At 70.5% G+C, this 57,257-nt stretch carries 45 protein-coding genes and 3 pseudogenes; 27 read left to right on the top strand and 21 right to left on the bottom strand.

The window, feature by feature from the left end; genetic code table 11:
- On the top strand, positions 1 to 636 hold a 636-nt coding region (locus G5C60_RS15655; RefSeq protein WP_478503183.1), incomplete at its 5' end, for an NAD(P)/FAD-dependent oxidoreductase.
- Between the two features lie 102 nt (positions 637 to 738).
- The gene (locus G5C60_RS15650; protein WP_165259524.1) at positions 739 to 1,113 is read left to right on the top strand and encodes an ArsR/SmtB family transcription factor; all 375 of its coding nucleotides are present in this window, start codon (positions 739 to 741) and stop codon (positions 1,111 to 1,113) included.
- Positions 1,114 to 1,221: 108 nt separating this feature from the next.
- Here G5C60_RS15650 and G5C60_RS15645 read toward each other — a convergent pair whose 3' ends face one another.
- From G5C60_RS15645 to G5C60_RS15635, 3 genes are read right to left on the bottom strand one after another with little or no spacing between them, the layout of a single operon-like run.
- Positions 1,222 to 2,286 carry an ArsO family NAD(P)H-dependent flavin-containing monooxygenase gene (locus tag G5C60_RS15645; RefSeq protein WP_165259522.1) on the bottom strand — a complete coding sequence of 355 codons (1,065 nt, stop codon included), beginning with the start codon at positions 2,284 to 2,286 and terminating at the stop codon, positions 1,222 to 1,224.
- A complete protein-coding gene (locus G5C60_RS15640; protein ID WP_165259520.1) occupies positions 2,283 to 3,068 on the bottom strand; it encodes an aquaporin in 786 nt (261 codons plus the stop codon). The genes G5C60_RS15645 and G5C60_RS15640 overlap by 4 nt, the downstream gene beginning before the upstream one ends.
- Positions 3,069 to 3,102: 34 nt before the next feature.
- Positions 3,103 to 3,411, bottom strand: coding sequence for an ArsR/SmtB family transcription factor (locus G5C60_RS15635; RefSeq protein WP_165259518.1), 309 nt, complete (start codon positions 3,409 to 3,411; stop codon positions 3,103 to 3,105).
- Positions 3,412 to 3,513: 102 nt separating this feature from the next.
- Between G5C60_RS15635 and G5C60_RS15630 the strand changes: the two genes are divergently transcribed.
- Both G5C60_RS15630 and trxB read left to right on the top strand, forming a co-directional pair.
- On the top strand, positions 3,514 to 3,927 hold the full coding sequence (locus tag G5C60_RS15630) for an arsenate reductase ArsC (RefSeq protein ID WP_165259516.1): 414 nt from the start codon (positions 3,514 to 3,516) through the stop codon (positions 3,925 to 3,927).
- Positions 3,924 to 4,934, top strand: a complete 1,011-nt coding sequence (trxB, locus tag G5C60_RS15625) for a thioredoxin-disulfide reductase (RefSeq protein WP_165259514.1) — start codon at positions 3,924 to 3,926, stop codon at positions 4,932 to 4,934. Before G5C60_RS15630 ends, trxB begins: the two co-directional genes overlap by 4 nt.
- Positions 4,935 to 5,048: 114 nt before the next feature.
- Here the strand turns inward: trxB and G5C60_RS15620 are convergent, their stop codons facing one another.
- On the bottom strand, positions 5,049 to 5,708 hold the full coding sequence (locus G5C60_RS15620) for a TetR family transcriptional regulator (protein WP_165259512.1): 660 nt from the start codon (positions 5,706 to 5,708) through the stop codon (positions 5,049 to 5,051).
- 172 nt (positions 5,709 to 5,880) lie between these two features.
- Here G5C60_RS15620 and G5C60_RS15615 point away from each other — a divergent pair, with 172 nt between their 5' ends.
- On the top strand, positions 5,881 to 7,152 hold the full coding sequence (locus tag G5C60_RS15615) for a YncE family protein (protein WP_165259510.1): 1,272 nt from the start codon (positions 5,881 to 5,883) through the stop codon (positions 7,150 to 7,152).
- Positions 7,153 to 7,302: 150 nt separating this feature from the next.
- Here G5C60_RS15615 and G5C60_RS15610 read toward each other — a convergent pair whose 3' ends face one another.
- From G5C60_RS15610 to G5C60_RS15600, 3 genes are all read right to left on the bottom strand, one after another.
- Positions 7,303 to 9,162 carry a glycoside hydrolase family 5 protein gene (locus G5C60_RS15610; protein WP_420907376.1) on the bottom strand — a complete coding sequence of 620 codons (1,860 nt, stop codon included), beginning with the start codon at positions 9,160 to 9,162 and terminating at the stop codon, positions 7,303 to 7,305.
- A gap of 123 nt (positions 9,163 to 9,285) precedes the next feature.
- The gene (locus G5C60_RS15605) at positions 9,286 to 9,711 is read right to left on the bottom strand and encodes a VOC family protein (RefSeq protein WP_165259506.1); all 426 of its coding nucleotides are present in this window, start codon (positions 9,709 to 9,711) and stop codon (positions 9,286 to 9,288) included.
- A 113-nt stretch (positions 9,712 to 9,824) separates the two neighbouring features.
- Positions 9,825 to 11,795, bottom strand: coding sequence for a GTP-binding protein (locus tag G5C60_RS15600; protein ID WP_165259504.1), 1,971 nt, complete (start codon positions 11,793 to 11,795; stop codon positions 9,825 to 9,827).
- Between the two features lie 246 nt (positions 11,796 to 12,041).
- Here G5C60_RS15600 and G5C60_RS15595 point away from each other — a divergent pair, with 246 nt between their 5' ends.
- From G5C60_RS15595 to G5C60_RS15565, 7 genes are all read left to right on the top strand, one after another.
- Positions 12,042 to 12,560 (top strand): (2Fe-2S)-binding protein, encoded by a 519-nt coding sequence (locus tag G5C60_RS15595; RefSeq protein ID WP_165259502.1) that lies wholly within the window; start codon positions 12,042 to 12,044, stop codon positions 12,558 to 12,560.
- Complete coding sequence (locus tag G5C60_RS15590; protein ID WP_165259500.1) at positions 12,557 to 14,971, top strand: xanthine dehydrogenase family protein molybdopterin-binding subunit; 2,415 nt, start codon at positions 12,557 to 12,559, stop codon at positions 14,969 to 14,971. The genes G5C60_RS15595 and G5C60_RS15590 overlap by 4 nt, the downstream gene beginning before the upstream one ends.
- Positions 14,968 to 15,819, top strand: coding sequence for an FAD binding domain-containing protein (locus tag G5C60_RS15585; protein WP_165259498.1), 852 nt, complete (start codon positions 14,968 to 14,970; stop codon positions 15,817 to 15,819). Before G5C60_RS15590 ends, G5C60_RS15585 begins: the two co-directional genes overlap by 4 nt.
- Before the next feature lie 15 nt (positions 15,820 to 15,834).
- Entirely contained in the window at positions 15,835 to 16,782 is a 948-nt protein-coding gene (locus tag G5C60_RS15580) for an AAA family ATPase (protein ID WP_165259496.1), read from the top strand.
- A gap of 134 nt (positions 16,783 to 16,916) precedes the next feature.
- Positions 16,917 to 18,074: a vWA domain-containing protein gene (locus tag G5C60_RS15575; RefSeq protein ID WP_241266820.1), complete on the top strand. Its 1,158-nt coding sequence runs from the start codon at positions 16,917 to 16,919 to the stop codon at positions 18,072 to 18,074.
- A gap of 115 nt (positions 18,075 to 18,189) precedes the next feature.
- Positions 18,190 to 19,317 (top strand): XdhC family protein, encoded by a 1,128-nt coding sequence (locus G5C60_RS15570; protein WP_165259494.1) that lies wholly within the window; start codon positions 18,190 to 18,192, stop codon positions 19,315 to 19,317.
- A gap of 13 nt (positions 19,318 to 19,330) precedes the next feature.
- On the top strand, positions 19,331 to 20,017 hold the full coding sequence (locus G5C60_RS15565; RefSeq protein ID WP_165259492.1) for an SRPBCC family protein: 687 nt from the start codon (positions 19,331 to 19,333) through the stop codon (positions 20,015 to 20,017).
- On the opposite strand, the gene G5C60_RS15560 is transcribed toward G5C60_RS15565, so the two are convergent.
- Together G5C60_RS15560 and G5C60_RS15555 are read right to left on the bottom strand one after the other, a co-directional pair.
- Entirely contained in the window at positions 19,989 to 20,528 is a 540-nt protein-coding gene (locus tag G5C60_RS15560; RefSeq protein ID WP_165259536.1) for a metallophosphoesterase family protein, read from the bottom strand. The two genes, G5C60_RS15565 and G5C60_RS15560, sit on opposite strands and share 29 nt — an antisense overlap.
- A 12-nt stretch (positions 20,529 to 20,540) precedes the next feature.
- Positions 20,541 to 23,018 carry a SpoIIE family protein phosphatase gene (locus G5C60_RS15555; RefSeq protein WP_165259490.1) on the bottom strand — a complete coding sequence of 826 codons (2,478 nt, stop codon included), beginning with the start codon at positions 23,016 to 23,018 and terminating at the stop codon, positions 20,541 to 20,543.
- 231 nt (positions 23,019 to 23,249) lie between these two features.
- On the opposite strand from G5C60_RS15555, the gene G5C60_RS15550 reads away from it, so the two are divergent.
- Positions 23,250 to 25,415 (top strand): SpoIIE family protein phosphatase, encoded by a 2,166-nt coding sequence (locus G5C60_RS15550; RefSeq protein ID WP_338145825.1) that lies wholly within the window; start codon positions 23,250 to 23,252, stop codon positions 25,413 to 25,415.
- Positions 25,416 to 25,617: 202 nt separating this feature from the next.
- Here the strand turns inward: G5C60_RS15550 and G5C60_RS15545 are convergent, their stop codons facing one another.
- A complete protein-coding gene (locus G5C60_RS15545) occupies positions 25,618 to 26,835 on the bottom strand; it encodes a S1 family peptidase (RefSeq protein ID WP_165259488.1) in 1,218 nt (405 codons plus the stop codon).
- A gap of 570 nt (positions 26,836 to 27,405) precedes the next feature.
- Between G5C60_RS15545 and G5C60_RS15540 the strand changes: the two genes are divergently transcribed.
- The 5 genes and pseudogenes from G5C60_RS15540 to G5C60_RS15520 form a co-directional block, all read left to right on the top strand.
- Entirely contained in the window at positions 27,406 to 27,621 is a 216-nt protein-coding gene (locus tag G5C60_RS15540; protein WP_165259486.1) for a type A2 lantipeptide, read from the top strand.
- 133 nt (positions 27,622 to 27,754) lie between these two features.
- Positions 27,755 to 28,561 carry an HlyD family efflux transporter periplasmic adaptor subunit gene (locus G5C60_RS15535; RefSeq protein WP_165259484.1) on the top strand — a complete coding sequence of 269 codons (807 nt, stop codon included), beginning with the start codon at positions 27,755 to 27,757 and terminating at the stop codon, positions 28,559 to 28,561.
- Positions 28,558 to 30,813 carry an NHLP family bacteriocin export ABC transporter peptidase/permease/ATPase subunit gene (locus G5C60_RS15530; RefSeq protein WP_165259482.1) on the top strand — a complete coding sequence of 752 codons (2,256 nt, stop codon included), beginning with the start codon at positions 28,558 to 28,560 and terminating at the stop codon, positions 30,811 to 30,813. The genes G5C60_RS15535 and G5C60_RS15530 overlap by 4 nt, the downstream gene beginning before the upstream one ends.
- 139 nt (positions 30,814 to 30,952) lie before the next feature.
- Complete coding sequence (locus G5C60_RS15525) at positions 30,953 to 33,718, top strand: NHLP bacteriocin export ABC transporter permease/ATPase subunit (RefSeq protein WP_241266823.1); 2,766 nt, start codon at positions 30,953 to 30,955, stop codon at positions 33,716 to 33,718.
- 15 nt (positions 33,719 to 33,733) lie between these two features.
- Positions 33,734 to 33,925, top strand: a pseudogene (locus G5C60_RS15520) (TIGR01458 family HAD-type hydrolase); the annotation flags it as partial.
- Between the two features lie 151 nt (positions 33,926 to 34,076).
- On the opposite strand, the gene G5C60_RS15515 reads toward G5C60_RS15520, so the two are convergent.
- Together G5C60_RS15515 and G5C60_RS15510 are read right to left on the bottom strand one after the other, a co-directional pair.
- Positions 34,077 to 35,171 (bottom strand): CapA family protein, encoded by a 1,095-nt coding sequence (locus G5C60_RS15515; protein ID WP_165259478.1) that lies wholly within the window; start codon positions 35,169 to 35,171, stop codon positions 34,077 to 34,079.
- Positions 35,172 to 35,287: 116 nt separating this feature from the next.
- A complete protein-coding gene (locus G5C60_RS15510) occupies positions 35,288 to 37,501 on the bottom strand; it encodes a protein kinase domain-containing protein (RefSeq protein ID WP_165259476.1) in 2,214 nt (737 codons plus the stop codon).
- Between the two features lie 217 nt (positions 37,502 to 37,718).
- Here G5C60_RS15510 and G5C60_RS15505 point away from each other — a divergent pair, with 217 nt between their 5' ends.
- Together G5C60_RS15505 and G5C60_RS54140 are read left to right on the top strand one after the other, a co-directional pair.
- A complete protein-coding gene (locus G5C60_RS15505; protein ID WP_165259474.1) occupies positions 37,719 to 38,201 on the top strand; it encodes a pyridoxamine 5'-phosphate oxidase family protein in 483 nt (160 codons plus the stop codon).
- 35 nt (positions 38,202 to 38,236) lie between these two features.
- A pseudogene (locus G5C60_RS54140) lies at positions 38,237 to 38,374 on the top strand (IS5 family transposase); the annotation flags it as partial.
- Between the two features lie 76 nt (positions 38,375 to 38,450).
- Here the strand turns inward: G5C60_RS54140 and G5C60_RS15500 are convergent.
- Together G5C60_RS15500 and G5C60_RS15495 are read right to left on the bottom strand one after the other, a co-directional pair.
- The gene (locus G5C60_RS15500) at positions 38,451 to 39,011 is read right to left on the bottom strand and encodes a dihydrofolate reductase family protein (RefSeq protein ID WP_165259472.1); all 561 of its coding nucleotides are present in this window, start codon (positions 39,009 to 39,011) and stop codon (positions 38,451 to 38,453) included.
- A gap of 171 nt (positions 39,012 to 39,182) precedes the next feature.
- On the bottom strand, positions 39,183 to 40,196 hold the full coding sequence (locus G5C60_RS15495) for an alpha/beta hydrolase (protein ID WP_206439564.1): 1,014 nt from the start codon (positions 40,194 to 40,196) through the stop codon (positions 39,183 to 39,185).
- Positions 40,197 to 40,449: 253 nt separating this feature from the next.
- Here G5C60_RS15495 and G5C60_RS15490 point away from each other — a divergent pair, with 253 nt between their 5' ends.
- From G5C60_RS15490 to G5C60_RS15470, 5 genes are all read left to right on the top strand, one after another.
- The gene (locus G5C60_RS15490; RefSeq protein WP_165259470.1) at positions 40,450 to 41,358 is read left to right on the top strand and encodes an amino acid ABC transporter permease; all 909 of its coding nucleotides are present in this window, start codon (positions 40,450 to 40,452) and stop codon (positions 41,356 to 41,358) included.
- A gap of 110 nt (positions 41,359 to 41,468) precedes the next feature.
- Complete coding sequence (locus G5C60_RS15485; protein WP_165259530.1) at positions 41,469 to 42,224, top strand: ATP-binding cassette domain-containing protein; 756 nt, start codon at positions 41,469 to 41,471, stop codon at positions 42,222 to 42,224.
- Positions 42,221 to 43,489, top strand: coding sequence for a dipeptidase (locus G5C60_RS15480; protein ID WP_165259468.1), 1,269 nt, complete (start codon positions 42,221 to 42,223; stop codon positions 43,487 to 43,489). Before G5C60_RS15485 ends, G5C60_RS15480 begins: the two co-directional genes overlap by 4 nt.
- Before the next feature lie 62 nt (positions 43,490 to 43,551).
- Complete coding sequence (locus G5C60_RS15475) at positions 43,552 to 44,517, top strand: transporter substrate-binding domain-containing protein (RefSeq protein WP_165259466.1); 966 nt, start codon at positions 43,552 to 43,554, stop codon at positions 44,515 to 44,517.
- A gap of 8 nt (positions 44,518 to 44,525) precedes the next feature.
- A complete protein-coding gene (locus G5C60_RS15470) occupies positions 44,526 to 46,418 on the top strand; it encodes a CocE/NonD family hydrolase (protein WP_165259464.1) in 1,893 nt (630 codons plus the stop codon).
- Positions 46,419 to 46,566: 148 nt separating this feature from the next.
- Here the strand turns inward: G5C60_RS15470 and G5C60_RS15465 are convergent, their stop codons facing one another.
- From G5C60_RS15465 to G5C60_RS15455, 3 genes are all read right to left on the bottom strand, one after another.
- On the bottom strand, positions 46,567 to 47,658 hold the full coding sequence (locus G5C60_RS15465) for a DUF5937 family protein (RefSeq protein ID WP_165259462.1): 1,092 nt from the start codon (positions 47,656 to 47,658) through the stop codon (positions 46,567 to 46,569).
- Positions 47,659 to 47,721: 63 nt separating this feature from the next.
- Positions 47,722 to 48,258, bottom strand: coding sequence for an SRPBCC family protein (locus G5C60_RS15460; protein WP_165259460.1), 537 nt, complete (start codon positions 48,256 to 48,258; stop codon positions 47,722 to 47,724).
- Between the two features lie 6 nt (positions 48,259 to 48,264).
- Positions 48,265 to 48,630, bottom strand: coding sequence for an ArsR/SmtB family transcription factor (locus G5C60_RS15455; protein WP_165259458.1), 366 nt, complete (start codon positions 48,628 to 48,630; stop codon positions 48,265 to 48,267).
- 241 nt (positions 48,631 to 48,871) lie between these two features.
- Here G5C60_RS15455 and G5C60_RS15450 point away from each other — a divergent pair, with 241 nt between their 5' ends.
- A complete protein-coding gene (locus tag G5C60_RS15450) occupies positions 48,872 to 50,860 on the top strand; it encodes an RICIN domain-containing protein (protein ID WP_165259456.1) in 1,989 nt (662 codons plus the stop codon).
- A 47-nt stretch (positions 50,861 to 50,907) separates the two neighbouring features.
- The gene (locus tag G5C60_RS15445) at positions 50,908 to 52,254 is read left to right on the top strand and encodes a glycoside hydrolase family 43 protein (protein ID WP_165259528.1); all 1,347 of its coding nucleotides are present in this window, start codon (positions 50,908 to 50,910) and stop codon (positions 52,252 to 52,254) included.
- 23 nt (positions 52,255 to 52,277) lie between these two features.
- On the opposite strand, the gene G5C60_RS15440 is transcribed toward G5C60_RS15445, so the two are convergent.
- From G5C60_RS15440 to G5C60_RS15425, 4 genes and pseudogenes are all read right to left on the bottom strand, one after another.
- The gene (locus G5C60_RS15440) at positions 52,278 to 53,588 is read right to left on the bottom strand and encodes an MDR family MFS transporter (RefSeq protein ID WP_165259454.1); all 1,311 of its coding nucleotides are present in this window, start codon (positions 53,586 to 53,588) and stop codon (positions 52,278 to 52,280) included.
- A complete protein-coding gene (locus tag G5C60_RS15435; RefSeq protein WP_165259526.1) occupies positions 53,585 to 55,078 on the bottom strand; it encodes an ABC transporter permease subunit in 1,494 nt (497 codons plus the stop codon). Before G5C60_RS15435 ends, G5C60_RS15440 begins: the two co-directional genes overlap by 4 nt.
- 329 nt (positions 55,079 to 55,407) lie before the next feature.
- Positions 55,408 to 56,904 (bottom strand): ABC transporter substrate-binding protein, encoded by a 1,497-nt coding sequence (locus G5C60_RS15430; protein WP_165259452.1) that lies wholly within the window; start codon positions 56,902 to 56,904, stop codon positions 55,408 to 55,410.
- A gap of 69 nt (positions 56,905 to 56,973) precedes the next feature.
- A pseudogene (locus tag G5C60_RS15425) lies at positions 56,974 to 57,243 on the bottom strand (GNAT family N-acetyltransferase); the annotation flags it as partial.
- Between the last annotated feature and the right edge of the window lie 14 nt (positions 57,244 to 57,257).

The raw sequence follows: 57,257 nt of genomic DNA, 5'->3' as shown, positions 1-57,257 counted from the left end.
GGGCTGGGGGCCTGGTTCATGGAGTACGTCGATGTCGCGGTGATCGGGGGCGGGCAGTCCGGGCTGACTGCCGCGCACGTAGTGCCCCGGCGGGGCCTTACGCCGGTGATGCTGGAGGCATCCGGGCGGGCGGCCGGCTCGTGGCCCGACTACTACGACAGCCTTACGCTGTTCTCGCCCGCTCGCTTCAGCGCCCTGCCGGGCCTGCCGTTCAGCGGCGACGGCGACGGCAACCGCTATCCGCACCGCGACGAGGTCGTCGACCACCTCACCCGCTACGCCGACGGACAGGGCTTCACTGGCCAGCTGCTGCACGTCGCCGACTACCGCAGCCCCGCGCCGTACGCGGGCCGGCGGATTGTGGTGGTGGGCGGCGGCAACTCCGCCGTCCAGGTCGGCCACGAACTGGCGGACGTGGCCACGGTGACCCTGGCTGCCCGCACCCCGGTTCGCCTCCTTCCGCAGATACGCGACGGCAAGGACCGGCATCACTGGCTGACGACCACCGGCTTCGACCTCCTGCCGCCGGAATGGCTGATCCACTTCGTCGGCTGCACCCTCGTGCTCGCCACCGGCCCCTACAAGGAGGCGCCGGCCGCGCACGTCCGCAAGGCCCCGGCCGCGGCCGGACTCTGACGAGCCCTCCAGCGCGCCCTCTGACGGGCCGGGGGCGGCCTGCGGGCCTGTTCAGCGGCTCCGCCCCTCGCCCGTTGATTCGACATGTGTCAACATAGATGTATGTCGAATGTCGAGATGCTGCCGTTGCTGGAACCCGACGCCGGCCAGAGTGTGGTCCCGTGCTGCCCGCCGCTGACCGAGCGCCCGTTCACCGCGGCGGAGGCCGAGACGGCCGCGCGGATGTTCAAGGCACTCGGTGACCCGGTGCGGCTGCGGCTGTTCTCCGCCGTGGCCTCCCACGCGGGCGGGGAGGCGTGCGTGTGCGACATCTCCGACGTCGGCGTCTCCCAGCCCACGGTCAGTCATCATCTGAAGAAGCTGAAGGAGGCCGGACTGCTCACCTCCGAGCGGCGCGGCACCTGGGTGTACTACCGCGTCGAGCCTTCGGTGCTCGCCGCGATGGGCAAGCTGCTGACCACTTCCGCAGTGGCCTGACCCTCCCCAGACGACGGAGGGGGTCCTCCGGTGATGGACGGCTCCCTTCGTGGTTGCGTGGGCTTGGGTCATATGCCGAGGGGAGGCGTCCGCTTTGGCCGGCCGGTGTCAGCGCAGCTGGTCCGCGATCTGGCGTGCCGCCTCGCGGGCGGGGCGACCGACGCCGATGAGCGTGGCGGAGGCGGGTCCGGTCCAGTCGCCGTAGCCGAGCAGGTGCAGCCGGGGTTCGCCAAGGACGCGGGTGCCGTGGGTGGCGATGTGTCCGCGCGGGCCGCGCAGTCCCAGCGGGGACAGGTGGGAGAGCGCCGGGCGGAAGCCGGTGCACCAGATGATCACGTCGGCTTCGGCGCGTGTGCCATCGGCCCATTCGGCGCCGCCGGGGATGAGGCGGGTGAACATCGGTGTCGCCTTGAGCAGGCCGTGGTCACGTGCTGCGCGTACCGGCGGGACGGCGACGATGTCGCCCAGGGATGCCACTCCACCGGTGTCGGTCCGGCCCGCGTCGAGAGCGTGGCGGCGGGCGGTGGCCGCGTCGAAGAGGGCGCGGCCGTCGATGTCGTCGGCCAGGAAGCGCGGCGGGCGCTGGGTGACCCAGGTCAGCTCGGTGTCGTGAGCGAGGTCGGCGGCGATCTGCGCGCCGGAGTTGCCGCCGCCGACCACGATCACGCGGCGGCCCGCGAAGTCCTGGGGCCTGCGGTACTCGATGGTGTGCAACTGCTCGCCGCCGAAGTCCCCGAAGTCCCCGCGGCCGGGTACGGCGGGCAGGAAGGGCCGCCACCAGGTGCCGGTCGCGCTGATCACCGCCCGCGCGTGCCATGTCCCGGAGTCGGTCTCCACGCGCAGGAGTTCGCCGTCCCGGTGCACGCCCGTGACGCGCACCGGTCGCTGGATCGGCAGGTCGTAGCGCTTCTCGTAGTCGCGCAGGTACGACACGACGTGCGCCGCATCCGGATACTCCTCGCCCTCCTGGGCCGGCATGAGCCACCCCGGCAGCGAGGAGAACGCGGCCGGGGAGAACAGGTGCAGCGAGTCCCAGGTGCGCTGCCAGGCGCCGCCCGGCGTGGACTGGGCGTCGAGGATGACGCAGTCCATGCCGAGGCGGCGCAGGTGGTAGGCGGCGGCGAGGCCGGACTGGCCGCCGCCTATGACCACGACCTGGAGCGGTTGCGTCACGCGGCAGGCTGTTCGGCAGTGGTTCGGCCCGGCATGAAGATGAGCGCCACCAGTGCCAGTCCCACCACGGCACCGACCAGTTGCACCCCGATGAACGCCGGTACGGAACCCGGCGCGATGCCCGCGAAGGTGTCCGTGAAGGCGCGGCCGATCGTCACTGCCGGGTTGGCGAAGGACGTCGACGAGGTGAACCAGTAAGCGGCGCCGATGTAGGAGGCGACGGCCACGGGTGCGTACTGCAGCCGGCCCGCGCGAGCCAGACCGAAGATCAGCAGGATCAGCCCGGCCGTGGCGACGATCTCACCGAGCAGCAGATGCCCGGCCGAGCGGTCGTGCGTGGACCACTTCACCAGCGGCTCGCCGAACATCGCGTCCGCCAGGATCGCGCCCGCGATCGCGCCGACAACCTGCGCGGGTACGTACACCGCCGCCTCGCGCAGCGTGACACCGGCGCCGCCGCGCCTGGCCGTCCACCACTCGGCCAGCGTGACCACCGGGTTGAAGTGCGCGCCGGAGACCGGCCCGAGCAGAAGGATCAGGACGCCGAGGCCGAAGACCGTGGCGAGCGAGTTGGCCAGCAACTGCACGCCGACGTCACGAGTCAGGTCGGTGGCCTGGATACCGGAGCCGACCACGACCGCCACCAGGGCCGCGGTGCCGACGAGTTCGGCAGCGGCCCGCGCGACCAGCGGCGTGCGCGGCGGGGTCGCCCCGGGCTCGGGCTGAGGCTCGGCCGCGGTGACGACGGACTCCGCTGCACTCTCGCGGGTGGCGGTCAACATGACTCCTTGGTGCAGTCGCCTCGAACGGCGTGGGTCAGGGGCAGGATCGCTTGTTGTCTGCGGCGGTACGAGCGGACTCGGCCAGGTCGGCGAACTGACCGGCGAGCTGGGCGATGACGTCCGGACGCAGCTTGTAGTACGTGAAGCGGCCGCACGGCTCCGTCTCGACGACCCCTGCTTCGCGCAGCACTCTCAGGTGGTTGGAGAGGTTGGTCTGCCGAGCGCCGGTCTCCTCCACCAAATGCGTGGTGCACAGCGTCTCTTTGGCGAGCAGGGTCACGATTTGGAGCCTGAGCGGGTCGGCCAGAACCCGGATCAGGTCAGTGTCGACTGACGTCATCATGGACTGATACTCTCACATCAGTGGTGACTGACACCATCGGGTGCTGATGTGATCCATTCCCGTCCCTGTTGCGAGACAGTTGCGAGACAAGAGAGACCTCTGATGTCCGACAAGCCCTCCGTCCTGTTCGTCTGTGTCCACAACGCCGGCCGTTCCCAGATGGCCGCCGCGTGGCTGACCCACCTGGCCGGGGACCGCGTCGAGGTCCGCTCCGCCGGTTCCAACCCGGGCGCGGGTGTGAATCCGGCCGCCGTCGAGGCCATGCGCGAGGTCGGCATCGACATCTCCGCCGAGGTTCCGAAGATGCTGACCGTGGACGCGGTCAAGGAGTCGGACGTCTGCATCACCATGGGCTGCGGCGACACCTGCCCCGTCTTCCCCGGTAAGCGGTACCTGGACTGGGAGCTCGAGGACCCGGCCGGCCAGGGTGTCGAGGCCGTACGGCCCATTCGCGACGAGATCAAGACCCTGGTCGAGGGACTGATCAAGGAGATCGCCCCGGAGAAGACGGCATGAGCGCTGAAGCCGCCGCAATTCCGTCGCAGCACGGGCCCGCCGAGGACGTACGGGACGTCATCGTCATCGGTTCGGGCCCTGCCGGATACACCGCCGCCCTCTACACCGCCCGCGCCGAGCTCAGGCCCTTGGTCTTCGGCGGCGCGATCTTCGTCGGCGGCGCCCTGACCACGACCACCGAGGTCGAGAACTTCCCCGGCTTTCCGGAGGGCGTAGACGGCCCGGTCCTCATGGAGAACATGCGGGCCCAGGCCGAACGCTTCGGCGCCGAGATGATCGACGACGACATCGTCGAGGTCGACCTGACCGGCGACATCAAGACCGTCACCGACACCGCCGGTACCGTCCACCGGGCGCGCACCGTGATCGTCGCGACCGGCTCGGGCTACCGCAAGCTCGGCCTGCCCCGCGAGGACGAACTGTCCGGCCGGGGCGTCTCCTGGTGCGCGACCTGCGACGGCTTCTTCTTCCGTGACCGCGACATCGTGGTCGTCGGCGGCGGGGACACGGCGATGGAGGAGGCCACTTTCCTCACCCGCTTCGCCAAGTCGGTCACCGTCGTGCACCGTCGCTCCACCCTGCGCGCCTCCCAGGTCATGCAGCACCGCGCCTTCGCCGACGACAAGATCGCCTTCGCCTTCGACAGCGAGATCGCGGAGATCAAGGAAGCGGACGGAAAGCTCGCCGGGATCGTGCTCCGCGACGTCCCCACCGGCAAGACCCGCGACCTGGACGTGACGGGCCTGTTCATCGCGATCGGTCACGACCCGCGCACCGAACTCTTCAAGGACCAACTGGAGTTGGACTCTGAGGGCTATCTGAAGGTCGAGTCGCCGTCGACGCGTACGAGCATCCCGGGTGTTTTCGGCGCCGGTGACGTCGTCGACCTCACCTACCGCCAGGCCATCACCGCAGCCGGATCCGGTTGCGCGGCGGCCCTGGACGCCGAGCGGTACCTCGCCGCACTCGCCGACGCGCCCGCGATGGCCGAGGCCGTCACGGTCTGACGGCGCCCAACTCGTCGGACGGCGCGGCGCGGAGGTCGCCAAGCACATCGACACGTTCGCGACCGCCCTCTTCCACGGCATGGCCGTCGACGGCATCAGCGAACTCCACGGACGTCAGCTCTCCGCCCGCCACCCCACCGGCCGCAGTATCCCCAGGAGCAGCTGGACGAGTTCGTCCACGACCTCGTCGAGGGTGGCGTCCACCCAGCCCGAACTCCAGTCGTGCAGCAGGCCGTTGACGCTGCCGATGAAGGCCGCGGCGGCGACCCGGTAGTCACGGGGAGCCGCCTCGCCGCGCTCGGCGGCGGCTTCGGCCTCGGCGCAGATGAAGTCGATCCAGCGGGAGCGGCGGGCCAGCCGCTGTCGTTCGAGACGGGGACTGACGCCGATGATCTCGACGAAGGTGATGCGCAGGCGTCGCGGATCGCCGGTGACGTTGGCGGCGTAGGCGCGGAAGGCCGCGGTGGCGCGCTCCTCGACCGGCCGCCCGGTCATCTCGTCGAGTCCGGCCAGGGCGGCTTCCTCGGCCCAGTCGTTGACCTGGAGATGGAGGGCGGCGAGTACGTCCTCCAAGGTGCGGAATTCCTCGTAGAACTGACGGGTCGACAGCCCGGCCGCCTCGCTCAGGGCGGCGACGGTCGTGGCGCGGTAGCCGGGGCTGTCCCCGAAGAGCTGGAGTCCGGCGTCCAGAAACCGCCGTCGCCGCTCGGCCTGCCGCTCCTGGGCGGACTTGCCTCCATAACGGCCGGTCGGCGCTTTGAGCCTGCCCGTCACTGGCCCCTCCCAGGTCTCTCTTGTCGCTCAGATGGCCAATTTTGTCGTGTTCTACGTCTTGTGGAGAGCGGTACTGACTCCTTACTTTCCAGTAAGTACAGTCTGAACGCGCTTGTATTCAGATTCTCCGCTCGAACGTCTTGTCATGCGCCCACCAATGAGGAGATTGGTCATGTCTGCCTTCAAAGCCCGGCACGTCGGCGCCCTCGCCGCCGCGCTCGCCCTGACCGTCGCCGGGCCGGCGGCCGCCACGGCCGACGCGCAGGACGCCCCCGACGACGCCCGGAACGCCGCCGCGGACCTGCGGGAGGTGATGTTCGTCGGCAACAACTGGGACGGCACCGCCGATGTCATCAAGTCCGGCGGAGATCTCGCCAAGATCGGCCGGATCAACGTCATCCCGGACAAGGAGGAGCGGATCGCGGAGATCAACGCCGACCCGATCAAATGGATCTACTTCACGGCCATCCGCAACGGCGTCGGCGAGGGCCACGACCAGTACGTCGACGACATGTACTCCACACCGGACGGCTCGGCCATGGTGGTCTCCCGGCCCAGTTTCGCCGATGTCGTGTCGATCGACCTCGCGACGGGGAACATCAACTGGCGCTTCCCGGTGTCGGGTTACCGTTCCGACCACATGGCGGTCTCCCCCGACGGCAAGCGCGTCGCCGTGTCGGCCTCGATATCCAACACCGTGCACGTCCTCGACATCGTCACCGGCAAGCAGCTCGGCTCCTTCAAGACCGGCGACAAGCCGCACGAGAACGTCTTCACCGAGGACGGCAAGTACTTGTGGAACATGTCGATCGGGGACGTGAACACCGCGACCGACGCCCCGTGGCTGGACTGGACGAAGGGCGACCGCAAGATCACCGTCGTCGACGCGAACACGTACAAGCAGGTCAAGGTCATCGACATGCGGGAGCGGCTCGACGCCTTCGGCCGCAAGGACCTGTCCGATGCCGTACGTCCCGTCGCCTTCACCCCGGACGAGTCGAAGCTCTACTTCCAGCTCTCCTTCTTCAACGGCTTCGTCGAGTACGACGTGGCGAGCGACAAGATCACCCGGGTGAAGACGCTGCCCAAGAACCCGGCGACCAGCGAAGACCGTACGACCTGGGTCAACGACTCCCGCCACCACGGCATGTCGATGAGCCCGGACGGCGACAAGCTGTGCATCGCCGGGACGATGGACGACTACGCGACCGTCGTCGACCGCTCCTCCCTCCAGGAGGGCCCGCTCGTCACCGCCTCCAAGCCCTACTGGGCGACTGTCAGCGGTGACGGCAAGTCCTGCGTGATCTCCGAGAGCGGCTCCGACAAGGTCACCGCCATCGACTTCGCCACGGGGAAGAAGACGGCGTCGGTGGAGGTCGGCGACCACCCTCAGCGCGTACGCCTGGCGAAGGTCCCGGCGGACTGGACGGGCCCGTCCGCGTAAGCGCTCCGCTGGTTGGGCAGTTCGAAGCTGCGGGTCCGTCGTGGCTGGTCGTGCCCGCGCGGCGGAGCCGCAAATTGATACAGCCCCGCGCCCCTAAGAGGCACGGCCTCTCTAGGGGCGCGGTACCGCAACGGACCTCAGCAGACCCGTTTAACCGGCCTTCGAAGCGGCCCAGTTCGCCAGCTCCGTCCGCGCCGCGCTCAGCAGCTCCGCGGACGGAGCCGTCGCACCATTGGTGACCAGGGCGTAGTGCACACCCGAGCCGGGTGCGGTCAGGAGCAGTCGGCGGCTGCCCGTGCCGCCCGGCTCGTTCGCCACCGCGATCGGAGTGGTCTTCGTGTACGCGGGCGGGGCCGCCGTCGTGCCGAGGTCGGAGACCACCGTGGTGGAGGAGGTCGGGAAGGACGCGGGCAGGTGCAGTTCGGTGGGAGCCGAGCTGCCGTCGGAGCGCCACATGTGGAGGGCGTACTGGCCCGAGCCCACCAGTTCCTTCACGCGCGGCAGCGAGTCCGGCACCTGGTTCCACGTCAGGGTCGTGGAACCGTCGCGGGAGCGGTCCTCGTAGGTGAACGCGACGGTGCTGCCCGCGGTGGCGCTCGGGTAGACGCGGTCGAGCAGCCGCGCGTCCTGGCGCAGCACGGCCTTGCCGGAGTCGTCGAGACGTACGGCGGACAGGTCCTCGTCGTTCCAGGCGTCACCGTGGGTGAGCACCTTGTCGGGGTTGCCGTTCATCGGCTCCTTGTGGCGGCCGTTGTAGATGTCCCACTGCCACTGCGAACCGGAGAGAACCGACCCGGACTCGGCGGGCTTGGACCACCAACTCGCGCCCGGCAGACGGGAGTCGAGGGCCTGGTACATCCCCTTGAGGACGGTCGGGGCCTTGTCGGAGACGAGCCCCGCCAGCGGATGGCCGAACTCGCTGATGATCCCCGCCGTGCCGGCGGCGGTGGCGCGGTCGCGCACCTTCCCGAAGTCGGTGGCGTACTGGCCGTCGCCCGCCTTGCCCGGCATGAAGATGCCCGAGATCGCCTTCTGGTCGTAGAAGTGGGTGTTGAAGACGTAGTCAGGGCCGAGCCTGCCCGCGTCGAGGAGACCGCCTTCCTGCTTCTGGAAGTCGAGATTGGCGTTCCAGAAGAGGTTCGGCTCCACGAAGGCGGGCTTGTCCTGCCAGCCTGCCGCGTCCATGCGAGTGCGGAACTTCTCGTAGAAGGGCCACAGCACGTCCTTCTCCCAGGCGCGGCTGCTCTGCCCGGAGTCGTAGGTGCCCGCGTGCGGTTCGTTGTACGGGTCGAAGCCGATGACGCCCGCGAACTGGGCGTCGGTCATGTGCTGTTCGACGTACGCCATGGTCTTCTGGGCGGTGGTGAGGAAGGCGTCCTGGAGCCCGTACTTGTTGTGCCAGAAGTCGTGGGCCGCCTGTGTCACGGCCTTGTTCTGGGTGATGTTCTGGCCCCAGAAGGGGCAGATTCCGCAGTACTCGTCCGGGTAGTTCCCGGCGTCGACAGCCCACTTGGGGGCGCCGTCACCGGTGTACCAGCTGTCCGCATCGAAGAGATGGCGCGAGTAGAGGTCCTGGTGGAAGTCGGGGTACACGCGGATTCCGGCGTCGAGGAAGGCGCGCATCTGGCCGGTGGCGGCGGCCAGGTACTCGGCGTCCACCTGGCCGCGTACGGGTTCGGCGTAGGCCCAGGAGAGCAGGAAGCGGACCGAGTTGCCGCCGCCGAGGGCGCGCAGCGCGGTCGCGGACTTCTTGGCGTCGGCGACGGAGGCGAAGGGCAGGCCCTTGTTCTCCGCCAGTTTCGTCTCGCCGGAGACGTTGTAGCCGCGGAGCACCACCTCGCGGCCGAGGCCGTCGGTGAAGCGGCCGTTCTCGACGGTGAAGGTGTCCGCGGCGGGTTCGTCGAACCAGAGGTCGTCGGGAAGAGCGGTGGCGCGCTGTGCGCCCGCCGTGGTCAGTAAGCCGGCGAGGAGTACGAGGACGCTGAGCAGATGCGTGCGGAATCTTGACATGTCCACCATGTTTGACATGTCCACCACAGTCGCAAGGGATGAGCGGCCCGTCAACCTCGCTGACTCCAGAGTAAGTACCCAATTTACTCAGCAGTAAGTACGACGTCTCCTCCGGGAGTTCGCTCAGAAGACCAGCTGGCCGATGCCCAACAGGTTTCCCTCGCTGTCGTGGAACCAGGCAGCGCGTTCGCCCCGTGCGCCCTTGCTCGGGTAGTTGCCGTCGATCTCCGCGATCCCGCCTTTCGTGCGGAGCCCCGGAACGTCGACCTCCTCGAACACCACGCCCCGCTGCTTGAGTTCCGACACGATCGTCTCGAGGTCGTCGACCTCCCACCCCATCTGCGTGAAGGTGCCGGGAGAGGCTCCCGTCGACTGGAACAGGGCGAAGTCCACGCCTCCGCACCGGTACAGCAGCCCACCGGGCCGTTCGTCGACGGGCTCCAGACCGAGCTTCTCGGCGTAGAACCGCCGCGCCCGGTCCAGGTCCTGGGCGGGAAGCCGGGTCGCCACGCGTCCCCGGGCCAGAATGTTCCTGTCGTCCGCGTTCATCCCTCCACTGTGCTGCCGCTGAGCACGGATCCGGCGGATTTCGCCGGGATCGAGGGAGGCGCGGCGGGCGGCCGCATCACCGCCGGTGATGTCCGCCGCGCAAGCCCGTCGCTTCAGCGACGCTGGTTGACCAGGTACTCCTTGCGGTCCAGCGGATTGCGGTCGGTTCGCGGCCGTTCCGGGAGCGTGCCTCGGGCGACCGGCGCGTAGTGGTCGAAGGCGGTCTCCAGTTCGCCCTCGCCGCGGGTCAGCCCCGGGAGCTGCTGCTCAAGGGCGTGCACCCGGGCTGCCGGGATCCGTCCCTCCAGCACGGCTGCGGCTCCACGCGTGTCCGTTGCCTGCGGTACGGCGCGCAGCTTCGCCAGGACGGGCAGCACCGCGCCCAGTGTGTCCGCCGGGGCCTCGAGGCGGAAGCGGTGCATCGGTTCGTGCACCTGGGTGCCCGCCTGTCGCAGTGCGTCCATCAGCACCAGCGGAGTCAGTCCGCGGAAGTCCGCGCCCGTGCTCGACATGCTCTTGTCGAACCCCTGATGGGCGTGGCTCTGCCGCGGCGAGTAGCCGGAGTGCGTCATGGTGACCGTGCAGTCGGTCACTTGCCAGCCGTGCACACCCTGGCCGAGCGTTTCCCGCACGGTGTCCTCGACGGCCTTGAAGAACGCGTACGGCATCGACCCGAGCTCAACCTCAAGGCGGAACCGCACGCCGGAGCCGACCGGTGCAGGATCGACGCGCAGGCCGACGGTCGCGAGGAACGGGTTCGGGTCCTTGCCGTTGAACTCGACGGCCGCTCCCGTGCCGGCCGGACGCTCGATGCACAGGGGCGTCGTCTCGCGAAAGGTGACATCGAGGCCGAACTCGTCGGCCAGCGTGGCCTGGATGACCTCCTTCTGCACCTCCCCGTACAGGGACACCGAGATCTCCTGCCGGATCTCGTCCTGCCGCAGATTGATCAGCGGGTCCTGTTCGGCGAGTTGGGTGAGCGCGAGGTGCAGTGCGCCTTTGTCGGCCCTGTCGCGGGGAACGACGACGGTTTCCAGGGTCGGCGGCGAGAAGTAATGCTCGTCCGGCCCTTTCCGGGGTACGCCGATGGTGTCGCCGATGCGGATGTCGGCGAGCCCCCAGAGCTTGCCGATCCGCCCCGCGGACACCTGACCGTCTCGGCTGTCCGTGCCCTGGTCGAAGACGCTGATGGCGGTGACCTTGCCTTCCCGGCCGTCGCCGAAGGTCACCCGGTCGCGCGTGCGCAGCGTCCCCGAGAACATCCGCGCGTAGGCGATCTTCTCCCCCGCCGGTCCGCGCTCGACCTTGAAGACGGTGCCCGAGACCGGGCCGTCCCCGACGCCCTCGGCCGAGGGCAGCAACTCCCGGACTCCCGCGATGAGTTCATCGACACCCGCACCCGTGACGGCCGAGCCGAAGAACACCGGGTGCAGCAGTGACTGCCGGGTCTGCGTGGCGAGTTCCGTGCGCAGCCGGTCGTACGGGACGGTCGTCTCGTCGTCGACGTACGCCGCCAGCAGTCCGTCGTCGTGCTCGGCGAGCAGTTCCAGAAGGCGCGGCGGAGGATCGGCGTACGGGGTGAAGTGGGCGTTCCTTGTGCCCAGTTCGCGGACGTCGCCCATCGGGACGATCGCCGGGGTGAGCCGGGCGGAGACGCTCTCCAGCAGGTCCGCGCAGCGCGCTCCACCACGGTCGATCTTGTTCACGAAGATCAGCGTCGGAATGCGCAGCCGCTGCAGTGTCCGCATCAGGACGCGGGTCTGCGCCTGTACGCCCTCCACGGCCGAGATCACCAGGACCGCGCCGTCGAGCACGCTCAGCACCCGTTCCACCTCGGCGATGAAGTCCGGGTGGCCGGGTGTGTCGATCAGGTTGACGGTCACGTCGTCGATCGTGAAGGAGACGACGGCGGACTTGATCGTGATGCCGCGCTGCCGCTCCAGCGCGAGAGAGTCCGTCTGCGTGTTGCCGTCGTCGACGCTGCCGATCTCGTCGATGACCCCGACGGTGTGCAGGAGCCGCTCGGTCAGGCTCGTCTTACCGGCGTCTACGTGCGCCAGAATTCCCAGGTTCAGCGTGTGCACCTAGCGTCATGTCCTTTGGAGTGAGGGGGATTCCTTCCTGGGTGGACATGAACGGTGCTCGCATTGCTGCTCCTTGATCTCGGACGGCTCGTCCCGAGTAGTGCAGCAGGTGGTCATGCACGCGAGCAACGGATTAACGCTCAACAAGGCCTGCCGAAGCCCTCGCCCCTCCCCTGAGGCAGTCCTAGAGTGACGCACATCACGTCCGGTGGCTGAATTCACCCCGCACGTTCTCTGGGAGGGCACATGACCCGAATCTCGGTGAAGGTGGACGGCACGACGTACGAGGACGAGGTGGAACCCCGTCTCCTTCTGGTCCACTATCTGCGCGACCGCCTGGGCCTGACCGGCACCCCGATCGGCTGCGACACCTCCAACTGCGGGGCCTGCACGGTCGACCTGGACGGGGACAGCGTCAAGAGCTGTTCGGTGCTCGCCGTCCAGGCGGACGGGAGCGAAGTGACCACCGTTCAGGGGCTCGCCCAGGACGGGGAGTGGCACCCCCTGCAGAAGGCCTTCCACGAGCGGCACGCCTTGCAGTGCGGGTACTGCACCCCGGGGATGATCATGGCCGCACGGGATCTGCTGCGGGAGAACCCGCACCCGGGCCCCGACGCCATACGGCATGCCCTGGAGGGCAACCTCTGCCGGTGCACCGGCTACCAGAACATCGTGCGCGCGGTGCTCGCCGCCTCCGGGCAGGACGCCGGACCGGAGGCCGGGCAAGAAGCCGGGCAAGAGGCGGGACGGGAGGTCCCGGCATGACGGACCAGATCACCGAACGCGAGGTCGGCCGCTCCCGGCTCCGCAAGGAGGACGCCCGGCTGGTCACCGGCCAGACCAACTGGACCGACAACATCAACGTCCCCGGTCTGCTGCACCTGGCGATCCTGCGCAGCCCCATGGCGCACGCCCGTATCGACCGGATCGACGTCTCGCCCGCGCTCGAACGGCCGGGCGTGATCGCAGCATTCAGCGGCGGCGATCTCGCGGAGGGCATGGGATCGCTGCCCTGCGCGTGGCCGGTCACCGAGGACATCGTGCTGCCCGACCACCCGCCGATCGCCGTCGACGAGGTGCGCTACGCGGGCGATCCGGTGGCGGTCGTGGTGGCCCGCGACCGGTACGCGGCCGCCGACGCCCTGGAGGCGGTCGAGGTCGACTACGAGCCCCTGCCCGCGGTGCTCGACGTCGAGGCGGCGCTGGCCGAGGGCGCACCGCTGGTGCACACGGACAAGGGCACCAACCGCTCGTACGACTACCACATGGCCGGCGGCGACTACGAAGCCGCGAAGGCGCAGGCCGACATCGTCCTGAAGCGCCGTTACCACCAGCAGCGCCTCATCCCCACCGCGATGGAGCCGCGCGCGGTCGTGGTCACCCCGCGCGCGGCGTCCCAGGAGTACACCGTCCACTCCTCCACCCAGATCCCGCACGTCCTGCGGGTGATGCTCGCCGTCACCACCGGCATCCCGGAGCACAAGCTGCGCGTCGTCGCTCCCGACGTGGGCGGCGGCTTCGGCTCGAAGCTTCAGGTGTACGGCGAGGAAGTGATCACCCTCGTGGTGGCGAAGCACCTCGGCCGGCCGGTGAAGTGGAGCGAGTCCCGCTCGGAGGCCAACCTCGCCACCCACCACGGCCGCGGCCAGATCCAGGACATCGAGATCGCCGCCCGCAGCGACGGCACGCTGCTGGGCCTGAAGGTCTCGCTGCTCGCCGACATGGGCGCGTATCTGATGCTGCTCACCCCGGCCATCCCGATCCTCGGCGCGTCCATGTACCCGGCGATCTACAAGATGGGCGCCTACGATTTCTCCTGCACCGGCGTCTTCACCAACCGCACCCCCATCGACGCCTACCGCGGTGCGGGCCGCCCCGAGGCGACCTTCGCGATCGAGCGGATCATGGACGATCTGGCGGCCGAACTCGGCGCCGACCCGGTCGAGTTGCGTCGCCGCAACTGGATCCGGCACGAGGAGTTCCCGTACACGACCGTCGCGGGTCTGACGTACGACAGCGGCAACTACGAGGCCGCCACCGACAAGGCGCAGGTCCTCTTCGGCTACGACGAACTGCGCGCCGAGCAGCGCAAGCGCGTCGAGGAGGGCGACTCGGTGCGCCTCGGCATCGGTGTCTCCACGTACACCGAGATGTGCGGGCTCGCGCCGAGCCGCTGGCTGCGCGACATGCGGTACGCCGCGGGCGGCTGGGAGGCGGCGAGCATCCGGATGCTGCCGACCGGCAAGGTCGAGGTCATCACCGGCACCAGCCCGCACGGCCAGGGCCATGTGACCTCCTGGAGCCAGATCGCCGCCGATGCGCTGGGGGTGCCCTTCGAGGACGTCGAGGTGATCCACGGCGACACGATGCTGGCACCGCAGGGCATGGACACGTACGGATCGCGCTCGCTCGTCGTCGGGGGCGTCGCCGTGCACGAGGCGGCGCGGAAGGTGGTGGAGAAGGCCCGTAAGGTCGCCGCGCACCTGCTGGAGGCGAACGAGGCGGACCTCGACTTCGCCGCCGGCACGTTCTCCGTCAAGGGCTCTCCCGAGGCGGCGAAGACCATCCAGGAGGTGGCCTTCGAGACCTTCACCTCCCACGACCTGCCCGACGGCATGGAACCGTCGATCAACGCCGACCACGTCATCGACCCCGACACCTTCTCGTTCCCGCACGGTACGCACCTGTGCGCGGCCGAGGTGGACACGGAGACGGGTTCGGTCCATATCCGGTCGTACGTGTGCGTGGACGACATCGGCAAGGTGATCAACCCGCTGATCGTCGAGGGCCAGATGCACGGCGGCATCGCCCAGGGGGTCGCGCAGGCGCTGTACGAGGAGGCGGTGTACGACGACGAGGGCAACCTGCTCTCCGGCACGCTGGCCGACTACCGCGTGCCGTCCGCGCCGGATCTGCCGGACTTCGTCACCGCGCGCACCGAGACGCCCGCGACCTCGAATCCCTTGGGGGTCAAGGGAGTCGGGGAGGCGGGCACGATCGCGTCGACGCCCGCGGTCGTCAACGCGGTCGTGGACGCGCTGCGTCCGCTGGGGGTGACGGATGTGGCGATGCCGTGTTCGCCGCAGCGGGTGTGGGAGGCCCTTCGGGCCGCCCAGTCCGTTCAGTCGGGTCAGTCCGGTCAGTCCGGTCAGTCTTCGAGGGAGGCTTCGGCATGATTCCTCCGGCATTCGAGTACGCCAGGCCCGCGAGCGTCGACGAGGCCGTGCGCACGCTGGCGGACGCGGGCGAGGAAGCGAAGGTGCTGGCGGGCGGGCAGAGCCTGCTGCCGCTGCTGAGGCTGCGGCTCGCCTTCCCCGAACTCGTCGTCGACGTCGGCCGGATCCCCGAGCTGCGCGGGGTGCGCGAGGACGGCGGCACGCTGGTCATCGGCGCGATGACGACGCACCACGACGTCATCGCCGATCCGCTGGTACGCCGGCACGCGGGACTGCTCGCGGCGGCCACGGCGACGGTCGCCGATCCGGCCGTACGCCATCGGGGCACCCTCGGTGGCTCGCTCGCACACGCCGACCCCGCCGGTGACCTGCCCGCGGTGGCCCTCGCCCTCGACGCCGAACTGGTCGCGGCGGGCCCTGACGGCCGACGCACCATCCCGGCAAGGGAGTTCTTCGTCGACTATCTGCAGTCCGCGCTGCGCCCCGACGAGCTGCTGGTCGAGGTGCGGATACCGAAGACCGACGGTTGGGGCTTCCACTACGAGAAGTTCAGCCGCGTGGCGCAGGACTGGGCCATGGTCGGCGTGGCGGCACTCGTACGCCGCGACGACGGCCACATCGCCGAGGCACGGATCGGCCTCACCAACATGGGGTCGACACCGCTGCGGGCGTCGGCGGCGGAGGAAGCCCTCGCGGGTGCCGACGCGGACGGCGTGGCGCGAGCGGCCCGGTCGGCGGCGGAGGGCACGCGCCCCTCCGCCGACCCGTCGGCCTCACCCGAGTACCGGGCGCACCTGGCCAGGGTGCTCACACGGCGCGCGGTGCTGGCCGCCGCCGGGATGGGGTGAGGGCCGATCGCACGCATGGAAGGACCGGCTTCGTCGTCGGCGGGGGCCGGCGACGACCTGCCCGGCAGCGGCTCGGGGTGGCCGACCGGGCCCGATGAGGTGCGCGGCCGGCTCGAGAAGAGCGGATACCTCGTCGATGACGGGCTGGCGGTCGCCTGCTTTCTCGCCCTGCGGCTGCATCGGCCGATCTTCTGTGAGGGGGACGCGGGCGTGGGCAAGACCTCGCTCGCGTCCGCTCTCGCCGAGGCCTTGGACGCCCCGCTGATCCGGCTTCAGTGCTACGAGGGCATCGACGCCTCGCAGGCTCTGTACGACTGGGACTTTCCACGCCAGTTGCTGCACCTGCGGGCGGCCGAGGCGGCGGGCGTCGCGGATGCCGACCGTCTGGAGAGTGAGCTGTACGGGCGGCGTTTTCTCGTCGCCAGGCCACTGCTGCGTGCGCTGGAGACCCAGCCGTGTGTCCTGCTCGTCGACGAAGTCGACCGTGCCGACGACGAGTTCGAGGCGTTCCTGCTGGAGCTGTTGTCCGAGTACACCGTCACGATTCCCGAACTCGGCACCCTGCGCGCCCAGTCACCACCCGTGGTGGTGATCACCTCGAATCGCACCCGCGAGGTCCACGACGCGCTGAAGCGACGCTGTCTGTACCACTGGTTCGACCATCCGGGCTTCGCCCGTGAACTCGCCATCGTGCGAAGGCGGTTGCCGGGCGTGACCGCGCGGCTCGCCGAGCAGGTGACGGGCCTTGTGCAGGCCCTGCGCGCGGAGGAGCTGGTCAAACCGCCCGGTGTGGCCGAGACGATCGACTGGGCTCAGGCCCTGGACGCGCTGGGCGCGACGGAGGTCGACGCGGAACTGGCGGTGGCGACCCTGGGGGCGGTCCTGAAGTACCGGGAGGATGTGGAGAGGGCGCGTGGACTCGATCTGGCGGCGATGCTGAGCGCTCCGCTGGGAGAACGGTGATGACCCTGTGGGCCGGTGGGGGCGCGGTTCGAAGCTGCGGGTTCGTGGTGGCTGGTCGCGCAGTTCCCCGCGCCCCTTACGGGGCGCTGGTCGCTCCCCACTCTCGGCTTCGCTCGAGCGGGGGGTGAGGCGACATGGAGCGCGGCACCGGTACGAATGACCGTATGGGGCGCGACGGGCCCGCCGTTCTCGTCGGCTTCGGCCGTGCCCTGCGCGCCGCCGGGATCGACGCGGGTCCCGACCGCGTGCAGGCCTTTCTCGGTGCGCTCGATGTGCTGCGGCCCGGGCTGCGGTCCGACGTGTACTGGGCGGGACGGCTCACGCTGTGCGGGAGCCGGGACGATCTGGAGCGGTACGAGCGGGTCTTCGCCGCGTACTTCGGCGGCGTGGCACCGGAGCGCCGGGCGGTGCGCGGCGCTCCCCCGCCGCGCATGCGGATGGTCGCGCGGGAGGCGGCACCGGCCACACCTGGGGAAGGGGAGCGGGACGCGGCGCCCTCGGCCGTCCTCGCGAGCTCGGCCGAAGTGCTGCGGCACCGCGACTTCTCGGAGCTGAGCACGGCCGAACGCGACCAACTGCGGCGGCTGCTGGCCGTGTTCGCGTTGCGCGGGGAGCCCCGGCGCACGGCCCGGCTGCGGCCCGCCCGGCGCGGCGTCATCGATCCGCGGCGCACGGTACGGGAGGTGTTGCGCCGCGGCGGGGAACCCGCGCTCCCGCGACTGCGCGCGCGGGCCGAGCGGCCCCGCCGGGTGGTGCTGCTGGTGGACGTGAGCGGTTCGATGGCGCCGTACGCGGACGCGCTGCTGCGGTTCGCGCACGCCGCCACCCATGGCGCCCGGGTGCGTACGGAGGTGTTCACCATCGGTACGCGGCTGACCCGGGTGACCCGCGAACTGACGCACCGCGACCCCGACGCGGCGCTGGCCGCGGTCACGGCCGCCGTACCGGACTGGCGCGGCGGCACCCGGCTCGGCGAGCTGCTGCGGGCCTTCCTCGACCGGTGGGGTCAGCGCGGCCTCGCGCGAGGCGCGGTGGTCGTCGTGCTGTCGGACGGCTGGGAGCGCGGCGATCCTGCCCTGCTCGCGGCCCAGATGCGGCGCCTGCACCGGCTGGCACACCGGGTGATCTGGGCCAATCCACGCAAGGCCCGCCCCGGTTACGCGCCCCTCGCCGCCGGCATGGCGGCCGCGCTCCCGAGCGTGGACGCGTTCGTCGAAGGCCACAGCCTGGCCGCCCTTGAACACCTGGCGGCGGTGGTGAGAGGAGCGGATCGTGCGGATCGTAAAGCGTGAGGCCCTTGCGGCGGCGGGGCGCGGGCGTGCGCCGGGGGCAGCGGACGAACGGCCGATGCGGCAGCCCCTCGCCGCACCGGTCCCGACCGGGCCGCGGTGGTGAAAGGAGCAGGCCATGCGTGAGATCCTCCCGGCGCTCAGCCGGTGGTACGCGGACGGGGCGCCCTTCGGGCTCGCCACGGTCGTCGCGGTCAGTCGCAGCGCACCCCGCGAGCCGGGCGCCGCCATGGCCGTGGGGCCGGGTGACGAGGTCGTGGGCAGTGTGTCCGGGGGATGCGTCGAGGGCGCGGTGTTCGAGCTGGCGCAGGAGGTCGTGGCGAGTGGCGAGGCCCGGCTGGAGACCTTCGGCTACAGCGACGAGGACGCGTTCGCCGTCGGGCTCACCTGTGGCGGGGAGATCACCCTCCTTGTGCGGCCGGTGACGGCTGCCCTCGATCCCTCCTTCGGCGCGGTCGCGGAGTCGGTGACGGCGGGACGCCCGGTCACCGTGGCGACGGTGACCGACGGCCCCGCCCTGCGCGGAGCGACGCTCGCCGTCTGGCCGGACGAGGTGTCCGGATCGCTCGGTGCGAGTGGCCTGGACGTGGCGGTGACCGCCGACGCACGGGGCGAACTGGCCCAGGGCGCCACCGGGCAGCGGCACTACGGCCCGCACGGCGAACGGCGTGAGGACGCCGTCACCGTGTTCCTGCACTCCTTCGCGCCGCCGCCCCGGATGCTGGTCTTCGGCGCGATCGACTACGCGGCGGCGGTGGCCCGGATCGGCGACTTCCTCGGCTACCGGGTCACCGTGTGCGACGCCCGCCCCGTCTTCGCCACACCGAAACGCTTCCCGGAGGGCGTGGAGGTCGTCGTCGACTGGCCGCACCGCTATCTGCACACCACGGCCACCGACGGGCGCACGGTCGTCTGCGTCCTGACCCATGACCCGAAGTTCGACGTACCGCTCCTGGAGGAGGCGCTGCGCCGCCCGGCCGCGTACATCGGGGCGATGGGCAGCCGACGTACGCACGACAACCGGATGAAGCGGCTGCGCGAGGCCGGGCTCGGCGAACACGAACTGGCCCGGCTGCGCTCGCCCGTCGGCCTCGACCTCGGCGCGCGTACGCCCGAAGAGGTGGCCGTGTCCGTCGCCGCCGAGATCGTCGCGCTGCGCTGGGGCGGCAGCGGCGCACCCCTGACGGCGACGGCCGGGGCGATCCACCCGCGGGAACGTCCACGGGTACGTCCGCGGGAACAATGACGAGGAGGAACCTATGGAACTGCACCACGAGTTCACCGTCCCTGTCCCGATCCAGGAGGCGTGGCCGCTGCTCCTCGACATCGAGCGGGTCGCCCCGTGCATGCCGGGGGCGACGGTGGAGGAGTACGACGGCAAGACCGTGACCGGATCGGTGAAGGTCAAGGTCGGGCCGATCACCGTCACCTACCGGGGTACCGCGGTCTTCGAGGAGCAGGACGAGACCGCCCACCGGATGGTCCTCGTCGCCGGCGGAAAGGAGACCCGCGGCCAGGGCACCGCACGCGCCACCGTCACCGGCACGCTGGCCGAACGCGACGGCGGAACGGCCGTGTCCGTCCGGACCGATCTGACGGTGACCGGACGCCCGGCCCAGTTCGGACGCGGCGTCATGGCCGAGGTGGGCGACAAGCTGGTCGGCCAGTTCGCGACGTGCCTGTCCGAGCAACTGCACCGGACGGAGCCCACGGCCACCACACCCGAGACCGGGCCCGAGGCCAAGGCCGGGACCGAGAACGGGGCCGAGACCGGGGCCGAGCCCTCGACCACGCCCGCACCCGCATCCGCACCGGCCGAGCCGATCGATCTCGTACGGACGGCAGGTCCGTCGGTCGCCAAACGCGCCCTGACCGCCGCGGCCGCCGTCGCCGCGGTCCTCGCCGTGCTGGGACGTCTCAGGCGTCGTCGCGGGAGCCGGCGCTGAGCGCGTCGGGATGACGGGACGGCAGCCGGTGCAGGTGTACGTCCGTGAGGCGGCCGTCGTCCACGAGTGCGGTCATGTACGTGCAGTGGGGCTGGCGGCGGCGGTCGGTGGGTGAACCGGGGTTGAGCAGGCGAAGACCGGTCGAGGTCGTGGTGTCCCACGGGATGTGGCTGTGGCCGAAGACCAGCACGTCGAGGTCGGGGAAGCGGGCGGCGCAGCGGCGCTCGCGGCCCGCCGCGGCGCCGGTCTCGTGGACGACCCCGAGGCGCAGACCGTCCAGGTCGGCGCGGGCCACCTCGGGCAGGCGGGCCCTGAGCTCGGGGCCGTCGTTGTTGCCGTACACGCCGATCAACCGGTTCGACCGGCTCTCCAGGAGGTCGAGGGTGGCGGCGTCCACCCAGTCGCCGGCATGGATCACGACGTCGGCGCGCGGGAGCTCGGCGAGAAGCGGGGCCGGGAGCTCCTTGGCGCGCTTGGGGAGGTGGGTGTCGGACACCAGGAGGAGACGCAGCACGCCGAAAGCCTAGGACGGATCGGTGGAGCGTACGGCTGAGTGCAGGGCGATCTCGCTCCACACCTGCTTGCCGCCGCCGGCCGGGACCGTTCCCCAGGCCGCCGACAGGGCCTCGACCAGGAGGATGCCCCGGCCGCCCGTGGCTTCCCAGCCGATGCTGGTGGGCTTGACGGGCGAACGCGGTGAGGCGTCGGCGACCGCCACGCGGAAGCGGTTGTTGATGAGGGTGAGGTCGAGCCGGACCTGGCCGTCGGTGTGCACGAGAGCGTTGGTGACCAGTTCGGAGACCACCAGCAGGATGGCGTCGGTCTCTTCGGTCACGCCCCAGGCGCGCAGGGTGCGCTTGGTGAAGCGGCGGGCGTGCCCGACGGCCTGGGGTACGCGCCACACCGTCCAGCTGTCGCGCTCGGGCCGCAGCGCCATGCCGTCGTAGCGCATGAGCAGCAGGGCCACGTCGTCGCTGCGGTTGGCGTCGGCGAGCAGGGCGTCGGCCACGAGCCCGAGGTGGGTGGGGTCGGAGGCCGCCAGTTCGTCGGCCATGCGGCTCAGCCCGTCCTCGATGTCGAGTTCGGCGGACTCGACGAGACCGTCCGTGGTCAGTGCCACCAGCGTGCCCGGCCGCAGCGGTATCTCGGTCATCGGGAAGTCGGCCTGCGTGACGACGCCGAGCGGCGGTCCGCCCTCCGTGTTCACAACCTCGGTGGTGCCGTCGGGATGGCGCAGGACCGGGGGCAGGTGTCCGGCCCGTACGCACCAGGCCGTGCCCTCCTCCATGTCGACGTCGACGTAGCAGCAGGTGGCGAAGAGGTCGGTCTCCATGTCCATGAGCAGCCGGTTGGCGTGCGCGACCACCACGTCCGGGGGATGTCCCTCGATGGCGTACGCGCGCAGGGCGGTGCGCATCTGGCCCATGAGGGTCGCGGCTCCGGCGTTGTGCCCCTGGACGTCGCCGATGACGAGGGCGACGTGGTTGTTGGGCAGGGGGATCACGTCGTACCAGTCGCCGCCGACCTCCAGGCCCGCCGTGGTGGGCAGATAGCGGGCGACGGCGACCGCGCCCGGCAGGGTGGGCAGTCGGCGCGGGAGCAGGGTGCGCTGGAGCGTGGCGACCAGTTCGTGTTCGGCGTCGAAGGCGTGGGCGCGCATCAGGGCCTGGCCCGCGAGCCCGGCGGAGGCGGTGAGCAGGGCGCGCTCGTCGGGGCCGAAGTCGTGCGGGGTGTCCCAGCCGATCAGACAGGCACCGGCCATGCGTCCGCCGGCCGGCAGCGGCAGGATGGCGAGTCCGCCGGGTCCGACATCGGCGAGCGTGGGTTCCAGCGGGGTCCCGGCGGGCCAGATCGCCGGGCGCCCCTCGCGGAGGGCGGCCGCCAGGGTCGGCATGGCGCGTACGGGCGCGTCGGGCCACTCCGAGCGCCACTCGGTGCGCCACACCTCGGGCCATGACTCCGGCTCGGGCGGGTCGAGGACGGTGACGACGAGGCGGTCGCCCTCCAGCTCGGCCAGCGCGATCCGGTCGGCCTGCAGCGGCCGGCGCAGGGCGGCGACCACGGCCTGGCTGACGTCACGGACCGTGCCCGCGGTGGCCAGGGCCGCGGCGAGACGCTGGACGCGGGCCACCTCGTTGACGCCGGACCGCAGTTTCGAGGCGTCCGCGACCGTGCCCACGAGCCGGTCCGGGCCCCCGTCGGCGGCGGGCAGCAGCCGTCCGCGCAACCTGAGCCACTTCTGCTCCCCGGAGGGCCGGCGGATACGGAACTCCAGCTCGCGGTCGCCGATGGACATGTGGTCCGCCTCCACCACGGACATCAGCGCGGGCAGGTCCTCCGGCACGGTCATCCCCAGCAGGGTTTCGACCTTGCCGTCGAAAGCCTCCCGGCCGATGCCGAACAGTTCCAGCGTCTCGTCGTCGACCTCGACCCGCCCGGTGTCCATGGCCAGGCTGAACGAGCGGCTGGGCAGGACATCCTCGGCGGCCTCGGGCGCGAGCCGGGACGGCACCGGGCAGACCATGGCCTCGGCGAGCAGCCCGAGGCACTGCCGCTCCTCGCCGTCGAAGCCGCCGGGGCTGTCGGTCACGGCGAGCAGACAGCCGCCCTCGCGCGGAGCCGTGGGCAGCGGTACGGCGGCCAGCCAGAAGTCCCCCACGGACGTCCGCCGGGTGTCGGGGCCCACGGCGAGTTCCTCGGGGCTGAGCCACAGCGGCTGTCCGAGACGGTACGCGTCCGCCGCGGGCGAGCCGCCGGAGAGGGGATAGCTGTCGGGCAGCCCGTACAGGGTCCGCGGTACGCCCGCGGACTCCACCAGGGCCAGCCGGTCGTCCTCCTGAGGCGCGTACACGGCGGCGACCACCGCGCCGCTGAAGACGAGGGCCAGCTCGACGACGCTGCGTAGCCGCTCGCGGGATCCGGGTTCCGCGTTGAGGGTCTTGAGGGCAAGTTCGGCACGCAGCGTTCCCGTTCTACGTCGCGCAGCGCCCTCACTGACCACGTCCGCAATTACAGCGCGTCCAGGACGCTTGCGCAGCCCCTGTGACCGTTCCGGGGTCGGCTCGTGAATCCCGCGGCGGTACGTGGACCGGACGTCACCATGCGTAGCGGCTCGAAAGAGACCGGACATGAGTCGTCCTCAGCGCGCTCAAAGCCTCCGCCGTCGTGCGGGAACCGCCCGCAAGAGGGAGCCTTGACGCCTGGGGTGCTTGCGCGTGTGCCGTGGGAGGAGGTGGTCGGCGTGTCCGACCAGACGGCGTCCGGGCGGCAGTCGGAGCGCCCGTCGGCACCGGTCGGCCGGCCGCTGCTGTCGCTGACGCTGGCCGCGATCATGGACGACGTGGGCGCCCACTCCGGCGCGGTGTATCTGCTGGCCCCGGGCGAGCAGGTCCTGGAGATGGCGGTGATGGCGGGGCTGCCCCGGGCCTTCGCGGCGCCCTGGGAGCGGGTGGGGCTGAGCGCGCCGATTCCGGTGGCGAAGGCGGTGCGCGACCGGCGGCTCGTCTGGGTCGGCGGCGAGGAGGACATGGCCCGCGACTATCCGCGGATCGCCGTGGTCCTGCCGTATCCCTTCGCGCTGGCCGCGGTACCGGTGGCGACCGACCGGGCCGTGTACGGGGCGGTCTTCGTGACCTGGCCCGGCACGCGCCCGGCGGAGCTGTCCGACCGGGAGCGGGACCATCTCACCGCGGCCTGCGGCCGGCTCGCGCTGCGTCTGGAGCGGGCCGCCGAGGAGGGCCACTCGGTGCGCCCCGAGCCGGATCTGCTCGCCCCGGCCTCGGCGGCGACCGTGACGGGGACGCTCGGCGCGGTGGAGGCCGTGCGCATGGTGGCGCGGCTGCCGTACGGGCTGTGCGCGCTCGATCTGCACGGCCGGATCACCTTCGCCAACGCGGCGGCGGGCGAACTGCTCGGCCTGCCGGTCAGCGCTCTGCTGGGCAACCAGTTGTGGGCGTCAGTGCCGTGGCTCAACGACCCGGTCCACGAGGACCGCTACCGCGCCGCGCTGCTCAGCCAGCAGGTGACGTCGTTCGTGGCGCTGCGCCCGCCGGCCGCCTGGCTGTCGTTCCGGCTGTATCCCAGTACGAACGGGCTGAGCCTGCGGATCTCCCGGGCCCGCGCGGTCGCCGGGACGGACCGTGCGGAGCAGCGGCCCGGGGACGGCGGCCCGCGTCTCGTCACCATCTCGCACGTACTGAACCTGGCCAGCGCGCTCACCGAGGCGGTCGGCGTCCAGGACGTGGTGCAGCTGGTCGCGGACGAGATCGCGCCCGCCGTCGGCAGCCAGGCACTGGTCCTGCTCGGCTCGCAGGGTGGCCGGCTGCATGTGCTCGGGCACCGCGGCTATCCGGACCCTCGGGTCGTGGAGCGGTTCGACGGGATGTCGCTCACCGCGCAGACACCCGGGGTGCACGCGCTGACCAGCGGTGTGCCCGCCTTCTTCGAATCCCGGCGGCAGCTGGAGCGCCTCTACCCGGGACGGCAGGAGACGCGCGACGGCATGGCGGCCTGGGCGTACCTGCCGCTGATCGCGTCCGGTCGGCCGGTGGGCACCTGTGTCCTCGCGTACGCCGAACCGCATCCCTTCCCGGCCGACGAACGTGCCGTGCTGACCAGCCTCGGCGGGCTGATCGCCCAGGCGCTGGAGCGGGCGCGCCTGTACGACGTGAAGCACCAGCTGGCGCACGGTCTGCAGGCGGCCCTGCTGCCGCACTCGCTGCCGTCGCTGCCCGGTGTCGAGGCGGCCGCCCGCTATCTGCCCGCCACGCGGGGCATGGACATCGGCGGCGACTTCTACGACCTGGTGCCGACGCCCGGCGGCGCCGCGGCGGTGATCGGCGACGTGCAGGGCCACAACGTCACCGCGGCCGGGCTGATGGGACAGATCCGCACCGCCGTACGCGCGTACACGACCGTCGGCCGGCCGCCCGAGGAGGTCATGGGCAGCACCAACCGGCTGCTGATCGATCTGGGCAGCGAGCTCTTCGCCAGCTGCATCTATCTGCGTCTCGATCCCGCGCACGGCCAGGCCGTGATGGCCCGTGCGGGGCATCCGCCGCCCCTGCTGAGGAGGCCCGACGGGCGGGTTCGGGTGCTCGATCTCGCCGGCGGGCCGTTGCTCGGGATCGACGCGGAGGCCACGTACCTGAGCACTCAGGTGTCGCTTGCCCCCGGGTCCGTACTCGCCCTGTACACCGACGGGTTGATCGAGTCCCCGGGTGTCGACATCGAGGACGCGCTGGCCGGGCTCGCGGGGCGGTTCACCGAGATCGGCGACCAGCCGCTGGAGGAGCTGGCCGACGGTCTCGTACGGCACAGCGGGACGGAGCGGGAGCGGGTCGACGATGTGGCGCTGCTGCTGCTCCGCGTTAGCGCTCCGCTAGGAGAGCGGTCATGAACCCGCGGGCCCGGTGGGGGCTGGTCGCGCCCACGCGGCGGAGCCGCAAATTGATACAGCCCCGCGCCCCTGAAGGGGCGCGGTAGCGCACCGGACTTCGCCACGCACAGGGCAGTCCGGCCCTCCCGCCGAAGGGCCGGACCGCCCCACCACGGCCGTTACGTCTGTGCGTCGTACGGCCGAGTCAACTGGGCCGGCCGGGTCAGGAACCCGTGAGGCCGTTGCCCACGCCGTTGCCGTTGGCCTCGCCGTTCTCGCTGGCGGCCTCGTCACCGGCTTCCTCGCCGGCGCCGGCGCCGCCGCCCGCACCGCCTTCGCCGAGCGTCGCGCCGGTGGCCTCCAGTGCGGTGGTGACCGGCTGGAAGAAGGTCTCGCCGCCGACGGTGCAGTCGCCGCTGCCGCCCGAGGTCAGGCCGATCGCGCTGTTCTCGTTGAACAGCGAGCCGCCGCTGTCGCCCGGCTCGGCGCAGACGTCGGTCTGGATCAGACCGGTGACCGTGCCCTCGGCGTAGTTCACGGTGGCGTTGAGGGCGGTGACCGTGCCGGAGTCCTGGCCGGTGGTGCTGCCCATACGGGTGACCGGCATACCGACCTCGGCCTCCGCGGCCTGCGCGATGTCGACCTGCTCGGCGCCGAGGTTCACGGTGCTGGGCGCCTCGGTCGCCGGGTCGTCGTACTTGACGAGCGCGAAGTCGCCGTCACCGGGGAACGTGGCGGTGTCCGCGTCGGTCGTGCCGATCGGCGCGCCGCCCTCTTCCTCCGACCACTCGGCGGCCGCGACACCACAGTGACCCGCGGTCAGGAACGCGGGCTCGCCCGCGGAGTCGGTGACGTTGAAGCCGAGCGAGCAGCGTGACCCGCCGCCGAAGATGGCGTCGCCGCCCGCGGCGAACGTCTTGAACTCACCAGCGGACTTCTTGACGGACGCCATGTCCGAGCCGAGCGACTTGACCGTCGACTCCACCTGGTCCCAGTTCGAGCCCGTGACCGTGCTGTCGGCGGTGACCTGGATCTTGTTGGTCCTCGGGTCGATGGACCAGGCCGTACCGGGGACGGTGGCCTCGGACTTCAAGGTCTGCTCGGCGGCCTTGAGTTCGGACATGGTGTTGTCGACTTCGCGAACGGCGGCGCCCGCCTGCTCGGCCTGGACGACGAGGTTGTTGTTGTCGCCCACGACGTTGATGACGAGCTGCTGCTCGTCCTTGTCGTAGTACGAGCCGGCGAACGCTTCACCGAGCAGTGCGGCCAGTTGCGAGGACAGGTCCGACGCCTGCGCGGCGTTGACCGTCTTCGGGGCGGCGTCCGTTCCCTCGGTCTGGGACGCCATCGCGTTGGGCAGTATCAGTGCCGCCGCTCCGAGCGCCGCCACGCTGCCCGCTGCTATGACGGCCTTGCGCTTTGGTGTTCGCTTGTGACTCAACTTCTTGACCTCCATGTGGGGACGGAGTCCGCGCTGCCGCTCGGCAGCTGACTGGCGGCGCCTGGATGGCTGTTGGTACGGATGCTGCGGGTGTGGCGTTCAACCGGCCCTTGATTCGCACTCCGCTACCGAGAGGTAACAGCCCGTTCGTGCGAGAGAGCGGAATCCCGGCTTCCTCAAATCTGCACATCGATTACGCAGGCGGGTCACGGCAGTCGGCGAATCTGCACAGCGGCTCGCCGCCGGCCGCCTCTTTGGTTCGGGTGTGCCCGATTCGCAATCATGTCCGCAAGGGCCCGAAAGCGATCACGTCGCGGATCGTGTGAAGAAGTCGCCACCGAGCCGTGCGCAGGCCTGCACGGTTGGGCGTCCTACGACCGCAAATCCCCTGATCACATGGGGCATTGATTGGAAGCGCGCCACGGCAGCGTGCTTTGATCCTTCGCACCGCAGGGGTCACCCCATGGTTCTGGGTTTCCGGTGCCTGACGTCTGCGGCGGCGGCCGACCATCTGTCCCCAGAGGGGGCCGCTCCCCCCTTGTGAATATCAATAGGAAGGGAAGTTCCATCATGAACTCCACCCCCCAGGTTGAGACCGTCGAGATCTCGGACGCCGACCTCGACACCGTCTCCGGCGGCCTGTCCGTCAACGCCCTGGGCACCGTCACCGGCGCGCTGGACTCCGTTGCCCCGGTCTCGGGCATCGTGGACACCGCCGTCGGCACCGTCGAGGGCGCGACCGGCCTCAACACCGCCCCGGTCACCGGCCTGGTCGCCGGTCTCTGATCGCATCAGCGTGCCGTGAGTCCCGGAACCGATCCATGGTTCCGGGGCTTCCGGATGCCGTAAACCAGCCGGCCGTACGGCAGCCGTCCGCAGTGGCCGTACGTCACGTCGTCCGCAGGTGAGGGAAAGTCCCGTGCAGTTCCGCCAACAGGCCCTCGCCAAGCTCCAGTCGCCCGAAGAGCTCGACCTCCCGGTGCGCTTCGCCCGCCCGCAGGGCTGGCTCGTGCTGTCCGTGACGGTCGTCGTCATGGCGGCCGCCTCCGTCTGGGCAGTCACGGGGTCCGTCGCCTCCACGGTGAGCGCGCCCGCCATCCTCACGCACGGGCAGGGCAGCTACGTCCTGCAGAGTCCCGTCGCCGGCCAGGTCACCGCGGTCCTCGCGAAGCAGGGCCAGCGGCTCCCCGCCGACGCCCCCGTACTGAAGGTCCGTACGGCGAAGGGCGAGACGGTCGTCCGTACCGTCGCCGCGGGCCGGATCACCGCCCTCGCCGCCACCATCGGTGCCATCATCCAGACCGGCGCGAACGTCGCCTCCGTCGAGAAGGTCGCCGGCGCCAAGGACCCGCTGTTCGCGACGGTGTACGTGCCCGCCGAGAACGCCGCCACGATTCCTGAGGACGCGGCCGTGGACCTGACCGTCCAGTCGGTGCCCACTCAGGAGTACGGAGTCCTGCGCGGCCAGGTGAAGTCCGTCGACCGGAGCACACAGACCCCGCAGCAGATCACCGCCTACCTCGGAGACAGCCAGCTGGGCGAGCAGTTCACCAAGGACGGCAGGCCCGTCGCCGTCCTGGTCCGCCTGGACCGCTCGTCCGGCACGAAGTCCGGCTACAAGTGGTCGTCCACTCAGGGCCCGCCGTTCCGGCTCGACTCCATGACCATGGCCTCCGGCTCGATCCGTATGGCCGATGAGCGTCCGATCGATTGGCTGCTCCCGTGACCGCTCCCCAGGACACCGGCACCGAGGCGTCCGAACTACCGCCGCCCGTACGGGGCAGGCGCCGTGCCGCGCCGCCGAAGCGCACCGTCCCCAAGGGCCGCCGGAAGACCGTCCGCACCCCCACCGTCCTCCAGATGGAGGCCGTGGAGTGCGGCGCCGCCTCGCTCGCGATGGTGCTCGGCCACTACGGGCGGCACATCCCGCTGGAGGAACTGCGCATCGCCTGCGGCGTCTCGCGTGACGGCTCACGGGCCAGCAACCTGCTGAAGGCGGCGCGCAGTTACGGCCTCACCGCCAAGGGCATGCAGATGGACACGGCGGCGCTCGCCGAGGTGCGCGCCCCGGCGATCCTGTTCTGGGAGTTCAACCACTACGTCGTCTACGACGGCATGGGGCGCCGCTTCGGCCGGCGCGGGGTGCACATCAACGACCCCGGCAAGGGCCGCCGTTTCGTCCCCATGGAGGACTTCGACACCAGCTTCACCGGTGTCGTCCTCACCATGGAGCCGGGTCCCGACTTCGAGAAGGGCGGCCGCAAACCGGGCGTCCTGGGCGCCATGCCGGCCCGGCTGCGCGGCACGTCGGGCACCATGCCGGCCGCGGTCCTGGCGAGTCTGCTGCTGGTGGCGGTCGGCGCCGCGGTGCCCGCGCTCAGCCGCACGTACATCGACATGTTCCTGATCGGCGGGCAGACCTCACTGCTCAAGGTGCTGTTCGCGTCGATGGGCGCGACGGTGCTGCTCACGGTGGTGCTGACCTGGCTCCAGCAGGCGAACCTGCTGCGCGGCCGCGTCATCTCGTCGACACTGAGCAGCGCGAAGTTCCTGCGGCATCTGCTGCGGCTGCCGGTCACGTTCTTCGCCCAGCGCAGCCCGGCCGACCTGGTGCAGCGGCTCCAGTCGAACGACGCGGTGGCCGAGACCCTGGCCCGTGACCTCGCGGCGGCAGGCGTCGACGCGGTCGTGGTGGTGCTGTACGCGGTCCTGCTCTACACGTACGACCCTCAGCTCACGGCCGTGGGGATCGGGGTCGCGCTGCTCAACATCGTGGCGATGCGGGTCGTGGTGAAGCTCCGTGCGACGCGGACCGCGAAGCTGCGAGCGGACAGCGCCCGGCTCACCAACACCGCCTACACGGGGCTGCAGTTGATCGAGACGATGAAGGCGACCGGCGGCGAGGACGGCTACTTCCGCAAATGGGCCGGGCAGCACGCCACCACGCTGGAGGAACAGCAGCGGCTGGGGGTGCCGAGCGCCTGGCTGGGCGTGGTCGCGCCGACACTTGCCACGCTCAACAGCGCGCTGATCCTCTGGATCGGCGGCATGCGGGCCGTGGAGGGCCATATATCCGTCGGTCTGCTCGTCGCGTTCCAGGCGCTGGTGACCCGTTTCACCGCGCCGATCACCCGGCTCAACGGCGTCGCGAGCCGCATCCAGGACTTCGCGGCCGACGTGGCGCGTCTGAAGGACGTCGAGAACTTCGCGGCCGACCCGCTCTACTCGCGCCGGGACGGGGGCGAGAGCACTCGCCGCCTGCACGGCCATGTGGAGCTGGAGAACATCACCTTCGGTTACAGCCCGCTCGACAAGCCGCTGCTCTCCGGTTTCTCACTGACGGTCGGGCCGGGCCAGCAGGTCGCGCTGGTCGGCGGCTCCGGCAGCGGCAAGTCGACGGTGTCCCGGCTGATTTCGGGGCTCTACGCTCCGTGGGAGGGGGTGATCCGGATCGACGGGCAGCGTCTGGAGGACATCCCCCGCGGCGCGCTCGCGGCCTCCGTCTCCTTCGTCGACCAGGACGTCTTCCTCTTCGAGGGCTCGGTCCGCGACAACATCGCGCTGTGGGACCCGTCGGTGCCCGACGAGGCCGTTGTCGCGGCACTGGAGGACGCGGCGCTGTACGACGTCGTCATGCGCCGCCCGGGCGGCATCCACAGCAAGGTCGAGCAGGACGGCCGCAACTTCTCCGGCGGTCAGCGCCAACGGCTGGAGATAGCACGGGCGTTGGTGCGCAGGCCCAGCATCCTCGTCCTCGACGAGGTGACGAGCGCCCTGGACGCGGAGACCGAGCAGCTCGTGATCGACAACCTGCGCAAGCGCGGCTGTGCCTGCGTGGTGATCGCGCACCGGCTCAGCACCGTGCGCGACAGCGACGAGATCGTGGTCCTCCAGCACGGCACGATCGTGGAACGCGGGCGTCACGACTCCCTGGTGGCGGCCGGCGGCCCGTACGCCGAGCTGGTCAGGGAGCGCTGAGATGACATCCGTACCCCAACAGAACCAGCAGCATTACCAGCAGGACCCGCAGAACGCACAGAACCCACAGCAGCAACAACAGCAGCAACAACAGCAGCCCGTAACCGAGGGCGACTACGTGCTCGCCGCGCTCGGCGGCATGGGCACCCCGGTCGACGGCTCCGGCCTCAACCGCCTCGACCTCGAGGGCCCGCACGTACTGTGGCTCGTCGCGTCCGGCGCCATGGACCTGTTCGCGGTCGACGCGGCCCAGCAGGGCCACTGGCACCACCTCGGCCGCCTCGAAGCGGGCTCCCTGCTGCTCGGCCCGGTCGCGGGACCCCAGCACACCCTGGTCGGCAGGCCGTTGCGCGAGTGCGTACTGCGCCGCATCGCGCTGCGCGAGCTGTACCAGCCCCCGCAGACCGAGACATGGACGTACGACGCGTACGGCAATCCCGTGTTCGTACCCCCGGCCACAAGCCCGCTGGAGTACGCCCTCTCACTCGGCGTCGGCCGCGGCCAGGCCATCCTGTTCGAGGCGCCCCTCGCCACCGAGCGGGGCGCGGCCCTGACCGACGAGGACATCCTGTGGATGCAGGTGCCGCCGGGCAGTGTGCAGTACGGGTCCGTGTACGGCGCCGAGGCCGCGGCCGACCTGCTGGTGGACCCTGCGATGTGGCAGGCCATGGTCGACCAGCAGTACCGGCTGCTCGCCACCCTTGACCGCTGGATCGAGCAGCTGGAGCGCACCCACGAGAACCGGACCGCCGCGGGTATCAAGGCCGGTGAGGCGGTCCGTGCCCAGGCCGACCGGACGCTCCTCGCCTCCATCTCCAAGCGCTCGGCATCGGGTTCGCCCGCGGCGGACGCCGATGCCACGTATGCCGCCTGCAAGCTCGTCGCCCGCGCCGCCGGGATCGCCCTGGCCGACCCCGCGCAGGGCGGCACGGAGAGCGATCGCCTCGATCCCGTCGAGCGGATCGCGATCGCCTCCCGCGTCCGCACCCGCGCCGTACGCCTCGACGGGCGCTGGTGGCGCGACAACATCGGCCCGCTGGTCGGCCACCGGTCCGCGTCCGGCGCTCCGGTCGCACTGCTGTGGCGGCGCGGCGGATATGTGGCCGTGCACCCGAGCGGTCGTGAGACACCGGTCGAGAAGGCCAACGCGGCGGAGTTCGAGCCGCGAGCCGTCATGTTCTACCGGCCGCTTCCCGAACGCCGGCTGAGCCCGCTCCGGCTGCTGCGGTTCAGCCTCCAGGGCACCGGCGGTGACCTGCGCAACCTCACGCTCAGCGGGCTGGTCACGGTGGCCCTTGGCGCGCTGGTGCCGATCGCCACCGGCAAGGTGCTCGGCATCTATGTGCCGAAGGCCCAGGAGAACCTGATCGTCCAGTTCTGCCTGGCCATCATGATCGCCAGTGTCGTGTCGGCGGCCTTCATGCTGATGCAGAACCTCACCATCCTGCGCATGGAGGGGCGTATCGAGGCCACGCTCCAACCCGCCGTGTGGGATCGGCTGCTCAGGCTGCCCACGAAGTTCTTCACCGCGCGCTCGACCGGCGAACTGGCCAGCGCCGCCATGGGCATCAGTTCCATCCGCCGCCTGATGGCGGGCGTCGGCCCGGTGGTCGTCCAGGCGGGCACGGTCGGCGTCATGAACCTCGTCCTGCTGCTCTGGTACAGCGTCCCGATGGCCCTCGCCGCGATCGGCATGCTCGTCGTGATCGCCGCGGTGTTCCTCGGGCTCGGTCTGTGGCAGGTGCGCTGGCAGCGCCGCCTCGTCGTACTGAGCAACAAGCTCAACAACCAGGCGTTCCAGACCCTCCGGGGCCTGCCCAAACTGCGGGTCGCGGCAGCCGAGAACTACGCGTACGCCGCCTGGGCGAGCGAGTTCGCCCGCAGCCGTGAGTTGCAGCAGCGGGTGGGCCGCATCAAGAACCTCAACACGGTGCTGGGCGCGGTGTATCTGCCGCTCAGCTCGTTGATCATCTTCATGCTGCTGGCGGGACCGGCCCGCGGGTCGATGTCGGCCGGTGACTTTCTGACCTTCACCACCTCGATGACGATGCTGCTGACCTCGGTGACGCAGCTGACCGGCTCGTTCGTCTCGGCGGTCGCCGCGCTGCCGATGTTCGAGGAGATCAAGCCGGTCCTCGACGCGACGCCCGAAGTCCGTGTGGCAAGCACCCGACCGGCCGCCCTCTCCGGCTCCATCGAGGCGAAGAAGCTGTCCTTCCGTTACACCGACGACGGTCCCCTCGTCCTCGACGACGTGTCCTTCGCGATCCGGCCGGGTGAGTTCGTGGCGATCGTCGGCCCCAGCGGCTGCGGCAAGTCCACGCTGCTGCGGCTGCTCATCGGCTTCGACAAGCCGGTGTCGGGCAGTGTGCTGTACGACGGTCAGGACCTGGCCGCCCTCGACCAGTCGGCCGTACGCCGCCAGTGCGGTGTCGTGCTCCAGCACGCCCAGCCGTTCACCGGCTCGATCCTGGACTGCATCTGCGGCACCGAGCCGTACACGCCGGAGGAGGCCATGGCGGCCGCCGAGATGGCCGGGCTCGCCGAGGACATCAAGCGCATGCCGATGGGACTGCACACGATCGTCTCCGGCAGCGGCGCGATCTCGGGCGGCCAGCGCCAGCGGCTGATGATCGCCCAGGCGCTGATCCGCCGGCCACGCATCCTCTTCTTCGACGAGGCGACCAGCGCCCTGGACAACGAGACCCAGCGCACGGTCATCGAGAGCACCCGCGCGCTCAACGCCACGCGTGTGGTGATCGCACACCGGCTGTCCACGGTGATGGACGCGGACCGCGTCATCGTCATGTCGGAGGGGCGCGTCGTACAGCAGGGCCCGCCCGCGCAGCTGCTCGCGGACACGGGCGGGCGACTGCACGAGCTGGTGCGGCGCCAGATGCAGTGACGGGATCTTCAGCCACTGCCCGGCGCGGTCGAGGCGCTGCGGCGGATCCGGGAGTCGGACCTCGGTGTCGCCCTGGTCACCAACACGACGTCCCGTACGCGTGCGTCGATCGCCGAGGCTCTGGCCGGAGCGGGCTTCCCGGTGGACGCCGAGGACATCCTCACGGCGCCCGCGGCCACCGCCGCGTTCGTCGCCGACCGGTATCCCGTCGGGGCAGAGGCGCGGGAGGCGTCCAGGGCCCGCTCGGTGGCGGCCTGCTGTGCGGGAGTGGAACGTGCTCTCGGTGGCCTCTTCCTGAACAACGGTTCAGTGAGATCGTCCTTCGGAGGACTGGGGATCATGATGCTCGGGGTCAGCATCAGAAGTGGACGTGGCCTTCCTCGTCCACCCTCGTCGAGGGGTTGAGTTCCCGGGACAGTTCTTCGACGTGCCGCAGGATCCGCCGCGCCGTCGAGGCCGAGGGGATCGCCGGTTCGCCGTCCGTGGTGAGCTCCACCGGGTGGAGGCGCAGTCGGGGCGGGCCGTCTCCGAGGCACACCTCGAACGCCGCGCTCTCGAACCACGGCCGATCGGACATCCGGTCCTTGTAGCGGGCAGCAGGCCGCCGGTCGGGGGGAGCCACCTCCTCGCAGGGATGGAACAGGAAGTTCCCGGTCGAGTACAGGATGAGTCCGTCCCGGTACCTCTCGACCGGGTGGAGGCAGTGCGGATGGTGCCCGATCACCAGATCCGCGCCGGCGTCGACGAGACGCCGCCCGAGCGGCTGCTGGTACTCGGCCAACGGCCCCTGGTTGTCGGGCAGATAACACCACGGGACGCCCCAGTGCACGGCCACCACCACCGTGCCGGCCAGGGCCTTGGCCCGCCGGATCGCCTCCTCGGCGCGCTCCACGTCCTCCTCGCGCGCCCTTGTACGGACGTACGGCACGGTCCCCGGCTGTTCTTCGAGCAGTACGCCGTCGAACTCGTAGCTCTGCTCGATCCTCACCGGCGCGATCCCGGGCCTGCGCGACGTCGCGTTGAAGCCCGGTGGCAGGGCACTGCACAGGCTCAGGAAGGCGGCCTCGGCACCGTTCCGGCCCGTGAGCCGGACGGCGCGCAGCGCCTCGTCGAGGTCCTCGCCGGCTCCGGCGTGCGCGACACCGGCCCTGTCCAGGGCCGCACGGGTGCTGCGCAGACCGTCGATGCCGTAGTCGAGGGCGTGATTGGTCGCGAGGGAGCAGGCGTCGAAGCCGAGCCGGGCCAGTTCGGGGGCCGTGCCGGTGCCCACACGGAAGGCGACCGGCTTCTCGGCCGGGTGTCCGGTGTCGGTCAGCGGAACCTCGAGATTGCCGATCACCAGGTCGGCGTCCCGCAGCAGCGGCAGGGCAGACGTACCGGCGGAGAGGTCTCCGTCGCGGGTCAGAGACGGTCTCCGGGCGACCACCACGTCCCCCACGGCGATCAGTTTCATGCGGTACTCCCCTTCACTCCGCTTCGCTCCTCTTCACCGGCTGCGCCGCCCGACTCTAAACGCCTTCCGTGAAGCGGATGCCGGCGCTGCCGCAGGCCGGGCCGTAGGCCCTTTGCTCACCCCGAGACGGGTTTCCGGTCGGGGTGAGCCGGGTCGAGGGTGAAGATGTCGCCATCCCCGGTGGTAACGACCAGGGCGCCCTTGCGGAGCAGCACCTCGGACTGCGCCCAACCCTGGTTCGTCACCTGCTGGGCACGCGGCGGGGTCTCCCACAGCAGCGTGCCCTTCCTTGTGTCGAGGGCGGCGACCCGGCCGCTGGCGCTGGACAGATAGACCACGTGGGCACGCGGGTCGTGGGTGACATCGCTCGGCCGCTCCAGGCTCGTCCGGGTCTGCCACAGCCGCTCGCCGGTCCGCGCCGACACCGCGATCACCTGGCCGGCGGACGTGGCGAACCACAGAGTGCCGTCCGACAGCGTCGCGTCGCCCTCGAACTCCTCCGCCAGCTTCGTCATACCGTTCCTCCCCGAGTCCGGATCCAGCAGCCGGATCCGGGAGAACGCCTCCTTGTCCACGTCCTCGACCGGGTCGAGGAGGAGCAGGCGTCCGTCGAACATCCCGAGGAGAGTTGCGCGATAGGGCACCGTCAGGCGCCGCGCCGCGCCGTCGGCGCGGTCCAGGCCGAGGAGCAGCTTGTTCTTCGAAGCCGTCAGGTCCGGGACGCACTCGAGGTAGAGGTCATCGCCGGTGTCCGCCCAGTTGCAGTACTGCCCCGTCGGCAGCGGCGCCGTCCAGCGTTCGGTGCCGGTGCGCGGTGAGCGGGCGATCACCGAACGGCCGCTGTCGTCCGGGACGATCACGAGGTCGCCGGAGAGGTGCGGGCGGACCTGGCGCGTGTTCATGGTGCGGTGCCAGAGCCTCTTTCCGGTCCCCGTGTCGAGGGCGGCGACCGAGTACTCGGGGTCGCTCTCCCGCTCGGCGCGGTACTCCTGCTCGACCACCATCGTGTCGTCCACGACGCCGAGGACCGAGAAGGTGTACCACCCGTTGTCCACGGCCGGCGGCACCCCGTCGGCCCGCCAGACGATCCGTCCGGTGAGCGCGTCGATGCGCATGGGCAGGATCCCGTCGCCCGCGCAGTGGACGGCGCCCTCGTACACCTCGCACTCCGGGGCGCCCGCCGGGCCGTAGCCGGCGACGCCGGTCCCCCGTTTCACGCCGCTCGCGGCCGTGGCGTCCACGGTCGTCTGCCAGGGCTGCCAGCCGGCCGGCACGGCCGTCCACCGGGAGGGCGCGGACCGGGCGGTGTTCGCCCCCGTCCGGGAGTCGTCGTCCGCGAGTCCGGGGCCGAGCAGCAAGTACCCCGTGAGTCCGAGAACGAGGGCGCCGACGGTGCCGGCCGTGGCCCACAGCGGGCGTATGCGACTGCGCCGTCGGACAGAGGGCGCGGCGGGGCGGGTCCGGACCACGGCCATCTCGTCCGCGCGCAGCGCCACGGTGGCCTGGTCCTCCGCACCCGCCTCCGGCAGCGCGGCCATGAACTCCCCTGCCAGTGCACCCAGTTCGGGCCGGTCGGCGGGTTCCTTGGCCAAGCAGCGTTCCAGGACCGTGCGCAGGGGCTTCGCCACGCCGTCCAGGGCGGGGGCGTCATGGACCACCCGATAGGCCGTGAGGTAGGGGCTGTCCGCGTCGAAGGGACCCCGGCCCGTGGCCGCGAAGACCAGCAGCGCGCCGAGGGAGAACACGTCGGAGGCCGGGCCCACCGAGCGGGCGTCGGTGAGCTGTTCCGGGGACATGAACGGCGGGGTGCCGATCATCTGCCCTGTCTCGGTCAGCGTGTTGTGGTTCTCGGCCGCCCGCGCGATACCGAAGTCGATCACGCGCGGGCCGTCCTCGGCCATCAGGACGTTGGCGGGTTTGAGGTCCCGGTGGACCACCCCCGCCCGGTGGATGTCCCGCAGCGCCTCCACCAACCCGAGCGCCAGCCGCCGCAGTTCGGTGTTCTTCAGCGGTTCCCGGTCACGGATCCGGTCGGCGAGCGACTGCCCGGGCACGTACTGCGTGGCCATCCACGGCCGTACCGCCTCGGGATCGGCGTCCACCACCGGCGCGGTGAAGGCGCCGCTCACCTTGCGGACGGCCTCGATCTCCTGCCTGAAACGGGCACGAAAGACAGGGTCCTCGGCGTACTGGGCGTGCACCACCTTGACCGCCAGCTCGCGCCCGGAGCGCGATCTGCCCCGGTAGACGACGCCCATGCCGCCGGCGCCCAGCCGCTCCACCAGCTTGTACCCGCCGACCGACTTCGGATCGTCCTTGTGCAGTGGCACGCCCCGATCCCTCTCCCCCGTATGTCAGTTGGGTTCAGAGGATACGGCCGGTCCCCGTACCTCCACGTACGGGACCCGGCCTCGGCTGTACACAGGCACTAGCCTCGCGCTTTCACGAGGTGACCCGTCCAGATCGTGATCGCGTAACCGAGTAGCGCCTCTGACCGGCGAGGATGATGAGTCGGCTTGGCGGCGCATCAGATGTACGGTCTACGCCATGGGCACCGGGAATCTTGACGTCAAGGGTCGGGCAATTATCGACGGCAACCGTTTCATGACGCTGGGAACCGCGAACACGGAGGGCGAGCCCTGGGCGTCGCCAGTCTTCTATGTGGCCGACGGGTATTCGACGTTCTACTGGATCTCCTCACCCGAGGCGACGCAGGTCCGCAACATCGCGGTGCGGCCCCGGGTCGGCATCGTAGTGTTCAACTCGCAGCAGGAGCCGGGCTCCGACGAGGCGGTGTACATGACTGCCACTGCGTGCGAGCTGACCGGAGCCGAATTGGACCGGGGCCTGGAGATCTACCTGGGCGCAGCGCCGTTCAGTCAGGGGCCGGAGGCCTTCCGGCCTCCCGGCCGATACCGTGCGTATCGGGCATCGGTGACCGAACATTTCATGCTCTGCCCACAAGCGTCCAGTCAGCCGTGCCCGGTGCACGGCCGCACATCCGACCACCGTATGGCAGTGGCCCTGTAGGGCGCGCATCGAAAGTGGATCTTGAAGTGAGATGAGACCACAAGGCTCGGCACGCGGTCGAGTGCGGCATTAGTCGCCTCAAAAGGCACCTTGCCGTGGCTACTCGGTACGACAAGCTCGCGGTCCGCTACGAGGCGACTGTCCTCGTAGCGGCCATCGACGAGTGGCTGTGATCAGCACACCCGAGACACGCCCGAGCCGCCCCGGCGGCATCCAAACCTGAACGGCCCGGACGGGGCCCTGCGGTTTCTACGCTTCTGCAACGGGGTGGTAGCGCACATCGACCTCGGCAAAGGGCTGTGAGCCGTGGGCGTGGCGCAGCCGGATCGGCCGGCCGCCGGGATGGTCGAAGAGCCGGATGCCGTCACCAAGCAGGACGGGGGCGATGTGCAGGTTGATTTCGTCGATCAGGCCGCGTTCGAGCAGTTGGCGGCCAATCGTCGGGGAGAGGACTTCGAGGTTCTTGCCGTCGGCGGCCTCCAGGCCGATGCGTGCCGCCTCGGCCACGTCGCAGTTCAGGAACGTGACACCGTCGGCGGGCGTGGCGTCTTCGGGGTGGTGGGTGAGGACGAAGATCTGGCCCTTCCAGTCCTCGCTGTAGGGTCGGGCGCTCGGGTCGCGGTCCCAGCCTTTCCGCCCGCCCAGGACCGCGCCGGTGGTCTCGATGTACTCCTCTAACACGCCGTCGCTGCCGGTGACCCCGGTCAGCCAGTCCATGGCGTGGTTCGGGCCCGCCACGAAACCGTCCAGCGACATGCTGAAGTGAAAGAGGACCTTGCCGGCGGCCTGTTGCGGTTCGAGGTTGAGCATGTGGAGCTCCTTCGCTCTTGGTGCGGGCGCGCGAAAGCACCCGCTACACATACAGACCAGTCGGACGCCCCAAACTCATCGCCGCATCCGGGACCGTCTCGACGGACCTGATCTTGGTGGCGGATGGCCATTCCTCGCGGGGGGCGTGGTGATCTGACGAACGGCCGGCTCTTACGGAGCGAGCACGGCCAGGGCGCTCGCCACCGGTGCTGGGTCCAGCGGGCCGATGTGCGGAGCGGTGGGGAAGTCATGGACCCGGAAGGGATTGTGAGGCGTCCGTGCATCGGCCTCCGCGATCATCCGGTCCTGGAGCTTCGTGGCGATCGTCCGGTCCTTGCCGAAGCGGAGATACGTGCGGGGCAGCCGTCCCCAGGTCTCCGCCTTGCCGACGGCCCGCCCCGCGTAGGCCGTGGTCGACTCGTCTGTTTGCATGCTGCCGAGCCGCTGCCGGAACGCGTCGTCCGGATAGCCCGCGCACATCATCTCCCAGAGCGCCTTGAGGTCCCCGGCGTCACCCGTGCGGGGATTGAGCCGCATCACACCGAGCTGTTCCGGGTCCCCGATGATCTGGTCGAACGGTATGAGCGCGTTCTCGTTCTCCGGCGCCGCGGTGCAGGCGTCGGGGGTCGGCAGAGCGGGGCTGGGGCAGAAAGCCGCCATGTAGCAGATGTGGTGGAGCAGTTCCGGTACGGCGTTGCTCACCCGGCTCACGGTGGCACCGCCCAGGCTGTGGCCGACCAGGATCACGGGGCCGTGCGCCGCCGCGCGGCGCACAATGCGCGTCACGTGCTTCTCGTAATCGTCCAGAGAGAGGGCGGCGACAGGTGAGGGCTCGGTGGCCATGGCCGCCAGGTCCTGCCTCTGGTACGACTCCGGCACGAACGCCTGCGAGCCGTGCAACGGCAGATCCACCGCGACGACGCGATGACCGCGCAGGGTCAACTCCTGTGCGACGGGCAGCCAATACGCTCCCGCACTGTGCGTGCCGTGCACCAGCACATACGTACACGGTCCTCTCCCGCCCCGGCTACCGTCACGCCCGGTCGCGACAGCGGAAGCGGTCGCGCCCGTGCCCACGCCGAGGACAGTGCCACCCGCGGCGAGGCCAAGCCCCAGCAGCACACCCCTGCGCGTTGTGCTCCCACGGCCAACACCGTCATCGCCCACCACATTGTCCTTCGTCATACCTGGACGCTAGGGGCGGCCGACGGCCTCCGGTAAGGGGGTTGAGTGCCGGAACGGGCTGGGGCAGACCCCCGGAGATGCACTCTGGTTACCCCCCTCAGGTGGCACAACACCGTGGACAGTTCCTTTGCGGAGCGAGAGCAAAAGTCGTTAACGGTTGACACATGTGTGTCAACCGTCGGTGACACGTCGGGGAGAGGAATTTAGGCTGCGGCAACCGGTCGTTCCGATCCGCCATCCATCCGAGGGCCTTATGAGCAGAGTCCTGAATGCCGAAGCACCGCCCGACGTGCTGACCTTGGAAAGGGTCAAGCGCCGTCGCCCCGCGATATGGGCCGCCAACGCCGTCGTGGTGGTGTTCGCCGCGATGACGGTGACGACGGTGATCACGAATTCCCGTTTCGAATGGGGAACGGTCGCCCGCTATTTCTTCGAGATCCGCATTCTCCAGGGCATCGGCGTGAGCGTCGGCATGACGGCCGTGACGATGCTGCTCTCGCTCGTTCTCGGCACCCTGGTGGCGCTCATGCGCATGGGGCAGGCACGGCTCATGTCCACCGCCGCCGCGGGTTTCATCTGGGTCTTCCGCAGCATTCCGATGCTGGTGCAGCTGCTGTTCTGGTACAACCTCGCGGCGCTCTTCCCCACCCTGTCGATCGGTGTTCCGTGGGGGCCGAGCTTCGCCACCTTCGACTCCAACGCCCTGATCGGTCCGCTGACCGCCGCGATCGTCGGTCTCACCCTGCACGAGACGGCATACATCGCGGAGCTGATCCGGTCGGGGCTGCTGTCCGTCCCGGACGGCCAGCGGCAGGCGGCCGCGGCCCTCGGACTGACTCCCGCTCAGGCGTTCCTCCGGATCAGCCTGCCGCAGGCGCTGCGCATCATCGTGCCGCCCATGGGGAACGAGCTGATTTCGCTCCTCAAGGCCACGTCGCTGGTCAGTGTCATCTCCCTCGCGGATCTGCTGTATTCGGTGCAGCTCATCTACGCGAAGAACTTCCAGACGGTCCCGCTGCTCATCGTGGCCGCCATCTGGTACATGGTCATCACGGGATTCCTGACCCTCCTTCAAAGCCGCCTGGAACGGCGGCTTTCCCGGCACACCCTGGCCAGGCCCGGGCAGAACGCGTCTCCCAAGAGGATCGAGGATTCGCTGTGACCGCACACTCGAAGCTCCCCGAGTTCTCGGAGTCCTCGGAGTTCTCGGAGTTCTCAGAACCATCGGAACTCTCCGGTGGTACCGATCACTCGGAAACAGGGCCGGGACCCATCATTTCGCTGCACGGGATCCGCAAGTCGTTCCGCGGGACGGAGGTTCTGCACGGAATATCGCTTGATGTGCGGCGCGGTGAGACGGTGTGCCTCATCGGCCCGTCCGGATCCGGCAAGAGCACGCTGCTGCGCTGCGTCAACCACCTCGAAGTCCCCGACGACGGCCTGGTGCTGGTCGACGGGCAGGTCATCGGCTACCGGCAGACCGGAAACACCGTGGTCGAACTCGGCAACCGGGAGCTGGCCGTGCAGCGCGCGGCCATGGGCATGGTCTTCCAGAGCTTCAATCTGTTCCCGCACCTGACCGCCCGCGAGAACATCGTGCACGCCCCGCGCCACGTGCTGAAGGTACCGAAGGCGGAGGCGAACGCCCGCGCCGAGCGGCTGATGGCCCGCGTGGGGCTGACCGAGAAGCTGGACAGCTACCCGGAGCAGCTGTCGGGCGGGCAGCAGCAGCGCGTCGCCATCGCCCGGGCGCTGGCCATGCAGCCCAAGGTCATGCTCTTCGACGAACCGACGTCGGCCCTGGATCCGGAGATGGTCCAGGAGGTACTGACCGTCATCCGCGACCTCGCCCGCGACGGCATGACGCTCGTCGTCGTCACGCACGAGATGCGGTTCGCCGCCGACGTCGCCGACCGGATCGTCTTCATGGACGAGGGGCGCATCGTCGAGCAGGGCTCCGCCGAGCAGATCACGACCCGTCCCGCACACGACCGTACCCGCGCCTTCCTGTCGAAAGTCGGCTCATGAGCACGCCTCTCCCGCACCCTGAAGAGCTCCCCGACGGACTCTCGGACAAGACCCGCAAGCGGCTCGCGCTGTGGGACTCGTACCGCTCGTACCAGTATCTGGAGGCCGGAAGCGACTACCGCGCCTTCGACGTCGTCCCGGCGCTCGGACGTGTCCCCGGTGGCGGCGTGGAGTGGAGTGACGCCGTCGAGATCCAGGCCCGGGACTTCGAGAACCGGCATCTCGTGGTGTCCGCCCACGATCACCTCTCGCTGCGCCCTTCCGACCCCGACGCGTTCCCCGAGTACCGCCGCCAGGGACGGGAGTCCACACCGTACGAGGGCATCGCGCACTCGGGCGTCGACCTGTTCTTCGACGGCGGTCCGGCCGCCGTCAGCATGATCCGCTCGCACACGCCGTGGGACTGGGACGACGCCGTCAGCGACCTGGGCATGCGGCAGACGGACTGGGCGCACCAGCGGCTCGTCGCCCCGGTGCGCACCCTGGAGGACGCGCGCCGGGCCCGCGCCGAGGGCAGGGTCGGCGTCGTGCTCACCCTGGAGTCGGCGACCCCCATCGGCAACGATGTCGACCGGCTCGACGTCCTGTACGGACTGGGCGTACGGCTCCTGGGCCTGGTCTACAGCGAGAGCAACCAGCTCGGCTCCGGCCTCGCCGACACGGGCGACGCGGGCCTGACCGTCCTCGGCCGGCGCGCGCTGCGCAGGATGAACGACCTCGGCATCATCGTGGACGTCTCGCACACCGGTGACGCCACGGCCCTGGACGCCGTACGCCACTCGTCGGCGCCCGTGGTCATCACCCACGCCGGGGCGCGGGGCCTGTGGCCGACTCCGCGCATGAAGCCGGACGACGTCATCCGGGCCTGCGCCGATTCGGGCGGCTTCATCGGCGTCGAGGCCGCTCCGCACACGACGATCACGGCCAAGCACCCGAAGCACTGCCTGGACTCGGTCATGGAGCACGTCGAGTACTGCCTCGACCTGGTCGGCCCGGATCATGTCGCCCTGGGCCCCGACACCAACTTCGGGGACCACACGGCCTGGCACCGGGTCTTCGCCGGACTGTTCGGCAAGGACGACGCGGAACCCGGCGAGCTGCCTCCGCATGAGCAGGTCGCATACGTCCACGGCTGCGAGAACCCCGCCGAGTCCGTGGGCAACATGATCCGCTGGCTCTTCGCGCACGGCTACTCCGAGGACGAGGTGGCCAAGCTCGCGGGCGGCAACGTACAGCGTGTGGCCGCCTCCGTCTGGAGCCGTTGACCCCCTCCGCACTCCCCGCTCCTCCCCTCCGCCTCTTCTCCCCCGATGAAGGGACCACTGTCATGCACCACCGTGCCCGTACCGCCGCCACCGGCACCTGCGCCCTGATGCTCCCCCTCGTCCTCGCCCTCACGGCCTGCTCGGTCGACGACTCCACCGTGGGCTCGTCGTCGGACAGCGGCAAGCCGAAGCCGAGCGCCTCCGTCGCGGTCGCCCTGGCCCCGCCGGACGCCGCCCTGCGAGCAAGAGTCCCGAAGCAGTACGCCGGCAAGGACGTGGTGATGGGCGTCAGCGAGTACGCGCCGTACATCACCTTCGGTTCCGGCGGCGGCATCACCGGCCTCGTCCCCGATCTCAACAAGCAGCTCTCCTCGATGCTCGGCATCAGGATCACGCTGCGGAAGACGACGTTCGACTCGACGATCCCCGGCATCAAGTCCGGCCGTATCGACCTCAGTTCTCCGGTCGGCGACTTCGTCGAGCGACAGACGGAGGTGGACATGACGGACTTCGCGCAGAGCAACGTGACCGTCATGGTGGCCGCCCAGGCCTCCTTCCGCCCGAAGACCGGCACCGACCTGTGCGGGCGCAAGGTCGGTGTCGAGAAGGGCGCGGGCACCCAGAACGTGGTGGCCGCCCTGACGCAGCGGTGCGAGAAGGCCGGCAAGTCCGCGGTGAACGACCAGGTGTTCACCGATCTGCCGGCCGCCGCCCTTGCCCTGCAGAGCGGGCGCATCGACGCCGTGGCCGCGCCCAGCGCCGCCAACACCGCCGCGAGCGAGAGTTCAGGCGGTCGCTTCAAGACGGTCGAGATCAAGGACATGCTCGACCTGCCGGCCGCCACGGCGATCTACGGCATCGTCTCGAAGAAGGACTCGGGGCTTGCACCCGTACTCGCCGACGCCCTGCGGAAGTTGCACGACGAGGGCACGTACCAGAAGCTCTTCGACAAGTGGGACCTCCCCCTGTCCACCGTGGACAAGGCGAAGATCCAGGTCAACGGCTCGAAGCAGTCCCAGACCGCGTGAAGGGCCCCATGACGCAGACATCAGCCGCAGCAGCCGCGGGCTCCGCGGAGCACCTCGCCGACCAGCGGGTCTGGCGGCGGGTGCTGCACATCCCCGCACGCGACGGGACCGTCCTCGCCGCCGATCTGTACGTGGACCGGAGCGAGCCGTCGCCGCGCCCGGTCATCCTCGAGCGCACGCCGTACGGGCGCCGCGCGCCCCGCGGCTCTGACCGCAGCCGGCACGACGAGCCGGTGCCCGTGCCGGAGGCGACGTCCGCCTATTTCGTACGGGCCGGCTACCACGTCGTACGGCAGGACTGCCGGGGCCGGGGCGACTCCGGTGGCACTTTCGTGAAGTACCTCAACGAGGGCCCGGACGGCGCGGACACCGTCGAGTGGATCGCCGCCCAGCCGTGGTGCGACGGGAACGTGGCCATGATGGGGGTGTCCTACTCCGCCCACGCCCAGACCGCCGCGGCGGCGGAGTCCCCCCGGCACCTGGCCGCGATGTTCCTGGACTCCGGCGGGTTCTCCAGCGCCTACGAGGCCGGGATGCGGATGGGCGGCGCCTTCGAGCTGAAGCAGGTGACCTGGGCCTTCGAGCATGCGGGCGAGAGCCCCGAGGCGGAGCGCGACCCGCTGGTGCGCGCCGCGTTCGCCCGGACCGACCTGCGGGACTGGTTCAGCGCCCTGCCGTGGCGGCCGGGCACCTCCCCGCTGCGGCACGTCGCCGAGTACGAGGACTACCTGCTGGCACAGTGGCGCGAGGACGCCTTCGGCGCCTACTGGCGGCAGCCCGCGATCTACGGGCGCGGTCACTACGACCGCTTCCCGGATGTGCCGAGCCTGCACATGGCGAGCTGGTACGACCCGTACGTCAGGTCCACGATCGAGAACTTCACCGCCCTCGACCGGTTCAAGAGCTCACCCGCGTATCTCGTGATGGGTCCCTGGACGCACGGCAACCGATGTGTCACGTACGCCGGTGATGTCGACTTCGGCCCCGCGGCGACACTCAGCGACAACCTCGACGAGTCGTACCTCTCCTTCCGGCGGCGATGGTTCGACGCGGTGCTGGGTCGCGGCGACGAACCGGACGCGCTGCCGCGGGTGACGTACTTCCTCATGGGCGGCGGTGACGGCCGCCGCGACGAGGCCGGCCGGATGCGCCACGGCGGCGAGTGGCGGACCGACACACGATGGCCGCCGGCCGCGGCCCGCGAGACGGCGTTCTATCTGCACCGCTCCGGCGAGCTGAGCCCGGTGGCGCCCGAGGAGCGGGAGGCCTGGGTGGAGTACGACTTCGACCCCGACGACCCCGTGCCCACCCTCGGCGGTCAGGTCACCTCGGGTGAGCCGGTGATGGTCGGCGGCGCCTTCGACCAGGTGCCGGACGCCCGGTTCTACGGGGCGCGGGAGCCGCATCTGCCGCTCGCCGCACGGCCGGACGTCGTCTCGCTGAGCACGCCGCCGCTGACCGAGCCGCTGACGGTGACCGGGCCCGTCACCGCGCGGCTGTTCATCTCCTCCAGCGCCCCGGACACCGACTTCACGGTGAAGCTGGTCGATGTGCATCCGCCCAACGAGGACTATCCGCACGGCTTCGCGATGAACCTGACGGAGGGCATCTTCCGGTGCAGGTTCCACAAGTCGTTCGAACATCCGGAGCCGCTCACGCCCGGCCAGGTCTACGAGATCCGGATCCCGTCGCCGGACACGGCAAACCGCTTCGAGACCGGACACCGGCTGCGGGTGGACATCTCCTCCAGCGACTTCCCGCGCTTCGACGTGAACTCCAACACCGGGGAGCCGGAGGCTCTCACACGGCGCAGGGTGGTGGCGACGAACCGGGTCCACATGGACGCGGAGCACCCGTCAGCGGTCGTGCTGTGGGTGCAGCCCGATACCCGGGTTCCCTGAGCGGCCTTGGTTGAGTCCGGCGCGGAGCTGTATCACTGTGCGGCTCCGCCGAGAGTGGGGGGAGCGACCGCGCCCCTTAGGGGCGCGGGGAACTGCGCGACCAGCCACAACGAACCCGCAGCCTGCATACGACCTCCCCGCGGAGCGCTCACCGCATGATGGTCGCCAGCGCGTCCTGCCCCAGCCGGAGCAGGGTGCCGGTGGCCAGCCGGTGGTAGATGTACTTGCCCTCGCGCTCGGACTCGATCAGGCCCGCCTCGCGCAACTGGCGGATGCTGCGGGAAACCTGCGTGTCGGCGAGGCCGAGCCGCTGGGCCAGCTCCGAGGTGGTGATGGGCTCCCCCAGCAGGTGCCGGCACAACTCCATACGCCCGGGAGACGCCAGCGCGATGAGCCGGTCGTGGAGCTGACGCAGCGCCAGCTGGTCGGTCCGTCCCTCCAGCGCGGCGAACTGCACCACGATGGGGAACGGTTCCTCGTCCTTGACGGTCAGGTGCGGCCAGCCGTGCACGGAGGGGACCAGGAAGAGCGGACGCGGACCGACGCGGATGTCGGCGATGGCCAGCTTGTCGTACCTGACCCGCCCCCTGTCCGGGGAGACGACCGCGGTCGGGCTGAGCCCGGCGAGCACGTCGACCGGCTCCCGGCGCTGCACGTCGGAGCGCAGTCGCGCCACGGCGGGCTCCAGCCGGTCGTGCAGGACCCGCCACTCGGAGCGGAAGAAGGCACCGCCGCAGTCCCGCAGAAAGCCGATCAGCCGCGACCGGACGCCTTCCGGCGAGGTGACCAGGTCGTACGCGAGCGCCCCGCGCCGGAAGGACCGTCGCTCGCACTGCCTCACGTAGGCCTGTGCGGCGGCGGGATCGTCCACCAGGCTGCGCGCCGGCGGTACCGCCTCCAGGAAGCCGAGTACCCCTTGGGAGCACAGGCCGAGGAACTCCTCCACCGGCAGTTCCTCCAGGTGACCCAGTTCATCCTCGAAGGACCTGTCCAGTGGAGCCGCCAGGGGCATCAGCAGCCGGCAGCGGAGCCTCGCCCACAATGGCGACAGCGCGCTCATCTCGTCCGTGAGCGCCTCGTCCAGGTCCGCGCCCAGCAGTTTCCGCGCCCAGCGCTGTGCCTCGGGGTGATGGTCGGGCTCGGCGAGGATGTGCAGCACCGTCATCAGTTCAGCGAGCGGTGAGCGCCCGACGTGGATGTCGGCCGCCCGGGCGTTCCTGAGGTCGAGGGTGATCCCCACGCAGGCAGCGTACTCGCCACCCGCCCGACGGCCGACCGGAGCGGCCGTTCGTTCGCGCGGGCGTCAGCTCACGTCGTCCAGGCCCGGGACCGGCGCGCCCGACGGGATTCCGGCCTCGATGTAACCGCGGTAGAACTCGCGCCAGGGCGCGGTGTCACCGGCATGCGGGCCTTCGAAGCGCTCGCCGCGGGCCCAGCCGTCGAGGGCGGTGAGGCACACCTCCCAGCCGGCGCCGTTGCGGGCGGCGGTGTTCTCCTCCGCCAGCACGTCGGTGAGCGTGAAGCGGGTGCGCTTCTCGTCCAGCTCCTCCAGATCGAAGTGCAGTTCGTCGCCTCCCCAGCTGAAGGAGAGGTGCCGGGGCACGTCGACGGCGAGGACGCGGCCCGTCGAGTCCTCGATGTTCGGATCGCCGCTGAACCTGACCGTGCCGCCGGCGCGCAGCTCGATCTCGGCGCGGGACGGGAACCAGTGGGCGAGTTCGTCCACGTCGGTCACGAACTGCCAGACGCGGTCGATGGGGTGGTCGTAGGTGCGGGTGAAGCGGACGGCCGGGCGTCCGTCGTCCAGGGTGAGGTAGGTACCGGTGGGTTCGGCGGGCATGGTGGCTCACTCCTTCGGTTTCGGGGAGGTGGCTTGGGTTTCCTCGTCCGACGACTCCTCCGTCGCCGTCTCGTCCAGACGGCGCCCCAGTGCATCGAGGCTGCTGTTCCACAGCTTCCGGTACGGCTCCAGCCAGGCGTCCAGTTCCGCGATCGGCGCCGGGTCGAGGGCGTAGACGCGGCGCTGCGCGTCCTGCCGTACGCGCACCAGGCCCGCGTCCCGCAGCACCTTCAGATGCTTCGACGTACTCGGCTGGCTCAGACCGCAGGCCTCGACGATCTCACCGACGGGCCGCGGCCGCTCCAGCAGCAGACCGACGATGACCCGCCGATGCGGGTCGGCGAGCGCGGACCAGAGGGTGGCGTCGGACATGGATCCAATATGCCTCGCCAGTTATATTCCGGTCAAGGCATACAGGGTCGGGAGCAGCAGCGGGATTCGGGAGCAGTAGCGGGAGTGGATCGAAACAGCATGTGTCACATCCGTTGACTTGCCCCTCACGCGGCCCTACGTTCAGCGCGCTCGACCGTTCGGATCACCGATCCTCGTTCGACATATCGACCAGCTGACCAGCCTCCCGGAGACCTGCCCCCTGTCTCCGGAAAGGAGCCGCATGTCCCCCACTCGGTTCAGATCTCGGTTCAGATCCGCCGCCTTGAGAACACTCTCCCTGGTGACCGCCGCGACGGCCGCCCTGCTCTTCGTCCAGCCGGGCCAGAGCTCCGCACCCGACACCGGACTCGACGCCACGCCCGTCGCGGTGACGAGCCGTCAAATAGCCGTCCCGGAAGCCCCCATGGGCTGGGCCTCCTGGAACGCCTTCGCCGCGAAGGTGGACTACAACGTCATCAAGCGGCAGGTCGACGCGTTCGTCGCGGCGGGGCTGCCCGAGGCCGGCTACGAGTACATCAACATCGACGAGGGCTGGTGGCAGGGCACCCGCGACAGCGCGGGCAACATCACCACCGACGCGGCCGAGTGGCCCGGCGGCATGAAGGCCATCGCCGACTACATCCACAGCAAGGGCCTGAAGGCGGGCATCTACACCGACGCCGGCAAGGACGGCTGCGGCTACTACTTCCCCACCGGCCGCCCCGCCGCGCCCGGCAGTGGCAGCGAGGGCCACTACGAGCAGGACATGCTGGCCTTCTCCCGGTGGGGCTTCGACTTCGTCAAGGTCGACTGGTGCGGCGGTGACGCCGAGGGCCTCGACCCGAAGGCGACCTATCAGGCGATCAGCGACGCCGCAGCCGAGGCGACCGCGACGACCGGCCGCCCGCTCGCCCTCTCCCTGTGCAACTGGGGTTACGAGAACCCCTGGAACTGGGCGCCCGGCATGGGCCCGATGTGGCGGACGAACACGGACATCTTCTTCCACGGCAACACACCGTCGTACAGCTCGGTCCTGACGGCCTTCGACCGCAACATCCACCCCACGGCCCAGCACACCGGCTACTACAACGACCCCGACATGATGGTCGCCGGGATGACGGGCCTCACCGCCGCGCAGAACCGCAGCCACATGAACCTGTGGGCGATCTCCGGCGCCCCGCTCCTCACCGGCCTCGATCTCACCACCATGACCACCGAGACGGCCGGCATCCTCAAGAACCCCGAGGTCATCGCCGTCGACCAGGACGCACGCGGCCTTCAGGGCGTCAAGGTCGCCGAGGACACCTCCGGTCTCCAGGTGTACGGCAAGGTCCTGTCCGGCAACGGCAACCGTGCCGTCGTCCTCCTCAACCGCACATCGACCACGCAGAACATGACGGTCCGCTGGTCCGACCTCGGTCTGACGAACGCCGCCGCGACGGTCAGGGACCTGTGGGCGCGGCAGAACGTGGGTACGCCCGGGACCGGTTACACCACCGGCGTCCCGGCGGGCGGCTCCGTGATGCTCACGGTCACCGGCGGCACCGAGCAGTCGGCGAGCACGTACAACGGCACGTCGGGCTTCTCCGGCGTGGTCGCCGGGAGCACCGGTCTGAAGACCGTCGACGTCTCCTACACCAACAACACGTCCGCCGCCCGCGTCGGCACCCTCACGGTCAACGGCAGCCAGACCCCCACCAAGGTCTCCTTCCCGCCGACCGGTTCGGCCCCGGGCAACATCTCCGTCCAGGTCGGTCTCTCCAAGGGCTCCACCAACACGATCGCCTTCTCCGGCGCCCCCACCCTCGAAGGCATCGTCGTACGGCCCCTGCCGGGCGCGAACGGCACGCTCATCACCGGTACGGGCTCCGGCCGTTGCGCGGACATCAACGACAACACCATCGTCAACGGCACCGACGCCCAGTTGTGGGACTGCAACGGCGGCCAGAACCAGGCGTGGACATACAACACCTCCCGCAAGCAACTGGTGGTGTACGGCAACAAGTGCCTCGACGCCTACGACCGCGGCACCAGCAACGGCACCCGGGTCGTCATCTGGGACTGCAACGGCCAGACCAACCAGCAGTGGAACGTCAACAGCGACGGAACCCTCACGAACGTCAACGCCGGACTCTGCCTCGACGCGTACGGGGCGGCGACGGCCAACGGCACCAAGCTCGTGCTGTGGGCCTGCAACGGTCAGAACAACCAGAAGTGGAGCCTGACGTGACCGACGGACCCCTCTCCTCCGGCCCCTCCCGCCGGCTCTTCCTCGGCATGGCGGCGACCGTTCCCCTGGCCGCGACCGGCGCGCTGACCCTCGGTGCCGGGACCGCCCACGCCGCCGACTCGGCGTACGCCATGGTCTACTTCACCGAGTCCAACACCATGCTGGAGGCCGACTACGGCCTGCACCTGGCCGTCAGCACCGACAGTCTGCGCTGGACGCCGCTCAACCAGAACGCCCCCGTGGTCACCCCGACCGCCGGTGCCGGCGGGCTGCGCGACCCCTTCGTGATGCGCAAGCAGGACGGCACCTTCGTCGTGCTGGCGACGGACCTGAGCGGCACCGACTGGACCCGCAACAGCGTCAACATCCACGTCTGGGACTCGACCGACCTGCGGACCTTCACCGGCTACCGGCTGCTGAAGCTGCACGACATGACCAACACCCACAGCTGGGCGCCGGAGGCCTACTGGGACGCCTCGCGCGGCCGGTACGGCATCCTCTACTCGTCGGTGAACAGCAGCGGCCACAACGTGATCATGGTCAGCTACACGACCGACTTCCGGACGACGGCGAGCCCTCAGGTCTTCTTCGACCCCGGCTACGACATCATCGACGGCAACCTCACCATCGGCGTGAACGGCGTCAACTACCTGTACTACAAGAGGGACCAGAAGCTCGTCGGAGCGCGGTCCACCTCCCTGAACCCGGGCAGCTTCACCCCGTTCAGCACCGCGGTCGCGCACGGCGGCACCGAGGCGCCGACGGTGGTGAAGTCCCTGACATCCAACACCTGGTACCTGTGGGGGGACACCTACACACCCAACGGCGTCTTCTACGCCTGGCAGTCCACCGACCTCGCGTCCGGTACCTGGACGCCGGTCGACCAGCGCCTCTACACCCAGCCGCTCAACTCCAAGCACTGCGGCATCCACCCGATCACCTCGGCCGAGTACACCAACCTGCTCGCGAAGTGGGGCGCGCCCGCCTGGAACCGGCTCAAGTCCTACAACTACCCGGCCCGTTACGTCCGGCACAGCGGCTTCGCCGGCCGGATCGACGAGTACCCCTTCGACCCGTTCCCGGACTCCCAGTGGAAGCTGGTGCCGGGCCTGGCCGACTCCTCCGGCGTCTCCTTCCAGTCCGTCAACTACCCCACCCGCTACCTGCGGCACTACAGCTACGACCTGCGCCTGGACGCGAACGACGGCACGTCGACGTTCGCCGCGGACGCCACCTTCGTACGAACGGCCGGGCTCGCGGACTCCTCCTGGGCGTCCTTCCGTTCGTATAGCCTCCCGACCCGCTACATCAGGCACAGCGGGTTCGCGCTGCGGATCGACCCGGTCTCGACGGCGACGGAGCGGGCGGACGCGACGTTCCAGGTCGGCTACTGACGCATGGTCTGCTGACGCATGGCCTACTGACGCATGGCCGCCGCTGCCCTGTTCGGGGTGCGGCGGCCCTGTCGCGACGACTCCGGGTGACGGGGCAGCAGGGCGATGGACGCGACGGGGATCGCGGCGAGGAGCAGCCAGGGCACGGCGGGTGGCAGTCCCGTGTCGAGCAGTGAGCCGGTGCCCGCGCTGCCGATCAGGACGATCAGTCCGGAGACGGAGGACAGGGCACCCATGTAGAGACCGAGGCGGCCGTCTTCGGCGAGATCCGGAACCCAGGCGCGGGCGGCGGGCGCGACGAGCATCTGGCCGAGCGTGAGCAGCACGACGAAGCCCGCCGCGGGCAGCAGCGCGGCGTTCCCCGTCCACCCGGCGGGCCGTGCCGCGGCCACCACCGTGAACCCGGCGGCCATCAGCAGCAGCCCCGCGGCCATGGACCTGCGCAGGTCGAGCCGGTCCCCGACCCGTCGGGTGACCGGCAGTTGGGCGGTCACGACGAGCAGCGAGGACAGCGCGAACAGCCATGCCAGCGGCGCCTGCGAGCCCGCCGCCCGCTCCACCTCGTCGGGGAGGATCAGATACAGCTGGTTGTACGCGAGCAGATAGGCGCCGTACGCACAACACAGCGCCAGGAACCGGCGGTTGCGTACGAGCAACCGGGCTCCGCCCCTGACGGCGACCCGCTGCCGCCCCGGGATGTGCTGTGGCAGCAGCCGGACATGCCCGGCCAGGACGAGTACGAAGACGCCCGCACCCGCGAGGCACACCATCCGGAAGTCCACCGCGAGCAGCAGCGCACCGATGAACGGGCCGACGAACGCCCCGGCCTGCCCGGCCACGGTGAACAGCGCCAGCACGCCCGTGCGGGGGCCGCCGCCCGTCTCCTCCCACACCACGGCCTGGCGGGCGACCTCCGACTCGACGGCCGGTGAGAACAACGCGGCGGCGAAACCGATCAGCAGGACGGCCCCGACGACCGCCCAGGTCTCGTCCGCGTACCCGAGCCATGCGAAACCGGCGATGCGCAGGGCACAGCCCGCGAGCACCACGGGACGTACGCCGTAGCCGTCGGCCAGCGCGCCGCCCACCACGAACAGGCCCTGCTGGCTGAAGGTCCTCAGGCCCAGGACGAGTCCGACCGTCCAGCCCGCCATGCCGATCGCCGTGCCCAGGTGTTCGGCGAGGAAGGGCAGTACGGCGAAGAAGCCGACGTTGAAGGCGAGTTGGGTGAGGATCAGGAGTCGGAGCAGCGGTGAGAGGGCGGTGAAGGTCCCCAGGGACCGGAGGACGGGCTTTCCCACGCGGGAGCGGGGTGAGGGTGGTTGCTCGGTCATGACGTCTCTCCTACGGTGCTCGCCGTCACCGGCTCGCGTTGCTTGGACCGCTGCTCGTGCCGCGCCCGCGTCTCACACCGCACCGCCCTGCCGGGCCATCGCACTCCTCCCCCGGCGGTCACCGCCAGCGCCCCCAGCAGGGCGAGCACGGCGGCCGGTGCCAGGACGGCCCACGGGGCGCGTTCGGCGTACGGCTGGTTCTCGGACAGGAGCAACCCCCATTCGGGCGACGGCGGTTGGGCGCCCAGGCCTAGGAAGCCGAGGGCCGCGAGGGCGAGGGCCACGCCCGGCAGGCGCAGGAGTGCGTGGCGTGCGACCGGGGGCAGGACGGCGGGGAGGAGTTCGTGACGGAGGAGGTGGAGCGGGCCCGCGCCCAGGCCTCGGGTCGCGGTCAAGTGGGTGGTGGCGCGCTCCTGTTGGAGCAGGGCCGAGGTGTGGGCGGAGAGGGGCGCCCAGGCGACGGCGGCCACGGCGAGGGCCGGGGTCGAGGCGCCGCTCCCGGCGATTCCGGCGACGAGGAGGCCTGCGAGGACCGGCGGCACGGCGTTGACCGTGTCGAGCAGCGGGCCGGAGAACCTCGGCAGCAGACCCAGTACGACACCGATCACGAGCGCGGCGGCGCTCACCGCGACGGCCAGGGCCAGCGTTTCCAGCGCGCCGTGGCCGACCCGCGCCAGGACGTCACGGCCCAGCGCGTCCGTGCCGAACGGGTGCGCCCAGGAAGGCGATCGGAGCCGCGCCGTGGTGTCCAGCTCCAGCGGGTCCCGTGCCAGTCCGAACGCGATGACGCCGAGGAGCAGCCCGCCGTACAGGAGGGGCAGTGTCGTGGGCCGGGACGGCGTCGGGCGGTGCAGCGAGGAGAGCGCGCCGTCGCGCAGGGCCGGTCCGACGAGCATCCGCGCCGCGAGCCGGGCGAGCCCTCCGGCTGCCGCCGCGAGCAGGAGCAGGGCTAGGGTTCCGGCCTGGAGTACGGGCAGGTCCTGCGCCACCGCGGCCTGCAGCGTGAGCCGCCCGAGCCCGGGGATGTCGAAGACCTGCTCCACGGCGACCGCGCCGCCCGTCAGGCCGACGACGAACAGCCCGAGGTTCGGCAGCAGTCCGGGCACGCAGCGGCGCAGCGCCTGCCGGGCGACACTGCGGGCGGGGACACCGCGCGCGGCGGCCGCCAGTGCCCAGGGCTCGGCGAAGGCGCCGGGCAGCATGTCGTCGAGCAGCCGCCCGAGCAACGCGCCCGCGGGCAGGCCGAGCGACAGCGCGGGCAGCACCATCCACCGGGGCCCGTACCAGCCGAGCGCGGGCAGCCAGCCGAGTTGTACGCCGACCACGGCGGCCAGCACCGAGGCGGTCAGGAAGTCGGGCAGCGTGGAAAGGAGCGCCGAGCCGGTGCCTGAGGAAGGGCGGCCGACGAGTTGCCGCCGAGCCCCGAGCCGCAGAGTCCGCGCGCACACGGCACCCGCCGTGACCACCGCGACCGCCAGTGCCCCGGCCATCAGCAGCAGCGAGACCCCGAGCGCCTGGAGGACCGAGGGCGTGACCTGCGCACCGGAGATCCACGACCGGCCCGCGTCACCGCGCAGCAGCCCACCGAGCCAGGTCCCGAGCAGGTGCAAAGGGCCCGCGTCAAGGTCGAGTTGGGAGCGGACGGCCTCCAGTGCCTCCGGGGTGGGATCGCGTTCCGCGGACCGCGCCTTGAGCACGGTGAGCGCCGGGTCGGTGCGCGACAGCCACGGCAGCAGCCCGACCCCGCACAGCAGCGCACCGACGAGCACGGCACGCCACAGCGGAACGAGCCCCCGTACGACAGCCACGTACCCGCCCGTCAGCGCCGCGTCCCGACACCGACGAGACCGCGCTCGTACGGGTCGAGCAGCACACCGCTCACCCCGGCGCCCACGCCGGTGATGATCCGCTGATGGACGAGCGGTACCACCGCGTCCGTGCCGAGGACCGCCGCCTCCGCGGCCATCGCAGCGTCCTGCCGCATGGCCGTGTCGGTGACGGCCTCTGCCGCGGAGACGGCCTTGTCGACCTTCTTGTCGCACAGCTGTGCCAGGTTGTAGCTGCCGTCGCAGGTGTAGTCGCTCGCGAGGATGGAGACCGGGTCGCCGGTGTCGAGCATGGTGTTGCGGGCGGAGACGAACGCGTCGAACTTCCCGCCCAGCGCGTCGCTCTCGAGCCGCGAGTACTCCCGCACCTCCAACTCGACCTTGAATCCCGCCTTTTCGAGCTGCTGCTTGAGCACCTGGGCGGCCTCGGGCAGTTCGGGCCGGTTGTCGTACGTCGCCACGGTGACCGAAGTGCCGTCGGCGCCCCCGGCCTTCGACCGGCCGACCGGCTCGCGGCGTTTGTCGGCCGCCCAGGTCAGGGCGGGCCCGTAGATACCGGCACCGGGATCGGCGTATCCCTCGTACACGCCCTTGGCGAAGGCGGACGTGTCGATCGCCTCGCGTGCGGCGGCGCGTACCTCCGGGTCCTTGAAGGGGCCGGACTCGGTGTTGAGCAGCAGGCTCGTGGTGCGTGTGGTGGCGGTGTCGCGGCGGGCCGTCTTGTCCAGCGAGGCCGCCTGGGAGACCGGGACGGCCTCGGCGATGTCGGTCTCGCCGGTGCGCAGCGCGTTCGTACGGGCCGTGCCGTCGGCTATGAACCTCGCGTCGACGCCGGAGGCCTGCGCGCGGCCGCCCCAGTAGTCGTCGAAGCGGTCCAGGGTGGCGGCGGTGGTGCCGGTGACCTTGGTGAGCTCGAAGGGTCCGGTGGCGGTGCCGACCGGACTGACGGTGTCCTTCTTCGCGTACGCCTTCGCCGACAGCACGGCCAGAGCGGGACTCGACAGACGCAGCGGCAGTGCGGGGTCGGGGTCGGCGGTGGTCACCCGTACCCGTCCGCCGTCCGCGGCCTCGGCGCTGAGCTCGACGCCGGTGAGCGCGGGGGTCACGGGCTCGGTGCCGGCGGCATGGGTGAGGGACGCGGCGACGGCCTTCGGGGTGACGTCGGTGCCGTCCTGGAAGGTCGCCTCGCGCAGGGTGAACAGCCAACTCCGGTCGTTCTCACGGCTCCACGACTCGGCGAGCGCGGGGGCCGCCACGCCGTTGGCGTCGAGACGGGTCAGCCCCTCGGTGACGCCGAGGCGGCTGAGGAGGGTGGCGTCGGCGCCGTACGGGGAGAAGTTCTCGGCGGGCGGGAAGGCGAGCGCGGCCCGCAGCCGTGAGCCGTCCGACGTGTCGGACGATTCCTCTCCGCCCGAGGCGAAGCAGCCGGTGAGCAGCGGAGCGAGCAGCAGGCCGGCGACGAGTCGCCGGCGGCGCGGCAGAGAGCGCATGGTGTCTTTCTTCGTGGGGGCTTTGCGGGGCTTCGTTGGGAGACGGTGGGTGTGTGTGGGGGGTGTCCGTCAGGGCAGGGGCACCTCGAAGTGCACGATCCCCTGCCCGCCGCCGGGTTCCTCGCGCTCGTCGTGCACCGCCTTGCCCAGCGACCGCCAGAACGCCTCGGCGCCCGGCACCGACGGGTCCGTGTGCAGATAGACGGCGCGGTAACCGCCGTCCGCCGCCGCGAAGTTCAGCAGCTCGTCGACCAACTGCCGGGCCAGGCCACGCCGCCGGTGCTCGGGACGTACGTACACCCGCCGCAGCTGGGCGGTCCGGCCCGAGGGGTCTGTCTCTTATACACACCTGA

The sequence above is a fragment of the Streptomyces scabichelini genome, assembly GCF_011045015.1.
GTDB lineage: Bacteria > Actinomycetota > Actinomycetes > Streptomycetales > Streptomycetaceae > Streptomyces > Streptomyces scabichelini.
The sequence above is the reverse complement of the archived record's forward strand: the minus strand, read 5'-3'. Positions and strand labels throughout refer to the sequence as shown.

Excerpts from the sequence above, each read along its gene's own strand:
- G5C60_RS15595 (WP_165259502.1), top strand. The coding sequence starts at position 12,042 with ATGACCCGAATCTCGGTGAAGGTGGACGGCACGACGTACGAGGACGAG.
- G5C60_RS15590 (WP_165259500.1), top strand. The coding sequence starts at position 12,557 with ATGACGGACCAGATCACCGAACGCGAGGTCGGCCGCTCCCGGCTCCGC.
- G5C60_RS15470 (WP_165259464.1), top strand. The coding sequence starts at position 44,526 with ATGACGCAGACATCAGCCGCAGCAGCCGCGGGCTCCGCGGAGCACCTC.
- G5C60_RS15615 (WP_165259510.1), top strand. The coding sequence starts at position 5,881 with ATGTCTGCCTTCAAAGCCCGGCACGTCGGCGCCCTCGCCGCCGCGCTC.
- G5C60_RS15575 (WP_241266820.1), top strand. The coding sequence starts at position 16,917 with ATGGAGCGCGGCACCGGTACGAATGACCGTATGGGGCGCGACGGGCCC.
- G5C60_RS15585 (WP_165259498.1), top strand. The coding sequence starts at position 14,968 with ATGATTCCTCCGGCATTCGAGTACGCCAGGCCCGCGAGCGTCGACGAG.
- G5C60_RS15610 (WP_420907376.1), bottom strand. The coding sequence starts at position 9,162 with ATGTCAAGATTCCGCACGCATCTGCTCAGCGTCCTCGTACTCCTCGCC.
- G5C60_RS15440 (WP_165259454.1), bottom strand. The coding sequence starts at position 53,588 with ATGACCGAGCAACCACCCTCACCCCGCTCCCGCGTGGGAAAGCCCGTC.
- G5C60_RS15455 (WP_165259458.1), bottom strand. The coding sequence starts at position 48,630 with ATGTCCGACGCCACCCTCTGGTCCGCGCTCGCCGACCCGCATCGGCGG.
- G5C60_RS15540 (WP_165259486.1), top strand. The coding sequence starts at position 27,406 with ATGAACTCCACCCCCCAGGTTGAGACCGTCGAGATCTCGGACGCCGAC.
- G5C60_RS15430 (WP_165259452.1), bottom strand. The coding sequence starts at position 56,904 with ATGCGCTCTCTGCCGCGCCGCCGGCGACTCGTCGCCGGCCTGCTGCTC.
- G5C60_RS15650 (WP_165259524.1), top strand. The coding sequence starts at position 739 with ATGTCGAATGTCGAGATGCTGCCGTTGCTGGAACCCGACGCCGGCCAG.
- G5C60_RS15640 (WP_165259520.1), bottom strand. The coding sequence starts at position 3,068 with ATGTTGACCGCCACCCGCGAGAGTGCAGCGGAGTCCGTCGTCACCGCG.
- G5C60_RS15445 (WP_165259528.1), top strand. The coding sequence starts at position 50,908 with ATGGCGGCGACCGTTCCCCTGGCCGCGACCGGCGCGCTGACCCTCGGT.
- G5C60_RS15500 (WP_165259472.1), bottom strand. The coding sequence starts at position 39,011 with ATGCTCAACCTCGAACCGCAACAGGCCGCCGGCAAGGTCCTCTTTCAC.
- G5C60_RS15480 (WP_165259468.1), top strand. The coding sequence starts at position 42,221 with ATGAGCACGCCTCTCCCGCACCCTGAAGAGCTCCCCGACGGACTCTCG.
- G5C60_RS15460 (WP_165259460.1), bottom strand. The coding sequence starts at position 48,258 with ATGCCCGCCGAACCCACCGGTACCTACCTCACCCTGGACGACGGACGC.
- G5C60_RS15605 (WP_165259506.1), bottom strand. The coding sequence starts at position 9,711 with ATGAACGCGGACGACAGGAACATTCTGGCCCGGGGACGCGTGGCGACC.
- G5C60_RS15565 (WP_165259492.1), top strand. The coding sequence starts at position 19,331 with ATGGAACTGCACCACGAGTTCACCGTCCCTGTCCCGATCCAGGAGGCG.
- G5C60_RS15570 (WP_165259494.1), top strand. The coding sequence starts at position 18,190 with ATGCGTGAGATCCTCCCGGCGCTCAGCCGGTGGTACGCGGACGGGGCG.
- G5C60_RS15630 (WP_165259516.1), top strand. The coding sequence starts at position 3,514 with ATGTCCGACAAGCCCTCCGTCCTGTTCGTCTGTGTCCACAACGCCGGC.
- G5C60_RS15525 (WP_241266823.1), top strand. The coding sequence starts at position 30,953 with ATGGGCACCCCGGTCGACGGCTCCGGCCTCAACCGCCTCGACCTCGAG.
- G5C60_RS15490 (WP_165259470.1), top strand. The coding sequence starts at position 40,450 with ATGAGCAGAGTCCTGAATGCCGAAGCACCGCCCGACGTGCTGACCTTG.
- G5C60_RS15495 (WP_206439564.1), bottom strand. The coding sequence starts at position 40,196 with ATGACGAAGGACAATGTGGTGGGCGATGACGGTGTTGGCCGTGGGAGC.
- trxB (WP_165259514.1), top strand. The coding sequence starts at position 3,924 with ATGAGCGCTGAAGCCGCCGCAATTCCGTCGCAGCACGGGCCCGCCGAG.
- G5C60_RS15435 (WP_165259526.1), bottom strand. The coding sequence starts at position 55,078 with ATGGCCGGGGCACTGGCGGTCGCGGTGGTCACGGCGGGTGCCGTGTGC.
- G5C60_RS15505 (WP_165259474.1), top strand. The coding sequence starts at position 37,719 with ATGGGCACCGGGAATCTTGACGTCAAGGGTCGGGCAATTATCGACGGC.
- G5C60_RS15475 (WP_165259466.1), top strand. The coding sequence starts at position 43,552 with ATGCACCACCGTGCCCGTACCGCCGCCACCGGCACCTGCGCCCTGATG.
- G5C60_RS15515 (WP_165259478.1), bottom strand. The coding sequence starts at position 35,171 with ATGAAACTGATCGCCGTGGGGGACGTGGTGGTCGCCCGGAGACCGTCT.
- G5C60_RS15450 (WP_165259456.1), top strand. The coding sequence starts at position 48,872 with ATGTCCCCCACTCGGTTCAGATCTCGGTTCAGATCCGCCGCCTTGAGA.
- G5C60_RS15635 (WP_165259518.1), bottom strand. The coding sequence starts at position 3,411 with ATGATGACGTCAGTCGACACTGACCTGATCCGGGTTCTGGCCGACCCG.
- G5C60_RS15580 (WP_165259496.1), top strand. The coding sequence starts at position 15,835 with ATGGAAGGACCGGCTTCGTCGTCGGCGGGGGCCGGCGACGACCTGCCC.